Origin of the sequence: Flavobacterium chungbukense, from assembly GCF_020805785.1 — a bacterium.
Lineage (GTDB): Bacteria > Bacteroidota > Bacteroidia > Flavobacteriales > Flavobacteriaceae > Flavobacterium > Flavobacterium chungbukense.
Genome location: NZ_JAJGZV010000007.1, coordinates 1 through 57,671 on the forward strand (window position 1 = coordinate 1; position 57,671 = coordinate 57,671).

A 57,671-nucleotide genomic window follows, 5' to 3' on the forward strand; every position below is an offset into this window, starting at 1 on the left:
TTAACTGAACGATGTCTATTTAAAACTTCATTTACGCACAGAAGTTTAAACTCATAATTGTACTTGATTTTTCTTTCCATAAAAATGCCCCCAAATAGTGTCTAACTTTTTGGGGGCAGTTCAGATTTTGGCTTTTTTCTTTCTATAAAACTTAAATGGATTTCTGAAATTTTGGAATTTGGAGTTTCAGTATTGGAATTTTTAATTTCTTAATGACCAATCATAACATCATCGCTATCGGATAATTCTACTTTATTTTTTATAAATCTTTTTCCAATATTCAAAATAACAAAAGCAGTAATGGTAGTTGTTGTCATTATTGCAACCATTGGAGCAACAGAATCTTTAACAAAGACACCGATTGCAAATGAAGCTAAAGCTCCTAATCCTAATTGAATAGCACCCATTAAGGCAGATGCGCTTCCTGTATTTTTAGCAAATGGAGCCAATGTTAATCCAGCTGTATTTGGATTTGAAATTCCCAAACAAGCTAAAAACAAGAATAACATTCCAATTGTCTGGTACAATCCTAAAAGGTCATTCAAAGCTAAAACTAAAAACACAATACTAATGACAGATTGTGAAATCAAAGCTCCAAAAATCATTTGTTCGCTTGAAAATCTTTTTAATAACATAGAATTCAATTGGCTTGATCCAATAAAACTTACAGACATCAAGGCAAAAATCCATCCATAAGTCTTGGCGTCTACTTTATAAATATCCATAAAAACTAGAGGAGAAGCCGCAACATAAGAAAACAATCCAGAAAATGCGATTGCTCCAGTAAAAGCATAGGTATAAAATTGAGGCTCTTTTAAAACCAATAAAAAATTAGTTATGATTGGTTTTGGTTTTAAAGAAATAGAAGTATCTGGTTTATATGTATTTGGAAGTCCAATTTGTGACGCAATCAAAATAACGATTCCCATACACATTAATATAAAGAATACCGCATGCCAGCCTAAATCTTCCGTAACATAACCGCCAATTGTTGGCGCCAGCATTGGCGAAAGTCCAACAACAAGCATTAAAAGAGAAAATACTTTTGGTATATCTTTTACAGGAAACAAATCACGAACCATTGCAACAGACGCAACTGTTGCGGCACAACTTCCAACTGCCTGAATGAAACGAAGGAATATAAAAGCATCAATATCCGAAACATAAATACATCCTAACGAAGCTAAAATATAGACTAAAAGTCCAATAAATAGAGGTTTTTTTCGTCCGAAACGATCTAATAATGGTCCATAAAGTAATTGTCCTGCTGAAATTCCGATAAAATAACTGGATAAACTCATAGATACTTTTGCTACAGAAGTATGTAAATCTTTTGCAATTCCAGAGAAACCAGGTAAATACATATCAATAGAAAAAGGACCTAATGCGGTTAGCGAACCCAAAATAAGGATAAGCTTAATATATTTTTTTGTTGTCATTTTCTTAAAAAAACGCTTTTAATTTCGTGCAAAGGTAAAGATTTCATACCTTGTTATATAACTTGAATAAGTTTATAACAATAAATTAAAGTTATTACCATGAAATTTTGGTGTAACTGTTTATTAATCTTTAATTTAAAAAAATATGAAAAAGTATCTATTACTATTAACAATTCTATTTACATCACTTTCTTTTGCTCAAACCATCACGTCTAAACAAGAAGATGCAAGTGTAGAGCAGTACGAACTCCTTAAAAAAGTAAATCAGTATTATCCTGATATTACTTTAAGCAAGTCTGTAACCAATTTCTATGCAGACGGAAAAGTAATCGATACACAACAGGACTTTGATCTAAGAGGAACAAAATTTTCAAGTTACAAACTAGGAATTGAACCTGGTAATAAAAAGGTAGTTTTTGATTATGTGTCAACTGAAGCCGGTCACATATACGGTGACGTTACCATTTTTAATGGAAATGCTTTGCGAACTACATTTAATGAAAAAACAAATCAAATTGATGTCTCGTTGAATGGAAAATCAGTTTATTTGAAAAAATTATAATTTATCTCTAATTTAGAAAAGCATCATAATTTTATGGTGCTTTTTTAGTTTATATTTGATTTAAATTTTAAATAAAAATTCTACAATGAAAAAATTTCTTTTGATCATATTATTAATTGCTTCAAAATCATTCTCACAGAATCGATTCTCTGGAACTTGGAGTAATGAAAAATGCAAAGACTGTAAAAAAGAATATATTTTTACGATTACCATAGCGCAGTCAAATTCTGCGATTTTTGGAACTGCAGAAATAACTAGCGATCATAAAGAATTAAATTCTGGAATTTTAGAAATTTCTGGATATGTTTATCCGCTTGGCGATAAAGCTCAAATTAAACTTAAAGATAAAGACGGAATTTCTTCAAGCGCTGTTTTAATGGCTAATGATGGAGCATTACAATTCTCTAAGCGTGGTGGCGCAGATTTAGTGCCGAAAGAAATCATTTTAAATAAATTATATGAATAACGCCATTTTGGGAGTTATTCCCATTTGAACTATAATTTATATTATGTAAAATAGAAAATTATGCTTTTCGTATACAAAACCATTAAACTTAGATTCGTGTTAAACTGCCTTATCCTTTCTTCTGGCATTAAAAGAACATAAAACGAACTTCACGAGAATTCAATATTTCGGATTATGATAAGGAAAATTTATTTTATGCGATTCTCAGGAATCCACTTTTAACTAATTGCACAACAATTTATACCGCTAATTTTAGATAAATACTAAAATATCCAATTTACCAGAATCTCATAATTCAGCTAAAACTAAATAAATTTGATTTTATGAGATTTAAGAATCTGCAATTATCTGACAAAACTTCATTATAGATTTCAGCTTTTTTAAATCAAAAAAAACCTTTTAACGCCTTATTATCACTAATTCTTAACATTTCTTTAAAATAATTAGATTCTACCAAAGATACTTTCATTGTAAGACTTTATTTTAGTATTTTTACATTCGATACTTTAAAAATAAATTATCACATATATGAATACAGTTGCTGAGCATATTGCAGATTTTTTGAAAGAATACAAACCATTTGATAATTTGACTTTTCAGGAATTATCAGATATTGCTACAAATATCCGTGTCATCAATTTAGAAAAACACGCAGTATTATTCCAAAATAATGATCCGCTTCATGATAGTTTTTATGTTGTAGCTTCTGGTGTAATTAATCTTACAACGATTGCAGACGCCGAAGAAACGATTTTGAACAAATGTCATGAGGGCGATATTTTTGGTCTACGCCCATTTTTTGCTAAAAATAATTATATGATGACGGCAAAAGCACGTGAAGAAAGCATAATTTATGCTATTCCAATTGCTGTATTCAGACCTTTTGTAGCAAATAATTCTGATGTATTGAACTTTCTTTTGGAGAGTTTTGCTGTAAATTCTCGCCATACTAAAGACAGTATGAATTCTAATGGTAAATTGCTTTCTGACACTGACTTTTTAGATCAGCAGACAGAAATGCAATATATTCAGTCTTTAAATTATAATAATTCACCTTTAACAACTGAAGCAAGTTCGATTATTAAAGATGTTGCTATTTTAATGACAGATTCTATGGTCGATAATATTGTAATTTGCGAAAAGAATCACCCAATTGGTATTGTAACCAATGCTGATTTATCTTCAAAGATTGCAACTGGACGCTATCCTATCACTGAAACTATTGACAAAATCATGTCTTCGCCAGTAGTAACGGTTATAGAAAATGTATCTCTGGCTGAAGCACAATTACTGATGCTAAAGCATAATGTAACTCACTTGTGTGTTACCAAAGATGGTACAAGCAAATCTGTAGTAAAAGGAATTATTTCTGAGCACGATCTTATTGTGGCTCAAGCTAGTAATCCTGGTGTATTAATTAAGGAAATTAAAAGATCTCAGCTTCCAAAAGATTTAAAACAGATTCGTGATCGTTTATCAGATTTGATACAAAATTCAATTCAAAAGAACATTCCGATTTCACATGTCAGTAATATTGCAAGCGAAATTAATCTGGCAATAATAAAACGAGCTGTTGAGCTTTCAATTTTAGATTTAGGCTCCCCTCCTGCACGATTTGCATGGTTAAGCATTGGAAGTCAAGGGCGTAAAGAACAGCTTTTATTAACGGATCAGGATAGTATTTTAATTTTTGAAGATGTAACTCCTGAGAAATATCGCGAAGTAAAAGATTACTTTTTAAGATTAGCAAAAAGAACAACTTCTATCTTAGAAAAAGTAGGTTATGAATATTGTCCGAATGGTCATATGGGAAGCAATATGCTTTGGTGTAAATCATTGAGTGACTGGACAAAACAATACAATAGCTGGATGAATACTCCAGGTGAAAACAGTAATGATTTGAGCAGTATTTTCTTTGATTATGAAATTGTTTTTGGCGAAGCAAAGATTGAAGAAGCGATTGAAAACGTAATCTTCAAGAATGCAGTAAACAATACATTGTTTTTTGATTTCTTAGGAAATGACGCCTTAAAGAGAAATTCTCCTTTAAGCTTTTTCAAGAAATTTATTGTTGAAGAAGAAGGACCACATAAAGATAAATTCGATATTAAAACTCGTGCCTTAATGCCATTAATTGATGGAGCTCGTTTACTGATATTAAATGCCAACATAAAAGGAATTCAAAACACCTATTTAAGATTCAAGCAGTTAGCAATAACAGATTCTAAAAATGCCGAAATATATTTAAGCTGCGCGGAAGCCTTCTTAACACTTTCAAAATTTAGAACTGTTGAAGGATTAAAAAATGACGACTCTGGCCAATATATTAATTTAAGAGAAATGTCAAAAACTGACAAAGAGAAATTAAAAAATGCTTTAGCCCCAATGAAAGACCTTGAGGAACTAATTAAGAGTAAATTTCAATTGACACAATTCTCATAAAATATGCTAGACTGGTTAAAAAACATTAACAAAGACTATCCAGAATTCTGGAAAAACTATTTAACTAAATTCGAGAGTAAACCTAATAAGTTTGTAGTTATATCTACCGAAACTTCTGGGCTTAATCCCGATAAAGATGTTATTTTGTCTCTTGGAGCATTTTCTGTAATTGATGACAGTATTGTTATTAAAGAAAATTTTGAAACAGTTTTACTGCAATACAAGTATTTGCAAGATAACGGACTTTCAAATGAATTTATCATTGAAAGCAAAATGATGAAAATGCCGGAACCTGATGCGCTCGAAGCTTTGGTTAATTTTATTGGCAATTCCATTTTAGTTGGACACCATATTAATTTTGATGTCGAAATGTTAAATGCAGCTTTGGAACGTTTAGATTGCGGCCGATTGAAAAATGAGGCCTTAGACGTAGATATGATGTATAGAAAACTGACGGATATAAATGACAAACAATTTTCATTAGACGATTTATGTGAAATTTACAAGATTCCTAAAAGTGATAGAAATTCTTCTTCTGAAGATGCTTACAGAATCGGACTTTTATTTCTTAAATTAAAATCTCGATTGGGAATTAAATAAACTAAATCGAGTGTGATATCTCGTTCCTTGAAATGACAAAGTAGATATAACATACCATTGTCAAATTGAGCGAAGCCGAAATCTATTTCATTGTAAAATAAAAAATGCCTCTTAAAACTAAGAGGCATTTTTTATTGACTTATATTATTTTTACTTAAGAAATTCTTTCTGTCATAATTTGTTCTACAACTTCTGGATTTAATAAAGTTGAAGTATCACCAAAATTAGAAAAATCTCCTTCTGCAATTTTACGTAAAATTCTACGCATAATTTTTCCTGAACGCGTTTTTGGCAAACCAGACACAAACTGAATTTTATCTAATTTTGCAATCGGTCCAATGTGATCTGCAATATATTGATTAATTTCTTTTGTCAAGTTTTCTTTATTTCTAACTTCTCCAGTTTCTTTCAGAATAACGAAACCATATAAAGCATTTCCTTTAATGTCATGTGGGAAACCAACAATTGCAGATTCTGCCACAGCTGGATGTTCGTTGATTGCATCTTCAATTGGAGCTGTTCCTAAATTATGGCCAGAAACAATTACAACATCATCTACTCTACCTGTGATTCTGTAGTAACCAACTTCATCTCTTAAAGCGCCGTCTCCTGTAAAATATTTTCCAGGGAAAGCAGAGAAATAAGTTTCTTTATAACGATCGTGATTACCCCAAATGGTTCTAGCAATTCCAGGCCATGGAAATTTAATACACAAACTTCCAACTACTTGATTTCCTTCAATTTCATTACGTTTTTCATCCATCAAAACTGGCTGGATTCCTGGTAATGGCAATGTCGCGTAAGTTGGTTTTGTTGGCGTTACAAAAGCAATTGGCGAAATCATGATTCCTCCAGTTTCTGTTTGCCACCAAGTATCTACAACCGGACATCTCTTATCTCCTACGTGGTCATTAAACCAGTGCCAAGCTTCTTCGTTGATTGGCTCTCCAACAGATCCAATAACTTTAAGAGATTTCAAAGGATATTTTTGAATGTAATCTAAACTTTCTTTTGCTAACGAACGAATTGCTGTTGGCGCAGTATAGAATTGAGTGATTTTATGTTTTTCGATAATATCCCAGAAACGGCTAAAATCAGGATAAGAAGGAACTCCTTCAAAAATTACAGTTGTAGCCCCATTTAATAATGGTCCGTATAAAATATAAGAGTGCCCTGTAATCCATCCAATATCTGCTGTACACCAGAAAATATCATTTTCTTCGTAACTAAATACATTTTTAAAAGTGTAAGCCGTGTAAACCATGTAACCAGCAGTAGTATGAACCATACCTTTTGGTTTTCCTGTTGATCCTGAAGTATATAAAATAAATAAAGGATCTTCAGCATCCATAATTTCTGCCACACTATTATCTAAAGCAACATCTAAAAGTGGCTGTAACCAAATATCGCGACCTTCTTTCATTTTTACATCAGTATTAGTTCTTTTAGCAACTAATACTTTTGTTACAGATGGACAAGTTTCAAGAGCTTCATCAACAATTCCTTTTAAATCAATTGTTTTGTTTCCTCTATAACCTCCGTCAGAAGTAATGACCATTTTACATTCGCAGTCATTAATTCTAGCTGAAACCGCTGATGCAGAAAAACCAGCAAAAATAACAGAATGTATCGCTCCGATTCTAGCACAAGCTAAAACTGAAACGGCTAATTCTGGAATCATTGGTAAATAAATACAAACTCTGTCTCCTTTACGAACTCCTTGTTCACGAAGAACGTTTGCCATTTTTGAGACTCTTTCGTATAATTCATTATACGTTATATGTAAAGCTTCTTCAGAAGGATCATTCGGTTCAAAAATAATTGCCGTTTTATCTCCTCTTTTGCTTAAATGTCTATCAATACAATTTTTGGTAATGTTAACTTTAGCTTCTGTAAACCATTTTACTTCAGCCTCTGCCATATTAAAATCAACTACTTTTTCCCATTGCTGGTACCATGTGAAATTTTCCTCAGCTATTTTTCCCCAAAATTTTCTTGGCTCTCTTATTGACTTATTGTAATGTTTGAAATATTGTTCTAAATTTTCAATTTTGTAATAGCTCATCTTTTGTTGAATTTTTTTATAAATGTATTAAATCTGAACGTATTCTTAAAATAATTTAATTCATAAATTTTATCAAAAAAAAACATTTCCTTAATAAAATATGATAATTATTTGCATTTGTTTTAAATCTTTAGTTTTTAAAACAAGTTAAAAGAAAAAAAAGGCATAATAAATAGATATTATGCCTTTTTTAATTTAACAAATTTCAATAACAATTAATTTTGTAAAACTGCTTTACAAATGCTTTTCATTCTTTTGAAATAGCAGCATCATTATTAATTACAATAGAAATTTCAACAAGTATATTTTAAAAATACACCCCATTATAAGGGATTAGCTTCACTTAACTTACTAATTAAAGAAGTTAAGTGAATGCAATATGCAGCTATATCTATTAATCTTAATAAGTGCTTACTAATTCAAAATATTATAAATAATCGATACAGTGCAAATCCCGCAAAATCGAATTCTGCGAGACTTCCCATTTTTTTTTAATTATCCAATTTTCTTCATTGCTGTCATAGATTCTCTTAACCAAGCTCCTACTTCTTCGATAGGATGCTGGCGAATTTCTTTGTTTACAGCAATTAATACCGCATTATCTACTCCGTTTGAAGTTGAAAATGGTTTTCCGATAATGTTTGTGTCAACTTTTTTCATGAATTCAGTCAATAATGGCTTACAAGCATGATCAAATAAATAACATCCGTACTCAGCCGTATCAGAAATTACACGGTTCATTTCGAACAATTTCTTTCTTGCGATTGTGTTTGCAATCAATGGTAATTCGTGTAGTGACTCGTAGTAAGCAGATTCTTCGATGATACCAGCTTCTGTCATTGTTTCGAAAGCCAATTCAACACCAGCTTTTACCATTGCAATCATTAATACTCCGTTATCAAAATATTCTTGCTCTGAGATTGGAGCATCTTGTGGAGCTGTTTTTTCAAAGTTTGTTTCTCCAGTTGCAGCTCTCCATTTCAACAAGTTAACATCATCATTAGCCCAGTCAGCCATCATCGTTCTTGAGAATTCTCCAGAAATGATATCGTCTTGGTGTTTTTGGAATAAAGGACGCATAATGTCTTTTAATTCTTCTGCTAATTCGTAAGCTTCGATTTTTGCAGGATTTGAAAGACGATCCATCATATTGGTGATACCTCCATGTTTCAAAGCTTCAGTGATAGTTTCCCATCCAAACTGAATTAATTTTGAAGCATAAGCAGCATCGATTCCTTTTTCAACCATTTTATCAAAACATAAAATAGATCCAGTTTGCAATAATCCGCAAAGGATAGTTTGCTCACCCATTAAATCTGATTTTACTTCAGCTACGAAAGATGATCTTAAAACTCCAGCTCTGTGTCCTCCAGTTGCTACAGCATAAGCTTTTGCTTGATCTAAACCTAAACCGTTTGGATCATTTTCTGGATGAACCGCAATAAGAGTTGGAACTCCAAATCCTCTTTTATATTCTTCACGAACCTCAGAACCTGGACATTTAGGCGCACACATAATTACAGTGATGTCTTTACGAATCTGCATTCCTTCTTCTACAATGTTAAATCCGTGAGAATAAGCCAAAGTAGAATCTTTTTTCATTAATGGCATAATAGCAGTTACCACAGCTGTATGTTGTTTATCTGGTGTAAGGTTACAAACTAAGTCTGCAGTTGGAATCAATTCTTCGTAAGTTCCTACTTTGAAACCATTTTCAGAAGCATTTTTAAAAGAAGCTCTTTTTTCAGCAATTGCATCTGCACGTAATGCATAAGAAATATCTAAACCAGAATCTCTCATGTTTAATCCTTGATTCAAACCTTGTGCTCCACAACCAACAATTACAACTTTTTTTCCAGCTAATGCTGCAATTCCGTCTGCAAATTCTGATTGCTCCATAAACTCGCAAACTCCTAATTGTTCTAATTGTAATCTAAGTGGTAATGTATTGAAATAATTTGCCATTTTTGTTTTAATATTTAATGAAATGAAATTTTATAATTGATATATAACTAAGATTTTTTATTATTTAAAGGTTTCCAACAAAGCAGAAATCTCCATTTTTTGTTTTGAAACTGAAATTCTTCCTGAACGTACAAACTGCATAATTCCGTATGGTTTGAATTTTTCGTATAATTCCTCAATTTCAGAACGTCTTCCTGATTTTGAAATCACAAAGAAATCACGAGAAACCGTTACAATAGTAGACTGGCTTTCTTTGATGATATTCTGAATTTGTTTCTCGTCAAACAACAAACTTGAAGCAATTTTAAATAGAGCATTTTCTAAGAAGATCGTTTCTTCATCTGTGTGATAAAATGCTTTTATAACTTCGATTTGTTTCTCTATTTGTCCTACAATATTCTGAACCCATTTCTCTGTAGTATTTACTACAATGATAAATCTTGAAACATTTTCTATTTCTGATTCTGAAACATTTAGACTTAATATGTTAATGTGACGCTTTAAGAATATTCCAGATATTCTATTCAACAATCCCACGTTATTTTCTGAGTATACCGATATGGTAAATGTTTTATCTTCCATTTGTTTTTTTAGTTTTATTTGTTTCAAGATTCATGTTTCAGGTTCTGCTGAGAACGTGAAACTTGAAACTTGAAACCTGAAACTTTTTTCCTAGCTTAATCTAATTTCTGAAACACACGCTCCTGTTGGAATCATTGGAAAAACGTTATTTTCCTTTTCCACCATGACTTCTAAGAAGTAAGATTCTTTAGAAGCAAGCATTTCTGCAACTGCTCCGTCTAAATCATCGCGACTTGTTACTTTTTTAGATTTAATATGGTATCCTTCTGCAATGGCAACAAAATTTGGATTAATCATTTTTGTTGATGCATATCGGTTGTCAAAAAACAATTCCTGCCATTGACGTACCATTCCTAAAAATTCATTATTTAAAATAACAATCTTAACCGGAACTTGAGTTTGGAAAATAGTACCCAATTCCTGAATTGTCATTTGGAAACCACCATCACCAATAATCGCTACAACTTCGCGTTCTGGTTTACCCATTTTTGCTCCAATTGCTGCTGGAAGTGCAAATCCCATTGTTCCTAAACCTCCAGAAGTGATATTACTTTTGGTTGAATTAAACTTAGCATAACGACAAGCAAACATTTGGTGTTGTCCAACATCTGAAACGATAATGGCATCTCCGTTTGAATGTTTATTGATCATTTCGATAGTTTCTCCCATCGAAATTCCTTTGCCGTTTGTTGGATTTAATTCTTCTTTGATTACAGAATTGAATTCAACTTCTCTTAAAGCTTTAAATTCGTTAAGCCATAAATCGTGCGATTTTGCATCTAATAATGGCAATAAAGCAACTAAAGATTCTTTTACATCTCCTAAAACAGCTACTTCAGTCTTAACGTTTTTATCTACTTCTGCAGGATCAATTTCAAAGTGAATTACTTTTGCCTGTTTTGCATATGTTTTTAAATTACCCGTAACACGGTCGTCAAAACGCATTCCGAACGCAATTAAAACATCACATTCGTTTGTTAATAAATTAGGCGCATAATTTCCGTGCATTCCTAGCATTCCAACATTTAACGGATGATCTGTCGGTAAAGCTGAAAGCCCTAAAATTGTCCATGCAGACGGAATTCCAGATTTTTCAATTACGGCTTTAAATTCTTCTTCTGCTTTTCCAAGTATAATACCTTGTCCAAAAACGATTAAAGGTTTTTTTGCATTATTGATCAAAGCTGCCGCTTCAGCAACTTTATCTAAATTTAATTTCGGAACTGGAACATAACTTCTAATTCCTGTACATTTTTCATAACTAAAATCAAACTCATCAAACTGAGCGTTTTTAGTAATATCAATCAATACAGGTCCTGGACGTCCAGAACGAGCAATGTAAAATGCTTTTGCAATAATTTCTGGAATTTGAGAAGCTTCAGTTACCTGAAAATTCCATTTTGTTACTGGAGTTGAAATTCCAATAATATCCGTTTCCTGAAATGCATCAGAACCTAATAAATGTCTTCCAACTTGTCCAGTAATACAAACCATTGGAGTTGAATCGATCTGAGCATCAGCGATTCCTGTAACCAAATTAGTTGCTCCTGGTCCAGAAGTAGCAATTGCCACTCCTACTTTTCCTGTAGCTCTCGCATAACCTTGAGCTGCATGTGTTGCACCTTGTTCGTGACGTACTAAAACGTGGTGTAACTGATCTTGAAATTTATATAACTCGTCGTAAACCGGCATGATTGCTCCACCTGGATAACCATAAACCAAATCTACTCCTTCTTCTAACAAACATCTTATAACGGCTTCTGCCCCTGATATTCTCATAGTATATTGTTTTTTCAATTTCAATAGCAATGTCAAAAATCAAAATTCACTGGCAATGTCAAAAATCAATTTCAATGATAAATTTTAAATTGATCTTTAATATTTCTACTTTTTATTGCAATTGATTTTTGTTATTTTTATTGATATTGTCATTGATTTTTGAAATTGTTATTGTAAAATTAATTATCGGTAACGCAACCTGTAGAAGCGCTTGACACCGATCTAGCGTATTTAAGTAAAACCCCTCTGTCAACTTTTAAAGCCGGCTGAACCCAAGCCGCTTTTCTAGCTGCAAATTCTTCGTCAGATATCTTCAGGTCGATTGTATTTTTTACGGCATCGATAGCGATTATATCTCCATCTTTTACGAGTGCAATACCTCCACCATCATATGCTTCTGGTGTAACGTGTCCTACCACGAAACCGTGTGAACCTCCGGAGAATCTACCATCTGTAATCAGTGCACAGGTGCTTCCTAACCCAGCTCCAATAATGGCTGATGTAGGTTTTAGCATTTCAGGCATTCCCGGACCACCTTTTGGTCCACAACCTCTGATGACGACTACATTACCTGGTTTAATTTTTCCGGCCTGAAGACCTGGTATTACTTCAAATTCACCTTCAAATACGACAGCTGGTCCTTCAAAATATTCTCCTTCTTTACCGCTGATTTTTGCTACAGCACCTTCAGAAGCTAGATTTCCGTATAAAACCTGAATATTTCCTGTTGGTTTTAATGCTTTTTGAATTTCATGAATTACTTCCTGTCCATCTTGTAAATCTGGAGTAGAAGCTAAATTTTCAGCTACCGTTTTTCCTGTTACAGTTAAACAATCCCCGTGAATAAGACCTACTTTTAATAAATATTTCATTACTGCAGGAATACCTCCAACTTCGTGAACATCTTCCATCATATATTTACCACTTGGTTTCATATCGGCAAGAACCGGAGTTCTATCATTAATTGCCTGAAAATCATCCAATGTAATTTTGATACCAACAGAATGTGCCATCGCAATTAAGTGCATAACCGCATTTGTAGAACCTCCTAAAACAGCTACAATTGTAATAGCATTTTCGAAAGCCTTACGAGTCATAATATCTCTTGGCTTAATATCTTTTTCTAATAAAATTTTGATAGCAGCTCCAGCAGCAAGGCATTCATCTCTCTTTTCCTGACTTAAAGCAGGGTTTGATGAACTATATGGTAAACTCATTCCCAATGCTTCGATTGCAGAAGACATTGTGTTTGCCGTATACATACCTCCGCAAGCACCAGCACCTGGACAAGCATTTTGAATAACACCTTTAAAATCTTCTGGAGTGATTTCTCCTTTTACTTTTTTTCCTAAAGCCTCGAAAGCAGAAACAATATTTAATGACTCTCCTTTCCATTTACCAGAATGGATAGAACCTCCATAAACCATAAGAGATGGACGGTTTAATCTTCCCATTGCGATTAACGCTCCAGGCATATTTTTATCACAGCCAGGAATTGCGATGATACTATCGTACCATTGTGCTCCAGCAACTGTTTCGATAGAATCTGCGATTACATCACGAGAAACTAATGAATAACGCATTCCTTCAGTTCCGTTTGAAATTCCGTCACTGACACCAATGGTATTAAAAATAAGTCCGACAAGATCTGCATCCCAAACACCTTTTTTAACATCTTTTGCTAAATCGTTCAAGTGCATGTTACAAGTGTTACCATCGTAACCCATGCTGACAATACCAACTTGTGCTTTCTTTAAATCTTCTTCAGTTAAACCAATTCCGTACAACATGGCTTGCGCTGCAGGCTGTGTTTGATCTTGGGTGATGGTCTTGCTGTACTTATTTAATTCCATTATTGTTTTTATTTATTTTAATTTCTATTCAAAAAAAAACCTTCCAGTATTTGGAAGGTTTGTAATATAGTTTTTCAATTATATTTATAACATTCCCGATGCAAATGTGTGAATCACATTGACAACAACGACAGAAGTAATAATAATTGAGATTTGCATCGCTTATTTTTTTAGTGTTACAAAAGTATAAAAACTTTAGAAACTAAAAAAATAAAATCTCAACATTTCAAATACTTCTTGTGATTATCTTCACTTTTTAACAGAAAATATTAAACAATTGTTGATTGCCCAATACTAACATTATCATTATTAAAATACAGTAAATCATCTTTACTGAAGATAAAATTTGAAACAAACTCTCCTACTTCGTTTGTACCGAATTTAGAATCTGGTTTCAAATCAACCGTAACCACTTTGTATTCTATTGCTTTTTCTACTGCTTTATAAATCACATTAGCCTCTTTAGTTAACCCAAAATGTTCTAACAAAAGCGCCGCTGCTAAAATCGAAGCAATCGGATTGGCAATATTTTTTCCTTTTGCCTGCGGATATGATCCATGAATTGGCTCAAACAAGGCATTTTTTTCTCCTAAAGATACTGATGGCAATAAACCAATTGATCCTGTAATTACACTTGCTTCATCAGATAAAATATCTCCGAATAAGTTCTCAGTCAAAATGACATCAAATTGTTTCGGATTCAGAATTAACTGCATTGCGGCATTATCCACAAATAAGAAATCAAGTTTAACATCTGGATAATTTTCGCTCACTTTCTGAACTACTTTTCTCCACAATCTTGAAGTTTCCAAAACATTTGCTTTATCAACCATTGTTAGCTTTTTGCGTCGTTTTTGTGCCGATTGGAAAGCTAGATGTGTAATTCTAGTAATTTCTTCTTCTGAATATTCACATAAATCCGAAGCATGTGTTCCTTCTTCATTAAGTGTTTTAGCTCCAAAATAAGCTCCACCTGTTAATTCTCTAAAAATGGTAAAATCAGCTCCTTCAATAATTTCTCTTTTTAAAGGAGAAGCTTCGATCAAGGCTTTATAAGGTTTTATAGGACGAATATTAGCAAATAATCCTAATTCTTTTCGCAGTTTCAGTAATCCTTGCTCAGGACGAACTTTTGCATTTGGATTGTTATCATATTTCGGATCTCCGATTGCACCGAGCAAAACTGCATCTGTATTTAAGCACAGATTGAGCGTTTGCTCCGGTAAAGGACTTCCTGTTTTATCGATAGCAACCGCTCCCATAAGGGCTTCTTCAAAAACAAATTCGTGATTGTACACTTCGCCAATGGCATACAAAGCTTTCTTAGCTTGTAAAATTACTTCAGGCCCAATTCCATCTCCTGGTAAAACTGCTATTTTCAAATTCATAATGCCTCGTTCTTTATGTATTTAAATCCTTATTTTTTCTTTTACTCTAGATTGCAACTATTTCTTAACACATAGAATCATAGATTTTAGCAATCTACAAAAGGCGTTTCACTTGCATGAACAAACATAGCTATGTGTGAGAAACTAGTTTCTTTTGGTATTCCTTTTATACATTTAAAAACCTATGTTTCTATGTGTTAAAAGATTTTTATCTTTCTTCTTGCTCTATTATCTTTTAAAAACTAACTTCTGATCAAATCTCCTTCTATTTTAGAAGCTTCAATAATTTGATGAATATCTGCGTCTAAAACCTCTTTTTTGATATCTGCGAATTTCAAGAATTCAACATAAACGATATCCAATTGTACTTTTGTCAATTCGTAACCTACTTTTTTAGCTCTATAAGCCAAAGCTGCTCTTCCGCTTCTTGCTGTTAAAATAATTGAAGACTCATTAACTCCAACGTCTAGTGGATCCATAATTTCGTAAGTTGCTCTGTTTTTAATTACACCATCTTGGTGAATTCCAGAACTGTGTGCGAAAGCATTTGCTCCAACAATAGCTTTATTTGGCTGTACAATCATTCCCATACTTTCAGAAACCAAACGACTCATTTCGTTTAATTCTCTAGTATTAATATTTGTATCTAAATTTAAGTAAGGATGCTGCTTGAAAATCATCACCACTTCTTCAAGTGCAGTATTTCCAGCTCTTTCACCAATACCATTAATAGTACACTCAATTTGTCTTGCACCATTTATAGCTCCTGCGATTGAATTTGCAGTTGCCATTCCTAAATCGTTATGACAGTGGCATGAAAGGATTACATTTTCGATTCCTTTTACGTTTTCTTTTAGGTATTTAATTTTTGCTCCGTATTCTTCAGGAAGACAATATCCTGTTGTATCAGGAATATTTAATACAGTAGCACCAGATTTAATCACTTCCTCACAAACTTTTGCTAAGAATGCATTGTCTGTTCTACCGGCGTCTTCTGCGTAGAATTCTACATCTTCTACATATGATTTTGCGTGTGCTACAGCATATTTTGCTCTTGCAATAATATCTTCAGGCGTAGTTTGTAATTTGTGGAGGATATGAGATTGTGAAGTTCCGATTCCAGTATGGATTCTAGGTTTCTTAGCATGCTTTAAGGCAGCTGCAGCAACATCAATGTCGTTTTTAACGGCTCTTGTTAGTCCGCAGACCGTTGCATTTTCTACAATTTTACAAATCTCAGAGACCGATAAAAAATCGCCTGGACTTGACACAGGAAAGCCTGCTTCGATAATGTCAACTCCCATTTTGTCTAGTCGTTCTGCAATAACTAATTTTTGCTTTGTATCTAACTTACATCCTGGAACTTGTTCACCATCTCGCAAAGTGGTGTCAAAAATTTGAACTTTCTCTCTATTCATATTCATTAATTTAATGTAATTTCACATCTTGATAACAAATATATATTGTACTATCGCAGTACGAAATTCATTTTAATGAAATTATACTGTTCATAAAACGATTTATACCTTATTAAAAACTTAATTATCAATAAGTTACATTATTATTTTTTACAATGGCTAACCATCAAAAAGATTTCTTATTTGTTTTAATCAAATCACTTTCGAAATCAGAAAAAAGACAGTTTAAAATTTTTGCAAGCCGATTAGAGACCAGTTCAAATACAAAATTTATTGAATTATTCAATATTTTGGATAAATCTGAGGTTTATGATGAAAAACTCATTCTTAAAAGTGGTGTAATCCAAAAGGTACAGCTATCTAACTTAAAATCATACTTATACAAACAAATTCTAGTTAGTATACGATTGAATATTCCGAGCCAGAATATTCGTTATCAGCTTCGTGAACAGATGGATTTTGCTGTTATTCTTTACAATAAAGGCTTATACAAACAAAGTTTAAAGATTTTAGACAAGACCAAACAGCAAGCGCTTGAAAATGATGAGAAATATATGGCGTATGAAATTGTTGAGTTTGAAAAACTAATCGAATCGCAATATATTACCCGAAGTATTCAAGGTCGCGCCGACGAATTGGTAATTCAAGCAAAAGAATTGAATTACAGAAATACGATTTCAAGCAAATTATCCAATTTATCGCTACAGTTATACGGAATAATGCTGAAAACTGGTTATGTAAAAAATGATCAAGAATACAAATACATAGACGATTATTTCAACAGACATATTGCAAAATTGGACGAAAGTAAATTTGGCTTTCGCGAAAAGTACTGGTTTTATAATGCTAATCTATGGCGAAGCTTTTTGGTTCAAGACTTTTTGGCCAGTTATAAATATGCTTACAAATGGGTTCAGCTTTTCTATGATAATCCGAACATGATTTATTTAAATCCTGTCTTTTTCTTAAAAGGAAATCATTATTTCTTAGAATCGCTTTATATGTTAAAGTATAAATCTAATTTCAAGAAATACTTGAATCTTTTGGAAGAAACAATCGCTGATCCAAAATTTCCAGCAAACGATAATATTGCGTCTTTATCATTTCTTTATGTTTATAACAACAAGTTAAATTTGCACATATTGGCTGGTACTTTTGCAGAAAGCGAATATTTAATTCCAGAAATTCTAGAAAAACTAAAAATTCACAGTGAACATCTAGATGAACATCACGAAATGTTATTCTTTTATAAGTTTGCCTCCATTTATTTCGGAAATGAAAAATACAATGAATGCATTAATTATTTAGATAAAATCATAAATAACAAGAACTTAACCATGCGTGAAGATTTAATGTGCTTTGCGAGGTTATTATCTTTGATTGCGCATTATGAACTTGGAAAAGATTATTATTTAGAAAATCATTTAAAAAGCACCTATAAGTTCTTATTAAAAATGAACGACTTGCATGAGGTTCAGAAAGAAATTATCAAATTCTTACGAAACTTAAATAATTTTTATCCTGCCGATATTAAAAAGGAATTCAAAAAAATGCACGCCCGTTTTGTGGAACTTGAAAAGAATACTTACGAAAAAAGAGCTTTCTTATATCTAGATATTATTTCATGGTTAGAAAGTAAAATAGAAAACCGAAAAATTGCTGATATTATCAGGGAGAAAGCGAAATTGAATAACAGATAAAAATTCCAATTTTTTATCCCGAGGGTTCGGGACCTAATTCCAATAAAAATGGCGTTAAGATTAATTTTTAACGCCATTTTTGTCATTTCGACCGAAGGGAGAAATCGCACTCGAGACTCTACAAAGATCGGAATTCACTGTATAGAAATACTAGTGTGATTTCTCCTTTCAGTCGAAATGACAAACTTTACGCAAACCAACTCCAGTAAATTTAAAAACCTGTCGGATCTTGGAAACAAAAAATCCCAAACTCCAATAATTTGGAATTTGGGATTTTTTAATTGGAATTTCTTTAAAACTTATTCCACAATATTAGAAGTTGTAACATAGAAATTTTTATCTACTTCCAATTTTCTATCTTCATTTTCAGTTTTAATAGATTGCCAGTCTGTAGTTGGTTTTAGCCAAGTTTCAACATCGTTTACTTTCACTTTTACAGGCATATCAAACTTAGAAACACAATTTGTCCAATGATAACCTAATGTTCCATTTTTAAACATGTATTCAAAAACAGGAATTTTAATTGTAGTCAAATATTGGGCATAAACTCTGTTAAAATTAACTCCAGACTGTTCGTTAATATAATCCCCAATTTGTTTTGAAGTCACCGTTTGATGATAAAAAGTCTTATTTAAACCTCTTAAAATCGATTTCCATTTTGCATCATCATTAACAATCTGGCGGATTGTGTGCAACATATTAGCGCCCTTCGGATACATATCACCAGAACCTTCATTGTTTACATCGTAATGACCAATAATCGGTTTATCGTTTTCAATATTATTTCTACAGCCAATCACATATTCTGCACCAGCATCTTTACCATAATAATACTCAAGGAAAAGACTTTCAGAATAATTGGTAAAACTCTCATGGATCCACATATCTGCAATGTCTTTGTAGGTAATATTGTTCGCAAACCATTCGTGTCCAGATTCGTGAATAATGATAAAATCAAATTTCAATCCCCAGCCTGTTCCGCTTAAATCTCTTCCTAAATATCCTTTTTTATATTGATTTCCATAAGTCACAGAACTTTGATGTTCCATTCCTAAATACGGAACTTCAACTAATTTATAACTATCCTCATAAAACGGATAAGGTCCAAACCAGTTCTCAAAAGCTTTTAGCATTTTTGGAGCATCCTTAAAATGCTCTTTTGCTAAAGCTAAATTCTCTCTCAAAACATAATAATTACAATCTAAATCGCCCTTTTCACCTTTAAATACTTCAGAGAAATTCACATAATCCCCGATATTGATGTTGACACCATAATTATTAATCGGATTCGAAACATACCAATTGAAAGTTTTTGTTCCGTCTTTTTCCTTTTTTACGCTTTTCAATCTTCCGTTAGAAACTTCTGTCAGATCTCCAGGAACATTTACACTAATAAGCATATTCTCCACTTCATCATACATATGATCTTTACAAGGCCACCAAACGCTTGCTCCTAAACCTTGACAAGATGTAGCAATAAAATCTTTGCCGTTTTTATCTTTTTTCCAAGAAAAACCTCCATCCCAAGGCGCTCTAACAGCTTCTTTAGGTTTTCCTTCGTATGAAATTACAATCTCTTTCGTATCTCCAACTTTTTGTTTTTCGTTTAAAGTGATAAAAAAAGCATTTCCATCTCTTTCAAACTTCAATTCTTTTCCATTTTGAGTTACTTTCGTAATGTTCATTGGCTGCTGCAAATCAATCTGCATTCTGTTATTTTCTTGCAAAACAGTATAACGAACTGTATTTGATCCTGAAATAAATTTATCAGAGGGTTTTACTTTCACATCCAAATGATAATATTTCAAATCCCACCAAGCTCTTTCTTTTGTTATGCTGCCGCGCAAAGTATCTTGATGAGTAAAAACAGTTTCTGACTTATTCAAAAGTCCCTGTGCATTTGCAGTAAAACCAACTAAAAAGGCGATAAATGCGCCACCGAAGTATTTTTTCATTATTTATAAATTTGTAATAAATAAGGTAATTAAACCCGCTTAATCTTCAACAAATGTACACATTCAGATCAATAATTTTGAATTTTTATCATTTTGAGAATAAAAAAAATGCCATCAAATTCATTATTCTTCTCTATTTTAGTGCTTTTAAACTGTAGAATTCACAATATGAGATTTAAAGCAATCGTTCCTTTTATAATTGTACTATTTTCGGCCGGTTCAAATTCCCAAAATATTCCAGTTCATAAAACTAAAAAACAAATAGTAGTTGATGGAAGTTTATCAGATTGGGAAACACCTTTTCTAGGTCCGTTTGTGGTTCATAATTCTGGAGAAAAAGCAACGCAAAATACTTTTATTTCACTTTCGTGGAATGAAGAAAACTTCTTTATAGCTTATAATTGTACAGATTCTAAGATTATTGGAACATCTCAAAAGAAAGATTCCCAGATTTTTTATACTGACGATTTAATAGAAATTTTCATAGATCCAGACGGAGATGGAAAAAACTACATTGAAGTTGGAGTAAATGCTTTTTCGACTAATTATGATTTACTATTAAAATGTATTTCGCCAGCATGCGGCGGATGGAAAACTGCAACAGAATTTGATATTAAAGGAATGGAAACAGTCAGTAAAATAAATCCTGAAGGATATACTGTTGAAATTAAAATTCCATTTTCTAGTCTTGAAAAAATTAAAAATGGTCATTTTGAGAAGCCAAAAACAGGCGCAAAATGGAAAGCAAATGCTTTTAGAATTGATTACGGTAACACGATTGAATACCTTGCATTACAACCTTATAAGACTTTAAAATTTGGCTTTCATCAGCCAGCTGAGTTTGCTGTTTTTGAGTTTGTAGAATAGTTTTTAATGAATTGAAATTGCTGAAATTCTGTTACTTTATAATATTCGGCATCATCGACTAAATGAGCGAAAGATGAATTAGCCATTTTCATTTTATAAATTTCAAAAATTGATTTATTTCTAACAAAATACATATTAGAATAAAATCTGTCACTTAAATTTCCATGGCATTTGTATGTTTCTAAAAACATTGAAATACCTTTTTTTAAAACAGTTGGATTTGTGAAATCTTTTGGAAGGAATATATCTATAAAAGCGTTATTATCTACATACAATTCACCTGTACTATCATTAATTGGATAATAATTTCCATTTGGTGATTTTTCTAAAAACAAAATTAATCTCTGCCCTGCCTTTAATTCTTTAATTCTAGGATCGCAAATCCATTATTTCCAAATAGTTACATTAATTTTCGGACTTGATTTTCCTTTTACAAACTCATTTATCGTAAATTGATAATCATTTTGGAACACTTTAGAAATAGTTCCGTCAACTATTAAAACAGCTTTAGAAATTACGATGGAATATCGCGTGACATTTTTTTTAAAGCCATAATTTAAAGTCGGAACCAAAAACAAAAACAAGCATACAACTAATTTCATAGAAATATTATTTATACTAAAATAATATATTTTTTATCATTTTAACCAAAAGGAGAAATCGCACTAGTTAATCGACAATGATTGAAGATATTCTTTGCGGAATTTCTAGTGTGATTTCTCCTTCGTCGAAATGACAGTTTTTTTTTATTTTTGACGTTTCTTCAAAACCTCAATAACATCATTCAATTGAAAGCCTTTTGCTTGAAGCAGAATCAAATAATGGAAAAGCAAATCAGCGCTTTCGCTAAGGAATAAATCATCGTTATCATCTTTTGCTTCAATAACCACTTCTACCGCTTCTTCACCTACTTTTTGAGCAATTTTATTGATTCCTTTTTCGAATAAAGAAGCAACATAACTTTTTTCAGAATCGGCATTTTCTCTTCTTGTTTTGATTGTATTTTCTAACTGAGAAATAAAACCATAATTTGCATCGTTTGGTTCTTGCCAGCAAGTGTCTGCACCAGTGTGACAAGTTGGCCCGACTGGTTTTGCTTGAATTAAAAGTGTATCGCCATCGCAATCATTTTTAATACTTACTAAATTTAAAAAGTTACCGCTCTCCTCGCCTTTTGTCCAAAGTCTTTGTTTGGAACGGCTGAAGAATGTCACTTTCTGTGTTTCTATTGTTTTCTGAAGCGATTCTTCATTCATATAACCTAGCATCAGAACATTTTTTGTTTCTGAATCCTGAATTATAGCCGGAATTAATCCGTGTGCGCTTTTGATATCGATTTCCATAATTTTAGTCTAAAGTTGTAAAGCCGAAAGTCTTAAAGTCAAAACTACAATCGTACTTCTATATTATTATTTCTTAATTCTTGTTTCAAGGCTTTGATTTCTATTTCTTTAAAATGAAAAACGCTTGCAGCCAAAGCCGCATCAGCTTTTCCTTCTTTAAACGAATCTACAAAATGCTGCATATTTCCAGCTCCACCAGAAGCAATAATCGGAATGTTGATCAATTCTGAAAGTTTAGCTAAAGCTTCATTTGCAAAACCATTTTTTGTTCCATCGTTATCCATCGAAGTAAATAAAATTTCTCCTGCACCGCGTTCCGCAACTTCTACAGCCCAATCGAACAAGTTTAGTTCCGTTGGCACTTTTCCTCCTACTAAATGCACAATCCATTGTCCGTCAATCTGCTTGGCATCTATAGCAACCACAACACATTGGCTTCCAAATTTCTGAGCCAAATCATTAATCAATTGCGGATTTTTTACTGCCGATGAATTGATTGAGATTTTGTCGGCTCCATTATTTAGCAGAATATCAACATCTTCTACAGATGAAATCCCGCCGCCAACTGTAAACGGAATATTGATTTTCTCTGCAATACTTCGAACCATATTCACTAACGTTTTTCGTCTTTCTTCTGTAGCCGAAATATCCAAAAAAACCAATTCGTCTGCGCCTTCAGCTGAGTAAATTTCTGCCAATTCTACAGGATCTCCAGCGTCACGTAAATCAACGAAATTAACGCCTTTTACCGTTCTTCCGTTTTTTATATCTAAGCAAGGTATTATTCTTTTTGCTAACATTTATCTAATGTATTAATTAGAAAATTAGTCAATTAGATAATTTTCCGCATTTGCTTGTTAATTATCTAATTATCAAATTTTCTCATTTTCTAATTATAAAATCCTCTAGTTGTTTCAAGGAAATCCTTCCTTCGTAAATAGCTTTTCCAATTATGGTTCCTTCGCAACCTAATTCAGCCAATTTTGGTAATTCGTCGAAAGTTGAAATTCCTCCCGAAGCGATTAGTTTTATACCTTTTGCTTCTTCTAAAATTTTACCGTACAAATCAAAACTTGGACCTTCAAGCATTCCGTCTTTTGCAATATCGGTACAGATAACATACTGAATACCTTTACTTTGATAATCTTGAATAAAAGGAACCAAATCTTCATTTGATTCTTCTAACCAGCCAGAAACTGCTATTTTTTCATCTTTTGCATCAGCTCCTAAAATAATTTTTTCTGAACCGTATTCTGAAATCCATTTTTCGAAAATCGCTCTGTTTTTTACCGCAATACTTCCTCCTGTAATTTGGTTTGCACCGCTTTCAAAAGCAATTCTCAAATCATCATCGGATTTTAAACCGCCTCCAAAATCAATTTTTAAGCTAGTTTGCGTTGCGATTTGTTCTAATATTTTATAATTGACAATTTTACTTGATTTTGCACCGTCTAAATCTACTAAATGCAGATACTCAATTCCATGCGCTTCAAATGATTTCGCCACTTCAAGCGGATTTTCGTTGTAAATTATTTTGGTATCATAATCACCTTTTGACAAACGAACGCATTTCCCGTCGATGATATCTATAGCTGGTATTATTCTCATTTTTGTTATTTTAGATTTCTGATTTTAGATTTTAGATTCTAAAACTGAAATTGATATTTTAATTGAAATAGATTTTTGAAATTGATTTTCAATTGGAATTTGGAATTTAAGAGATTGGAATTTCAAAATTTTACATTTTTAAAAAATTCCCCAAAATCTTTTCTCCAACATCTCCGCTTTTTTCTGGATGAAACTGAGTTCCGTAAAAATTCTCTTTTTGCAATGCCGATGCATATTCAACATCATAATTCGTTGTTGCAATCGCTTCAGGGCAATTGGGCACATAAAAACTATGAACCAAATACATGAATTCATTCTCAGAAATATCTTTAAACAAATCTGATTTTAAATCATAAATCTGATTCCATCCCATTTGAGGAACTTTTACATTGTTTGAAAATTTCAGAACATCCGTATCAAAGATTCCTAAACCTTTTGTATTTCCTTCTTCTGTTTTATTGCACATCAATTGCATTCCCAAACAAATTCCTAAAACTGGCTGTTTCAAATCGGGAATTAAACTGTCTAAACCGCTTTCACGAAGTTTAGTCATCGCAGAACTTGCTTCTCCTACACCTGGAAAAATCACTTTATCAGCCGATTTAATTTCCTCGCGGTCATTACTCAAAACCGCTTTAAATCCCAATCTTTCAATAGCAAACATAATGCTCTGAATATTTCCTGCTCCGTAATTTATAATTACTATTTTCATTCTTTTTAGTTGTTGGTTGAAGGTTATTGGTTGATGGCTAACAACTATCAACCAACAACCATAAACTTTAAAGCATTCCTTTCGTTGAAGGTAAAATCATTTTTTCGGTATCTCTTTTTACGGCTACTTTTATCGCTTTTGCGAAAGCTTTAAAGATTGCTTCAATTTTATGATGCTCGTTGATTCCTTCTGCTTTGATATTTAAGTTCGCTTTTGCACCGTCTGTAAATGATTTAAAGAAATGATAAAACATCTCAGTTGGCATCTTACCGACCATTTCACGTTTAAATTCTGTTTCCCAAATCAGCCAATTTCTTCCTCCAAAGTCAATTGCAGCTTGCGCTAAACAATCATCCATTGGAAGGCAGAATCCGTAGCGTTCGATTCCTAATTTATTTCCTAACGCTTTCGCGAAAACTTCTCCCAAAGCAATTGCGGTATCCTCGATTGTATGATGTTCGTCTACTTCTAGATCGCCTTTTACCAAAATTTCTAAGTCCATTTGACCGTGACGTGAGATTTGATCTAACATGTGATCGAAAAAGGCAATTCCGGTATCTATTTTACTTTTTCCAGTTCCATCTAAGTTCAAATTGATATAAATATCAGTTTCGTTTGTTTTACGCGTAATAGAAGCCGAACGTGCTTCTAATTTTAAAAACTCATAAATCGTTTTCCAATCCATTGACTGCAATACAATTGTTTCATTTAGTTCTTCACGTTTCGATGATATTTCAGTGCTTCCTGCTCCATCTGTATTATTCATAAAAATGGCTTTTGCACCAAGATTTTTAGCCAATTCAACATCAGTCAAACGATCTCCTAAAACGAAAGAATTTTCTAGATCATATTCAGGATTGTTTAAATATTTGGTCAGCATTCCTGTTCTTGGCTTGCGTGTCGGCGCATTCTCTTCTGGAAAAGATCTATCAACAAAGATTTCATTAAATACAACTCCTTCGTTTTCAAAAGCTTTAAGAATAAAGTTTTGTGTTGGCCAAAACGTATCTTCTGGAAAACTATCCGTTCCTAATCCATCCTGATTGGTTACCATTGCCAATTCGTAATCTAATTCAGCTGCAATTTTAGCCAAATATTGAAAAGCTTTTGGGTAAAATTCTAGTTTATCCAAACTATCCAATTGTAAATTTTCTGGTTCTAAGACAATCGTTCCATCACGATCGATAAAAAGTACTTTTTTCATGCTTTATAATTTTTTCTGCCACAGATTAAAAGGATTAAAATGATTTTTTTTTGCCACGAATTACACTAATTTTCACTAATTTAATTTGTGCTAATTCGTGAAATTCGTGGCCAAAAACAAACTCAGATAGATAAAAAAAATCCTTTTTAATCTGTGAAACCTGTGGCTATATTTTTTAATTCAACAACTTTAATTCTCTAATTACAACTGCATTTTCTTCTTTTGTTCCAATCGTAAATCGAAGACAATTTTCGCATAAAGGCTGTGTAGTTCTGTTACGAATTACGATTCCTTTTTCGATTAGTTGATCATATCTTTTATTGGCATTATCGACTTTTGCTAGAATAAAATTAGCCTCCGTTGGATATACTTTTTCAACAAAATCAACTTCAAGTAAAACTTTAAGTAACTCTTCTCTTTGTTCAATAATTGAAACTATCTCTTGTTTTATCTTTTCCGAATCTTTTAAACGTTCGATCGCTCTTTGCTGAGTTAATTCGTTAACATTATAAGGCGGTTTTATTTTGTTTAAAATCGAAATCACCGCTTCAGCAGCATAACAAATTCCTAAACGAATTCCTGCCAAACCGTAAGCTTTTGAAAGCGTTTGTGTGATTACTAAATTTGGATAAGCATCAATTTCTACCAACCAGCTTTCCTTATCTGAAAAATCAATGTAAGCTTCATCAATTACTACCAAACCATTAAAGTTTTGAAGTAATTTCACCACGCTTTCATCAGAAAAAGAATTACCTGTCGGATTATTTGGCGAACACAAAAAGATGATTTTCGTATTATCATCAACCGCTTCTAAAATCTTTTCTACCTGTGGCTGAAAATCTGTTGTTAGCAAAATCTCTCTGTTTTCTACAGCATTTATATTTGCTAAAACACCATACATTCCGTATGTAGGCGGTAACGAAATAATATTATCTTTATTTGGCTCACAAAAAGCTCTAAAAAGCAAATCTAAAACTTCATCGCTTCCGTTTCCTAATAAAATCTGACTTTGTTTTGTCAAATTATTTTTAGCCAAAATCGCTTTAACTGAATTCTGTTGCGGATCTGGATAACGATTTACTCCATTTTGAAAAGGATTTTCATTCGCATCCAAAAAAATCATTTCGGCTGTGTCAAAATCCTCAAACTCATCTCTTGCTGAAGAATATGGTTTTAAAGACTTTACGTTTTCACGTGTTATTGTATTTATATCGAAAGTACTCATTGTGTTATTTTTTTTTAAGAGGAAACAGTTAACATTAAAGAACAAAGATTTTTCTTCTTGCTCATTTTCTTGCCTCTTGCTTCTTTAATCTTTTTTACTCTAAACTCTTCAATCTCAAAGTTACAGCATTCTTATGCGCTTGCAAGCCTTCGGCATCAGCCATCAATTCAATTGCTTTTCCGATATTCTGAATTCCTTTTTCTGAGATTTTTTGAAACGTCATTGATTTCATAAAACTATCCAGATTTACACCGCTATAATTCTTGGCGTAACCATTTGTTGGAAGCGTGTGATTGGTTCCAGAAGCATAATCTCCAGCACTTTCTGGCGTGTAATTTCCAATAAAAACCGAACCTGCATTCACGATTCCATTGCAATAGAAATCGTCATATTCCGAACAGATTATAAAGTGTTCTGGACCATATTCGTTGATTAAATCTAAAGCGATTTGATCATTTTCTACATAAATCAATTTTGAATTTTCAATCGCTTTTTCGGCAATTGCTTTTCGAGGAAGCACTTCTAACTGCGATTGAACTTCATGCTCTACTTCACCAATTAATTTTCTTGAAGTAGAAACCAAAATCACTTGGCTATCTGTTCCATGTTCTGCCTGAGACAATAAATCGGAAGCAACAAAAGCTGGAACCGCCGTATCATCAGCCACAATCAATAATTCTGAAGGTCCCGCAGGCATATCAATTGCCACACCGAATTGTGTTGCCAATTGTTTTGCTACAGTTACAAATTGATTTCCAGGTCCGAAGATTTTATATACTTTAGGAATAGATTGTGTTCCAAAAGTCATTCCTGCAATGGCTTGAATTCCGCCAACTTTAAGAATTTTAGTTACACCGCATAAATTTGCCGCATACAAAATCGCTGGATTAATTTTTCCTTTTTTATCTGGCGGAGAACACAATACTATTTCTTTACAGCCAGCAATTTCTGCAGGAACTGCCAACATTAAAACCGTTGAAAATAAAGGCGCCGTTCCACCTGGAATATACAAACCAATTTTCTGGATTGGTCTTTTTTCTTGCCAACAGCTAACACCTTCAATAGTCTCTACTTCAACTCGATCTGTTTTTTGTGCTTTGTGAAATTTATAAATATTTTCCTTTGCTAATTGAATCGCTTCTTTTAATTCGTTAGGAATCAACGCAATTGCTTCATTTATTTCTTCTAAAGACACTTCGTAATTATCTTGAGAAATTCCGTCAAAAATAGAAGTGTATTTTGCTACCGCTTCATCTCCTTTTTTCTGTACTTCTCTAAAAATTTCTTTTACTGTAACCTCAATATCATCAATGGTTTGGGTTGGTCTTTTTAATATATCTGACCAGGTTTCTGGTTTTGGATTATCTATTTTATTCATAATATTTTCAATATTAAATTCCAAATTTCTAAAATTGAAATTTCTTTTTATAGTACCATTTTTTCAATTGGGCAAACTAAAATCCCTTCTGCACCAACTTCTTTCAATTGATCGATAACGTCCCAGAAAGTATCTTTGTCAATCACAGAGTGAACACTGCTCCATCCTTCTTGTGCTAATGGTAAAACGGTTAAACTTCTTAAAACTGGAAGAATTTTTCCAACAGCGTCAATTTTATCGTTTGGAACGTTCATTAAAATATACTTTGAATTTCTAGCTCTTAAAACTGCTTGAATTCTAAATTTTAAAGTATCGATGTGTTTTTGTATTTCTGGTGAAACTTTTGGCGAAACAGCCAAAACAGCTTCACTTTTCAGAATTACTTCAACTTCTTTTAAGTTATTTTTGAATAAAGTGCTTCCGCTTGAAACGATATCTACAATCGCATCGGCAAGACCAATATTTGGAGCAATTTCTACAGAACCAGAAATTTGGTGAATGTCTACTGTTATTCCAAATTGTCCGAAATAATCATTTACTGTGTTTGGATAGGAAGTCGCAACGCGCAAACCTGCTAAATCCTGAACCGAATTGTATTCGAACGTTTTAGGAACCGCCACAGAAACTTTGCATTTCGAGAATCCTAATTTCTGAACTACTTCAATTCCTTTTCCTTTTTCTACCAAAAGATTGTCGCCAACAATAGCTAAATCTACTACTCCATCAATTAGGTATTGCGGAATGTCGGAATTTCTTAAGTACAAAACTTCTAGAGGAAAATTGGAAGCTTCAGCTTTTAACTGGTCTATTCCGTTGTTGATTGAAATACCACAGTCTTTTAAGATTTGGATGCTGTCTTCGTTTAAACGACCTGATTTTTGAATTGCAATTTTTAAAGTACTCATTTTTTTAGTTGTTTGTTGGTTTAATAGTTTGAGTACAAAGAGAGTTAGAATGAAAAAACCCGTTTGATGTACTCAAACGGGTTTTAAAATATGATGATTTACATGCATACCATTAACACATCGCTTGAGAGCAATAATGTAAATGATGATGATGTAATTGAATTGAAATCATGATTTGTTTTGTTTTTTACTTCTTTGATTCGGTTGCAAATATAATAGATAAATTAATTAAAAAGCAATTTTTATTTTAACTTAACGATAGTTTATTGTTAAAAAATGATCTGAACCTATTTTAGTGCAATGATTTTGAAATTACTTTAATGAATTATCAAATTCATCAAAAACCAATAAAACTTTGGTTCCTTTTCCTAGTTCACTTTCTATTTTAAATTTAATTTCAAGTAAATCTGTCATTCTTTTTACAATGAATAAACCTAAACCAGTTCCTTTAATTTCGGAATGATTTAATGAATCTGACCTGAAAAAAGGATTTAAAATTGATTCTAAATCTCTTTTTGCAATGCCAATTCCTTCATCTGATACTACACAGTTTATTTTATTTTTATCTCTAGATAAAGAGATTTTAATTTTAGTTTTATTATTAGAATATTTTACCGCATTTGAAATAATATTTCTAAGAATTGTAACTATCAGATAATTGTCAGAATAGATAGAAAATTCCTCTGGAGCGTCTAACATTACATAAAGTTCCTTTAACTTAATTTTCTCTGCATTTAATGTCAAAACATCTAAAATTACAGCATTCAAATAGACGTTTTCTTTCTTAATATTTTGCTTTTGATTCTCGAAACGAGCCATTAAAAGCAATTGATCCACAAGAGAATTGAGATGATCAACTTCGCTAATACAATAATTAATTTTATCTTCATACTCCTTGCTATCTCGCGTTTTACGGATTAAAACTTCAAGTGTTCCTTTAATAACTGTTAACGGAGTTCTAAGTTCATGAGAAGCATCAGATGTAAATTGTTTTTCACGTTTGATTGCGTCTTCAATTCGGTTCAATAAATTATTAATTGTTTTAGAAAGAGTGAATAATTCATCTCGTGTTTTAGGTAGCGGAATTCTTGATTTCAAATTATCTTTTGTAATAATTTTAGAAGTATAAATAATATCATTTATTGGTTTTATACTTCTTCCTGCGTAGAATCGCGCTAGAAAAAATAGTATTAAAAGAATAATCGGAAATGTAATTAATAAAGTATCTAACAGATTCTCTAAAACTTTTGAAGAATCTGAAAGCGACATTGCAATAATCAAATAGCCAATTTTCTTCGATCTGAGATGGAGTGGAACTTGGATTTGACGAATTTTATTCCCTAATAATTTAGTATCAAAAAGTTGAAAATGTTCTTTGTTTTCATGAAAAACTAATTTCTCATTTTTCAAATTTGGAGATTTTTCAATAATCTTTTTATTCAAATCTAAAAACTGAACAAAAACAGGATTTACATCAACAGAATTATGCTCTCTTTCTTCCCATTCTTCCGCATCCATAAGAATTATTTTCTTATTTTCCATCTTAATTTCCTTTAAGTGATCATCAATTTCAATCCTTAAATTCTCATCAATATGGTTGTAGACAGTAAGTTTTACAATGAAATAAATAGCCGAAAAAACAATCAAAACCAGAAGTCCGGTTCCAACAATGTAGTTTAATGCAATTCGATTTTTAAAAGATAATGATGTCATTTGTTAATCATTGGCGATATAACCAATGCCGCGAATAGTTTTGATATAATCTTCTTCAATTTTAAGGTTCAGTTTTTTACGAATAGCATTCATAAACACATCAATTACACCAGTATCGTATTCAAAATTAATCTCCCAAACATCTCTCAGAATCTGATTTCTGGTACACACTTTTCCTTTGTTTTGAATCAAATACGTAAGCAATTCAAATTCTCTTTGCGTTAAAGAAATTTCTTCTTCGCCTTTTGAAACAATATGTTTGGATAAATCAATCGTGATGATTCCAAGTGTTAGAATTTCGGTTTTGATTTTATTTCTGAAATGAACTTTTATACGTTCTACAAGTTCCTCAAAGCTAAATGGCTTTTTGATATAATCGTTTGCGCCCGCCTTTAAGCCTTCAATTGTTTCCTGAACGGTATCTTTTGCTGTCAAAAATATAATTGGAGTACTTTGATCTTTAATTCGAATAGCTTTACATAAATCCAACCCATTTATTTTTGGAAGCATCCAATCCAAAAGAATCAAATCAAACTTTTGATTCTGAACGAGTTCAAATCCTTTAGAACCATCATTTGCAGTCGTAACTTGATAACCTTCTTCTTGCAGACCCTGCTTTAAAAACTGAACAATTCCTAATTCGTCTTCAACTATTAAAATATGCATCTATCGTAATTTCATTAAGATTCGCTTTTATTTTTCAAATCAAAGATAAAGATTTTTAAAGTCGAAATTAACGTTTAATCTCCATATCATCATAAAATCAGAATCTTAAGCAAACTTTAAGAAAACACTAAGTAAGGTTAAAGTCGAACTTAATCTGACGTTAATCATTCGAAATTAATTTTGTAAAAAAATAAATCCGATGAATCTTTTCAAAAAATTTTCGCCTTTTTACAATCTAGCGTTACTTTACTTCATTGTAAGTTTTGTTCTTAGAATTGTATTGTTTTTTCACCCGATAACGCAAAGTTCTTTTACGATTATCGAAAGCCTTAAAATATTCATATTAGGATTATTGTCCGATTTTTTTGTTTTTGTTATAGCAACTTTTATTCTTTGGCTTTATCTTATTTTCATTTCAAACTCCAAATACAATAAACCTTACGCCTATTTTATTCTTGCAGGATTTGTTTTATTATTGCTTTATGTAGCATCAGGGAAAAGTGTTTTTGATGAATATGGAGGTGCTTTACCTAAAATTGTTCTTGTTTTCATTTCAATTAAAACTGCTTTATTTGCACTTTTTCTTTTTGCACCAAAACTTAGAAACAAAATTAGATACTGGCTTTTCGCTTTTGTAATCTTTTTATATGTTCTATTAATTCTTCAAAATGCAATTAGCGAGTTTTTCTTTTGGAATGAATTTGGCGTAAAATATAATTTCATTGCAGTAAACTATCTTATTTACACTAATGAAGTTATTGGAAATATCATGCAATCCTACCCTGTTATTCCTATCTTTTCTGCATTATTTATTATTACTGGAATTATTACTTTTTTCATTATTAAAAACTCAAAAAACTATATAGACCAGATCCCGACAATTCAGGAAAAGATTAAAATTACCGCTGTTTATAGTGTTTTGTTTCTTCTTTCACTAATTGCAATTCCATCTTTAGCCAAAACTGAAAATTCAAAAAATATTTTTGTAAATGAATTACAGGCAAACGGTATTTATAAATTCTATCTGGCTTTTCAGAATAACAAATTGGACTATTTCAAATTTTACAAAACGATTTCGAACAAAGAAGCTTTTGCGCTTTTGAAGAAGCAGTTACCCGAAATTTCAGGTCAGAATACCTTGCAAGAAGTTAAAGATGATTCTATAGAAAAAAGAAAAAACGTCGTTTTAATTACTGTAGAAAGCTTAAGTGCTGATTTTATGAAAATTTACGGTAATAAAGAAAATATTACTCCATTTCTTGATAGTTTGGCACAGAAAAGTTTGTTGTTTACCAATTTATATGCTGCTGGAAATAGAACGGTACGAGGGCTTGAAGCCGTTACTTTATGCCTTCCTCCTACGGCTGGCGAAAGTGTTGTAAAAAGAGAAGACAATAAAAACAAGTTTTCTACTGGATCTGTATTTCTGCAGAAAGGTTATAATGTAAAGTTTATGTACGGGGGAGATGCCTTTTTTGATAATATGCAGGATTTCTATTCGGGAAATGGATATCAGATTATTGACAAATCTAATTTTACTCCTAACGAAATAACCTTTTCAAATGTTTGGGGAGTCTGCGATGAAGATATGTACAATAAAGCGATTAAAATAATGAATGGCGAAGCGAAACAAAATAAGCCTTTCTTCAATCATATCATGACCGTTAGCAATCATAGACCTTTTACTTATCCAAACAATAAAATTGATATTCCTGGAGATATAAAATCACGAAATGGCGGTGTAAAATATACTGATTATGCTTTGCGCCAGTTTTTTAATCAGGCTAAAAAACAACCGTGGTTTGGTAATACTATTTTTGTAATTATCGCTGATCATTGCGCTTCAAGTGCAGGAAAAATAGAACTTCCGGTAGATAAATACAGAATTCCGGCTTTAATTTATGATCCGTCCCAGAAACCTGAAAAATGCACCAAATTAATGTCGCAAATTGATATTATGCCAACTTTATTTGGTTTATTAAATTTTGATTATAAAAGCAAATTTTTTGGGCATGATGTTTTTGCATCCGATTATAAACCAAGAGCCTTTATTGCAACTTATCAGGATTTAGGATTGATCAAAGATAATATTTTAACGATTTTGTCTCCTAAACAAAAAATAAAACAATTTCAGTTAAAACTAAAACCCGAATCCGATCTTTTACCAGAATTTCAAATACATTATGACGAAATTCCCTTGAAAGCTGAAAATAAAAACCTGATAAATGAAACCATTTCATATTATCAATCAGCTTCTTACGTATTAAAAGAGAAAGAATATCAGCTTAAGGATTTAAGTTTAACAGCTAAACAAACTAAATTATACGCCAAACTTCATTAATAAAACCGGATTAAAATCTGGCCTTGAGCAAAAATGGAAAAGCCTCAAAATCTTAATGATTTTGAGGCTTTTATTTTTTTTCAGTTCGACTGGAAACAAAAATTAATCATTTTGATTTCTCATTCCGAACAAATCTCCTTTTTGAAAAAGATCCCAGTCTTCCTTTAATGCTTTAGCATTTCTCTTTGTAACTTCAGGAGAATCTAAATCACTTAAGTCTGGTTTTCCAGCATCTACCCACGCAGTATACCAGAAACTTGCCGTTGCTGTTATCGCCTTTTTCATTTGGCTTTCTACCATTCCGTTTAATTGCTCGTGCAGTTTTTTAGCATACTCATCAGAGAAAACAGCTGTATTGTATTTGCTTTTCAATACTTTGCCTTCCGCATCCATTTTAAAAACTTGGTTTTCTGGCGTAGCTGTTCTCAGTTTTTTGTCAATATCTAATAAAGGTTGCGCCAAACTGTGTGTATCGTTTATCATATCCCAAATTGCTTTATGAACATCTTCATAATGATGAGCATAAGGAACATTCAGTTTATAATTTTTAGCAAATAACTCCGGAAGTCTGCTCTCCCAAAGAGAATGAATTCCTTTTTGCTCGCTTAATTGCCCGTCATGATTTGCAGAAGTGTGTAGTGGCATGTGCGCATCACCAATATAATGACCTAAATCTGCTGCCAAAAATAAGATCTCCGCTCTATTTTTTTCTTTAAAAGCTTTTGTCAATTTCACCATCATATCTTCAATATACCAAGGTAAAATTCCATTATCGCTCAAAAATTTAGCATCATATTTTTTCTTTGCTTCTTCTAAATTTTTTGGATAACTATCTGCCGAGCCAAAATTTTCCATATCAAAATAATGTCTTGGACCTTCATCCTTATAACTTAAAGCATATTTACGAATATCTGGCACTGAAGCTTCCTGTGTGATAAAATCAATATGATTATAAAAGAAAGTCTGAAGAGGATGTGGCAATGCCATTACAGCTGCTTTATTAATTCTTTCATGACCTACAATTCCCCAGGATAGAGTAATAAAGCCAATAATTAAAGCACCGAAGGCGATTAATTTTGGTCTCATTTGGATTTTTTTCATTTGTTTTTTTATTAGAGGGAGCAAATTTAGTTTTAATTAAAGAATACGCAAAAAATACTGTTATTAAGATTAGACTAATTTAACATTTTACGATTTTTGATTCCTGAAAGTAACATAAGTTCAAATTAACAATAATTTTCTTCATACATTTGTTTTATTAAATGACACTATTTTATGCGCCAGATTATCTTAAACTTATTTTTAGTAATTTCTACTCTATCTTTTGCACAAGAAAATGATTTACAGCTTAAAAATGTAAGCGATACGATATTAAACCCAAAAAGAATTCTAAAGGTTTCTGATCCTTTAAACGCTGAAAAAACAATGCAAAAGCTATTTCCTGGCATTTTGTACCATCTTGCTGATAAAAATACTTTTATAAGCTGGAAATGTAAATCATGCAAACCATCACCTTTTCTAGATGTAAATGGTGTTGAAGGCGATCAATTATTTCCTTACACCAATGGAATTGCAACCAGACTACTTGCTAATATCGATTATTCAGATTCTAAAGGAAATCAATTTAAAATATTGGCTTTCAACCATTCTGTTCATGATGAAGACGGATTGCAAACGGGTCGTTTTTCTGGAGGTTTATTAGGCTTGGCAAAATTTGCTAAAAATAATAACGTTTGGGAAATGAGATCGTTTCAGCCTGCAGTTGCTGCATTTGGTGCTTTTGCGCAATGTCCAACTCCGAAATTAGCAGAAATTGGCGAAGATCAATTTGCTTTTACTTTAATACATGCAAATGGTGGTGCTGGCGGCGCCTACGAAGGTTATCTTTATCTCGTTGCAGGTTTAGATGGGAAGTACCAACCTATTCTAGAAGTTAATAAGTATCAGTTAACTAACTCTTCTTTTATCGCTTGGAGCGGATCTTATAAAGTTGTCAATGAAAACTCTAAAAAACATTTTAGAGACATCATTATTACAACAAAAGGAACTTATAATATAACTGCAAGAGGTGAAGATGAATTTGATGTTGAGTTTCCTGAAGAAATTGCAACAATGACAAAAACCAAAAAGTCATTCAGTTTTGAAATTGAAAGACGATTTGTATTTAAAGGTAAATTTTATAGAATGATTGATAAGCCGATTGTTAAATTTTCGAATATAAAATAGCGTTAACTTATATACAGAATAGATAGCAAAGCCAAAACAGCTATAAATATCCACAGAACAATTCCTTGTAACAAAGGCTTTACTCCTACTGCTTTTAGTGTTGAAAAATTTAAAGTCGCTCCAATTAAAAAGAGCGTAATCGTTAATCCGATTTTAGCAATCCCAACAATATGTGCTGAAAAAATAGCGGTTACTGGAAAATACGTATTCACAAGCATGGCCAAAATAAACAAACCAATAAAATAAGGGATTTTTATTTTTGTCCCGACGTTTCGGGATTGTTTCTTGAAAAGAAAAGCCGTCAGCAAAGAAATCGGAATAATCCATAAAGCTCTTGCCAATTTAACTGTTGTTGCGACTTGCAAAGCTTCTGCACCGTATTTATTTGCCGCTCCAACAACAGAACTCGTGTCATGAATGGCTATCGCGCACCACAAACCAAAATCCTTTTGAGATAAACCAAATTGATGTCCGATGAATGGAAAAACAAATAAAGCAATTGAATTTAATATAAAAATAACCCCTAAAGCAATCGATGTCTGATTTTCATTTGATTTGACAACAGGCGTAATTGCTGCAATAGCACTTCCTCCGCAAATTGCTGTTCCACAAGAAATTAAGTGAGATATTTTTTTATCTGTCTTTAACCATTTGCCTAAAAGAAAACCGAAGAATAAAGTACTAAAAATGGAAAAAACAGTTAGAAGAAAACCTTCTTTTCCTGCTGATACCGCACTATTTGCATTCATACCAAATCCTAAACCGACAACCGAAAACTGCAATAAAAATGTAATTGCTTTATTATTAAATGCTATAAAAGGATTACCAAAAATATTAACAAGCACAATCCCTAACAAAAGTGCGATAGGTGGAGAAACAATGGAAAACACGCACAAAACGATTATCACAATAAAAAGTGCTTGCTGTAAGTAATGATTAATTTCAAATAATTGTGGTGCTGAATGTTCTTTTGTTTTCAAAATAAAGGTAATTGATATTTACCTTGCAAAGTTCTGCCGTTTATTTTAAAAACGCCAATCGTAATTTACAATTGACTATAACTTCAAGTTATAATGACTTGCTATGTTTTGAATGAAAAGCTCGGATAAGGAATCTGTTTTTCCTTGCAAAGTGATAATATAAAAATATCTTTCTATTGACAAACCTTCAACATCCAAAACAATTAATTCTTTATTTATCAACTCTTTACTTACAGCATGAATGGACATAAAAGCAAAACAATCTGAATTTAATAAATACGATTTTATACTTTCTGTACTTCCTAGCTGCATTTCGATTTGTAAATCTGTAAATTTTACTCCAGCTTTTTTTAATGCAAATTCTATAACTTCAAGTGTTCCAGAACCGCGTTCTCGAGTGATGAATTTCATTGATTTTAAATCGTTTAATGAAATTTCATTTTGCTTTAAGAAAGGATTTTTACTGTTGCAAACCAAAACCAATTCGTCTTTTAGAAACGGAATGTATTTTATGGATTGATTTTTAGATTGCCCTTCAACAATTCCGATTTCAATTTCTTTGTTGATTAAAGCATTTTCGATTTGTTCTGTATTTCCATTCAACAAATTGACTTTTATGTCTTTTTGCTTTTGATGAAAACTCGCTAAAACTGGAGATATAATGTATTGTGAAATAGTTGTACTCGCTCCTAATCGCAATAAACCTTGACGTTCTGGATTAAACGAACTCATTTCAAAGTCTATTTCGCGATAAATATCAAAAATACTTTTGGTATATTTTAAAAGAATCTTTCCTGCTGGAGTAAGAGCGATTTTAGAACCGTTTCGCTCAAAAAGTTTGGTTTTATAGGTTTCCTCGAGTTCTTGAATGTGTTTGGAAACTGCCGGCTGTGTGATATACAATTCGGTTGCCGCTTTAGTAAAATTAAGGCGGAGTGCAACGGTGTAGAAAACTTTTAGCCTGAAATCCATGATTTATTATTGTTTGATCTTCATTCTTAAAACTTCCATCAATTTAGTAGTTCCATTCAATATTCCTTGATAGTAACTTCCTTTTAAAAACTCTGGAATAAAATTATTTTCTATGATTTCTTTTGTCTCTTTCTCTGAAAGTATTTTTATAGTTCCGTCTCCAAGTTCTATTCGGATTTTTCTATATTCTTTTGAAAATCCAATTAAAATTCCGTTATCTTTTCCTTTTTTTCCTACCGCCCAAGTTTTGGCTATATGCAATGATAAATCATCAAAATTTTCTTTTGCTACTTTAATAGTATCAATCGTTACGATTGCTATTTCCATAGAAGTTTCTTTTTCAAAATTAGAAATCAAATTATTTAGCTTTTCTTCTTCAGCATCAGAAAAAATTCCTTCATAATCAGTTGTCCAATTTACTCGCTTCGGCAGATTATTCCAAAATATCTGTCTGTATTCTGTTAGATTTTCTTTTGTAGAATTTGTTTTTAGTTTTTTATTCGTTTGACCAGTGGCACCAATGGTAACCAAAAGTAAAAAGAATAAAACTGTATATTTTTTCATTTTGAAATATTTAAAAAAGGCACAATAATTTTTTGTGAATCTCTGCGATTATTTTGAGAAACTTTGTGTTATAACTATTTCACAGAGATTCACAAAGCAATCGCAAAGTGACACTGAGAAAATAATCCCAGTTTAAAGCAACCCATTATATTTTCTAACAAACCATTCCGTAGTCAATAAAATGGCAATTAAAATTAATAACCAAACCCAGTCAATAATTGGAGTTTTGCTAGAAATATTCTTTTCAATTGATTTGTATTCTGAATTTTCTAAAAGTGTGCTAATCAATTGATCAGCCTGATTTTCAAAGAAAGCTTTCCCTCCTGTTTGTTGCGCTAATTGTCGCAATTTCTGAACATCTGGATTTACAAATTGTTTTTCAATATCAAAATCTAGAATTTCAAAATGACTTGCGGATGAAGTGTTTGAATTTAGTTCTTTTACTGTAAAATTATATTTTCCGGCTGGAAGTCCTTCCAAATTAGCAGAGAATGAATTGCTTCCTTTTAGTAAATCATAATTTTTGGTTTGTTTAGTCACAGCATTTACAACACTAATTGTAAGTCTGGCTTTTTCGTCAAACTCATAATTTTTGTTGAAATATTGCGCGTTGATAATAATCTCTTCTCCAGAATTATAAAAACTTTCGTGCGTGACCACTAAAGATTTTTTTGAATTTGAAGATGCTAAATATTGAATTATTTTATCAATAAAAATATCATATTTTTCAAAGGATTGATTGTCTATGTGAGTTTGCAAACGCCATTTCCAACTATTTTCTCCTAAAAGAAAAGCAGTTCTTTTTCCTTGATTTTCGGCGAAAGCCAATAATGGCGCGTTTGTAGCAACATTTCTAATTTTTGAAGAAAGCAAAACAGAAACAGTACCATTTGTACTGATATTTCCAAACAAGTTCTGCAAAGGCGGAAAGTTTTCAAAACCAATATTATCGATGGCAAACAGATTAAAATCTGAATGGAATTCGGAAAGAAAATCTTCTCGCTGTCCGCTCATTTTAAAAACCAAATTATTCTGTTGCTGATTTAAAAAATTAAAATCGGTATTGTTTCCTGTTATAATAAAGGTATTTGTTCCTTTTAATTTATTGTTATCAAAAATAGCTTTAAACGCCGTTGTTGGCTGATACAAAACCAAAACAGAAACATCCTGTAAATCATTAATCTGATTCGGTTTAACTAATATTACTTTACGTTGTGCGTTAACTTCAATAGAACGTTTTAAAGCAGCAATATCGGGATGATTTACAGCAGAAACAATCGCGATTGTTGATTTTTGATCAATGATTTCAACTGCAAAATTCTTTATATTATTATAACTGTTTTTTTCTTTTGCTGAAGATTGAATAGAAGCTTTATAAATTTGCAAACCTACTTTATCAGCTGGCAAAAGCAAGTTTAGAGAAGCTGTTTTTTTTGAAACTGAAAAAGAAAGTTTTTCTTTTGCTACAATTGTATTTCCTTGTGAAATGGTAAATTCTGCATTTGTAGTTTTGTCTCCAGCGTATTGCAGAAAAACTTCAACTGGAAATTTATTTTTATGAAAAGCGTATTTATTTACGTTTAACTGATTGATTTTTAAATCAAGAAAAGTGGTTGTATCTCCCACAACCAAAGGATAAACTTTATTGACAGGATCAAAACGATAGACATAATCGTTTCCTGTAGTTTGATTTCCGTCGGTAATAATAACTGTTGGGAAAATCAGATTTTTATTGATGCTTTTTAGATTTTTTGCCGCTTCATCTAAATTGGTTTGATTCCCTTTAAAATCAAATTTGTCAGAAGTTTTAAAATCGTTATCAAATTGATAGGATTGAATTTCGAATTTTTCTTTTAAAGCTGGATTCGAAACTAATTTTTGATATAATTCAACAGCTTTTTTATCTGATTTTAAAGCAACAATCGAACTCGAATTATCGACAACAATTGCCAAGGGCGTTTTTGTAATTTCTAGAGAATTTTTAGAAATTATCGGGTTTATCAGTAGAACCAACAAACCAAAAATGGCTAAAAAACGTAAAAAAGCCAAAAGTATAATCACATTGGATTTACTTTTGGCTTTAAAAAAATATTGAAAATACGACAAACCACCAGCAATTACTAAAGAAAGCAATAATAAAAGAATCGTGTTTGTAGTCATATTTGTTTTTAGTTTTTGGTTGTTAGTTTATGGTTTATGGCTGTTAACTATAAACTAAAAACCATCAACAATCAACTTATTAAGTAAGCATTCCTCCGCAAACATTAAGAACTTGACCTGTAATGTAAGCACTCATATCTGAAGCTAAGAAAAGACAAGCATTTGCTACATCTTCTGTAGTTCCTCCACGTTTCAACGGAATACCTTCTCTCCATCCTTTAACTACATCTTCGCTTAATTTTGCAGTCATTTCAGTTTCGATAAAACCTGGAGCAATTGCGTTACAACGAATATTACGAGAACCTAATTCAAGAGCAACAGATTTCGTAAATCCAATTGCACCTGCTTTAGAAGCTGCATAATTAGTTTGTCCTGCATTTCCAGAAACTCCAACTACAGAGCTGATGTTAATGATTGAACCTGCTCTTTGTTTTAAGAAAGTTTTTTGAATCGCTTTTGTCATATTAAAAACCGATTTCAAATTCACATCAATTACTTGGTCAAAATCTGCTTCAGACATACGCATCAACAAATTGTCTTTTGTAATTCCGGCATTGTTGATTAAGATATCTACAGTTCCAAAATCAGCTAAAACAGCATCAACAAAAGTTTGGGCTTCGTTAAAATCTGCTGCGTTTGATTGGTATCCTTTAGCTTTCACTCCTAAACTATTCAATTCTGCTTCTAAAGCTTCTGCAGATGCAGCAGATGAGCTATATGTAAAAGCAACGTTTGCGCCATGTTTAGCAAAAACTTCAGCAATTCCTTTTCCAATTCCACGGCTTGCACCAGTAATAATTGCAACTTTTCCTTCTAGTAATTTCATATTAAGGTATTCGTTTTTATTTTTTGAAATACAAATATAGAGTATTTGGGCGTTTAATAAAATTTGTGATACAAAAATTGGTTTAGAATTTTGATTATCTGTAAAACAAAAAACAGCTCAATAAAATGAGCTGTTTCCACCTGAATAAAAAAAATAAAAACTAAAAATTATTAACCGTGACTCTGTTTTGTTATCGCAAAAATAATAACCAGAATTACTCCTAAAATCATCATTCTGTTAACAGTGTGATGAAGTTCATTTGTTCCGTGAATCTTGTCATTTTTTCTCTGCTTTATCATATTTACTATTACAAAAGGAAAAACAAGAATAATAGATAAATACAAATAATATCTGAGGTATTCATAATATTGTTCATTAACAATAACAAGACCTATTCCCCAGAAAAAAATAGCTATAGTTGCTGGAGTTAAAATTTTTTTAATCATAATTTATCAATAAGGGGCTAACCAAGTTTAAAATTTTAAAAGCAACTCAAAAGATGAGTTGCTTTTTATGAATAAAAATTATTCTAAATTTTTATATTATTGGAATGCGTAAGTTGTAATTCTAAAACTACTTGATGCAGCTGTAAAAGTGTAAATTGTATTGGTAAACTGTATTCTAAAGCTTTCTCTAGTTACATATAAACCTTTAGGATCCATTAATTTATCATCAAGATTTTTCACTAAAGGATCTGCCGCAATTACAGAAGTTCCGTTATGCCATAATGAATGTTTCAAAATAATAGTCTTATTAACTGCATCTTCTGTAATAGTTGCTCTATGATAAACAGTTGCTTTTCCTCCAGTAAAACTGTACATAATATCTACAGTACGGTTGTTGAAGAAAGTAAATTGCACTCTGTTTACTTTTGCTGCAGATGCGTTATTTATTTCGTTTAGCAAGAACACACACAATTGTGAATTAGTCGGAGCACTAGCCAAGTTCGCTGCGATATAACCATAAGCTGTTGATGGTGCTCCTGCTGCTGGCAATGTTACTTTGTAATCATCTGTTAGTCTTGGAGGTGCATTGGTATATTTTATAGTTGCTTTTACACCATCTTTTCCAGTAGCTACGAAAGAATTCGTAGGAGTATCATAAACAAAATCTGTAAGCTTCTGACCTTTTACATCCAATGGAAGTTTTGAATAAGCTCCTAAAGGATTAAATGAAAGTGCAAGATCATAACTTGTATTAACAGCAGGATCTAAAGAATAACCTGTACCAAAACGAGCGCTAGTATTATAACTAAAATCATAGTTTTTGGTTGCTGTACCATCATTTATTTCTAATAATCTAAATAATGGACTATTCATATCTCCAGTTATGTTTTTGATAATTGGAACATTTTTAGGTAAATCGGTCCAGTCTTTTGGTGTTGCTTTTACAAAACGAAGCATGTGGCCATTTCTATTTGTTTTAAAAATGATATTGCCATCTTTTTGTCCGTAGTAATAGAACTGGAAATCTCCTAAATATCCTTTTGCCAAAAGTCCAGCAGTCGGATAATTATTTGCATCTGATAGAAGATGTATTCTATTTTGTGTAGAAAAAACTAAACTTACTGTGCTTCCAACCTGAATATTGTATTGGCTTTGATATGTTTTCGTGTCAATTTCTCCATCTCTACCTGTAAAGTCTGATGCCATATCTACTTTTCCTCCTGGTAAGAATTTAAATAAATGTGTCCATCCTCCTAATTGTGTACTATCAGTATAATAAACTGCTTTCCAACCATCTGCTGATGAAAGTAATAAATCGTTTAATTCTTTCTGACGCCCGCTTAATCTGTCTGTTGCATTTTCATCAAATTTTGCATCTACTTCCGGACTTGAACATGATCCCAAAAGCAAGGCTACGAAAGAAATCAATAAGCACTTATATATATATTTTGCTTTCATAATAGTATTTTTTTATAATAATTTTCGTCCTTAATTATTTATTACAATATCTGTATTTTTCTGAGCCTCATCTCTTAAAGCATAAAAGTCGATATTGAATGCTTCTTTGTAATATTTAACCACAAGCGCCTCTTTTGCTTTAATATTTGCTTTTGCAGTTGCATCTGTAACACCTGCTAAAATTGCATCATATTCTGCTTTTGAACTTGTCAAGATTGTTGCAGCAGTTTCTGCAAAATCTTCGTAAATATTTAATCTAGCATAACTTGTTATAAATCCTAAAGATCTTGAAGTTGCAATTGCCTCTACATACCAGCTTGAAGTATAACCAGATGGAGTTAACTTTGCCCAAGCTTGTTCGTCAAAAGGTTTTGTCTGGTTTAAAATATGAACATACTCATGCTGAATAGTATGAATAAATTGTGTTACACTTGCTCTACTTTTTTTGTTTAAATTGTCTATTTGAAACAATGAAACTCTTTGACCAGCTTCGGCAAGTCCTAATGTTACTGTACCATTTGTATTTAAGTTTATACCTCCAACTAGCACAAACTCTCTAGGTGCGATCTTCTTAACAAATTCTTTCCCTCCAATAGTTGTATAACTGTCAATCCAGATTTTCTTAACCACTTCCATTGCTGGCTGTACCTTTGCAACAAGAGGTGGATACAAATATCTATTATTGTCTACCAAATTCTGATTCCACTCATAATACACATTAATATTATAAGGATCTAAAAAATTAGTACCAATCCATTTATCCAAATCTGTTTTTACCGGAGTAGAAAAATCTAATTGACTTTCTTTTGGTTGGTCTTCATGGGCGCAAGATGCAATTAACAAAGCTCCTGCAATTAATACTGTCTTATATGTTTTAAATATTTTCATATTACTTTCAAATTAAAAATTATCTAGGATTTTTTTCAATGCCATTATCTGACGCTCTAAGCGGAATTTGTAATGCTCTTCTTTTATCGTCTTTTTCTAAGACATTACTTCTTACCACTTTTCCAAATTCAAGAGTATTATGTGTTACAACAAGATTAAAACGCTTAATATCAAACCATCTTAAACCTTCACGAATAAAATCTCTTCTTCTTGCTTCGGCAATTGCTTTAATGTAAGAAGTTTGAAGAGGTGTTAATGTGTAATATGGCGTAAATTCGTTTGCAACTACAGGAAATTTATTGGTTACAACAGTTTCATTCAAAATATCTGTTGTTGCATTATATCCAGTAGTTCTAGTTCCTAAAAAGTACCCTAATTCTGTATTAACTTCAGCAAATCTGTTTTTCATTACTAATGCTTCGATTCTGTTCAAATACATTTCGTCGTTACTAAATAATACTGTCGCTGTGTAAGGCTCTCCTGTACGTGAAGTTAAATTGGTGTATTTAAAGTACTCATAAAGTTTAGGAACAAATACATTGATACCTCCATAATACTGTCCATTTGGTCTAATAACATTTGCTTTAGCCCAAATATTAGTTTGAACACCAAATATCTCATCTGATTTATTTCCAGGAAGAGCAAATCTGTAAGAAGCTGATCTATTAGCAATTGAGTTAGGATAGTCTACCAATAAATTAGTTTCTTGCTCTACTCTTGAATATTCAATTGGCATCTGAGCAAAAGCTGCAGCATAAAAAGCTGGATAGTTTCTAAGTTTTGTTGGTTTAGAACCAAGTCCTTCGGTAAATTCTAGAACTTTATCCCAGTCTCCTTTTATCAAATAAAAACGAGCAGCAAAAGCTTTCGCAGCATCAATAGTAAAGTGATATTTAGGTTCTTTATACTCGTTTGTTACGTATTTCATTCCTTCAATAAGATCTTGTTCTACAAAATCAAATACTTCTTGAACAGTATTACGTTTGTATTTTACCAACAATTCTGTTTCTGGTTTTGTGATGTATGGAACACCTAAATCTGTCGCTGCTGTTGCAGGATTATAACGGTTTGACCATAATGACACCAACATAAAATGATTGTAAGCTCTAGCAATTAAAGCTTCTCCTTTTTGCGGATTTAAAGTTGCTGGGCTACCTAATTTTTCAATAGCGTCTAATGCTTGGTTTGCCGCAGCAATAGCTTCGTAAGACGCCATCCAGAATGCATTTTCGCTATCCAATCCAATTTGAGATTGCATTTCCCAGTTGTAACTTTCTTCGTTTATGATACTTGTAGATTGAACTTCTGTATCGTAAACATTGTCAGACATAACCTCTGCAATCGGGAAATAAGATCTATTTGGATAAGCAGTAACTAATAATTCTGATATTTTTTCAGGAGTATCTATTAGTGTTCTATTGTCTGGTATTTCTGAAAGAAAATCATCACAACTACTAAAACCAACTAGCAATAATAATGATAGTGTTATTTTTATATTTTTCATAATCAATTTATTATTTAGAATGAAAGATTAATTGCAAAAGTATATTGTGCCGTGATTGGGAATGCTACCCCTCCTGTATTACGGAATTCAGGATCTTGTCCGTTTAACTTTTTGTCTGAATAAATCAACCATGGATTTACAGCAGAACCTTTTAAATTAAATGTTGTTAATCCTAACTTTCTTTTGTATTCGCTTGGAAATTCCCAGCTAAGAGAGATATTTTTCAATCTTACGAAATCACCGCTTGCAATTCTAACATCAGAGAAATTATAAGTATTATAAGCAATTTGTAAATCATTAGCTCCGTAATTTCTATTCAACAATCTATCAGCGATAACTGGAACATTTGTAAAGTTTTCGTCACCAGGATTAATCCATCTGTTAGCAAAATCTTTTGTGAAAACAGTCTGATCATTGTAAGTATTACTGTAAACAGGATTTAATCTCACTTTATTTCCACCTGATCCAACTACAAATACATATAAAGACCAGCTTTTGTAAGTAAATGTATTAGCAAGACCAACTGATTTATTTGGCTCAACTGAACCTTCATATTTCAAATACTTCGTTACATCGTTAGTATCTTGAAAATTAGCTTCTGTTATATTATTATCAGCACCATCTTGCAATTTAAAAGTTGGTAATCCTTCATTATTTAATCCTGTAAATTGATAAGAATATAATGAGTTTCTTGGGTGACCAACTGTATTTCCACCATTAGTAGCGATTAAATCAAATACCGCTGGTTTGTTTGCCAGTTTAGTAATTTTCTGATCGTAAACAGAAAAGTTTAACGTTGTTGACCATTTAAAATCTTTTGAAGTAATGTTTTGAGTAGTAATACCAAGCTCAACACCTTTAGTTTCCATATCAGCGTTGTTACCTTGTTTAACAGATTCTCCTCCTACTCCAGAAGTAATTACGTAATCGATCAAATCAAAAGCTTTACGTTGGTAAACATCTGTAGTAAGTTGTACTCTGTTATTAAACATTCCAAGATCTAAACCAATATTGGTTTCATATTGTTTTTCCCAAGTCAAATCTTTGTTTTGTAAATCTTCTATACGAATTGCATTTTCTCTATCGCTAGTTTGAAAACGATTTGCTATATAACTTTTGTAGATTGCTAATGAGTTAGTTGCAGGTCCTGCTGTAGCAGTTAAACCATAAGAAGCTCTAAGTGCCAAAGTATTGATATCTTCAACATCTTTCATAAAACTTTCTTCTTTGATATTCCATTTCCCACTCACAGTATAAGTTGGCAACCATCTTGAAGATCCTGTGTCACCTTGTCTGTTAGAACCATCATAACGACCTGTAACAGAAGCAGTATAACGACGATCATATGTATATCCTATTTTTCCAAAGAAACCAACTGTACGCTCTCTTTCTGCTCCAAAATCATAGTACGAATTACCTTCATTCACTAATTTCTCAATCATTTTTGGATCAATAAAAGCACTAAGACCTTTTTCGAATTGTATTCCGGCAGCAGTAAAATTGTCATTATTTCTATCAACTGATCTAAACTCTGTTCCAAAGAAACCTTCAACTTCATGTTTATCGCTAAAAATATTTCTGTAAGTAACACTATTTCTAACATTGTATGAAGTCATATCGTTAGTGTATTTTCTTAAGAAACCACCATACGGCAATACTGAAACTTTAGGCGCAGTTAAATCGTTTGGATTTTGATATAAAAACACGTTAGCGCTTTGAATTTGAGTATTTAAAGTTTCTCCAACACCAGCATTGTAAGCTCCTACAACATTAGAACCTTCGTAAATCTTATGCTCTCTTGATGTATTAGCATAACGAGCAGAACCTGTAAAGTTATAAGTCAAATTTTTAGCCAATTTATATTCTAAATCTGCCTGAAAACGAATGTCTTTTACTTTAATTCCAAGAGTATTGTTTTTCAACTCATTAAGAATATTCATTGGAGCCCAGTTATTTTGGTAATATTCTAAATTACCATTTTCGTCATAAGGTCTAAGTGTTCTACTTGTACTTAAAACATAATTGAATGGGTTGATATCGAAATCTCTCGTTATTTTACCATATACAACATCATTTTTACTTTCGTAAGTACCAGGAGCTTCTTGATCACGAATCGAACCTAATGTAGATAATGTAATATTCAATCTGTCATTGATATAAAACGTTCCTTTAATATTAGAAGAGATTTGTTTTACATTATCTGCCAAAGTCCATCCTGGATCTGTATAGTAACCTAAAGAAGCATAAAATGTATTATTTTTTCCTCCACCAGAAAAACTTAACGAATGATTCTGAGTAATAGATGGTCTAAACAAAACTTTGAACCAATCTGTATTTCCTAATTCGTATTTTTTTAGAAATTCGTTGATATAAGGCTGTTCATTTCTAACACCAAATTGACCATTAGAACTATCGTATAAATTAATTTGTTTTGCCAAAATACCATAAACACCACTAAATCTAGCCGTCAAAGACGAACTTTGATCCAAATAACCTTTTGCTCTCATCTCTTGAAAAACGCTCATAGATTCCTGAGAATTTAAAATATCATATTGCGTGTAGCTAGGTACTGTTCTTACCGTATTTTCAACAGAATAATTAATTTTTAAAGGAGAATCTCTTCTACCTTGTTTCGTTGTTACAACAACAACACCATTTAAAGATCTTGAACCATAGATTGAGGTAGCAGATGCATCTTTAAGAATTTCAATACTTTGAATGTCATTTGCATTTAATCCCGCAACAGCAGAACTTAACAATGTTGCTGAATTTCCAGAAGCCAAATCAGCAAATGTAACATTGATAATGTCTTCTTGAACAACACCATCAATTACCCATAAAGGTTTTGTATCTCCAAAAATAGAAGAAGAACCACGCACCGTAATTTTAGGAGTTGCACCAAAAGATCCTGTAACGTTTTGAACAGTAACCCCTGCAGCTTTCCCTTCAATCATTCTACTAACGTCTACTACTCCATCAACTTTTAACTCAGCCCCAGAAATTTTACTAATAGCTCCAGTAAATGTTCTTTTTGAAGTTTTTTCGTAACCAGTAGTAATAACTACCTCTTTAAGATCTTGTCCAGCTTCAGTTAAAACAATTGTTGGTGTATTATTTTCAATTCCAATTTCCTTAGTTTCCATACCAACATAAGAAATTACAATACGCGTAACATTGGCAGGCATTTCTATAACGAAATTTCCATCAAAATCTGTTAATACAGCAGTTTTTGTTCCTTTAGCCATAACTGTCGCACCCGGAAGTGGGCTACCAGTCTGGTCTGTCACTTTCCCTTTAATGATTGGACCAAAAGTCAAAATTTCAAAAAGAGAATCATGATTGTTTGTATTCGAAAAAGAAGCAACTGTGCTCTTTTGAAGCACAATCTGATTGCTTACTTCTGAAAAAGTTATATTAAATGGCACTAGTATTCTGCTAAGAATACTAGATAAAGTTTCTTGGTTCGCTTCTATACTAACCTTTTCTGCAAGTTGAGGAAGTCTAGAATTATAAGAAAATTTAACACGAGCAGATTTTTCGATTTTTGATAAAGCATTGTCTAAAGTCAAATTTTCCAATGTAATTGTAACTTTAGTATCTAGTTTTTTCTGCCCGTTTACATTATTTGCAAATGTAACACTTGAAAAGACAAGTGCTAACACAAACTGAAACAGCGTTATTTTCATGATTTGGTGAAGTAATCGTTGCTTGACAACAGGTTTTTTCATAATTTTGGTTTGTTTTGATTAATACTATTCGAGTGTATTTTAAGAAACATCATAAATTACTCTTTACAGAGAGTGATTTAATCTAATTAAGTGTCGATTATGTTACAGCATTTTCGGCACTTTTTTTATGCATTCATTTTTTACATAGGCAGTTACATTATTTTTTTTTGGACATTCAGTTCGGTTTTGGTTTCTTTATTTTTATTGAATTTCACAAATCAATTACATCCCGAAGTTGTAATGACAATTTGATTTCCATTCATTTCATAATTAGAATCGTTTCCAATGCTTTTACAAATAATTTTAAGCTTTTCTGCTAAAGGCTGATCACTTAGCGAAGTGGTCAATCTGCATTCTTTTAGTTTATCTTTAGGATAATCTATTTCAACTACATAAGCCTGCTCGATGGTTTCTAGAATTTGCGCTACAGGAATATCTGTAAATTCAAAACTTAATTGCTCAATATTCCTAACACTATTAACCAGAATCGGATCTTCAGTAATATTTGTTATTTTACTGAAAACAAAATCTTTACGAGTAAAACGCAATGCTTGATTTGGAAGTAAAACAATTTCTTCTGTCTTATCAGCGCGAACCAAATCGTTAGATCTTACCCTTACTTTACCGGTGCGAACTAGTACTTCTACGTTTTGCTGGTCTGGAAAAGCTTTAATTCTAAAACTTGTACCAACAACCCTTGTCACTATTTCGTTAGCATAAACGAAAAAAGGCTTTTTAGGATTTTTACTAATTTCAAAGAAACCTTCGCCGGATAAATACACCTTTCTTTCGTTTCCGGTAAAGATTTTTGGGTAACTTAATTTACTATTTGGTTGCAACAGAACTGAACTTCCATCAGACAAAGTAACAATTTGAGATTTTTCAGTATTATTGGTTTGTTCAACTAAACCTTCGTTATTTTCTTCGACTAACTCTTTGTAGGTAACCACATTATCTTGTGGCAAAACATCACTTTTGAAAAACCATGTTGAAAAAACACCGGCAAGAACAGCCGCTGCAATACCGCTAATCCAGTAGCGCTGCGTTCTTTGTTTTTTAATTTTAAAAGTTTTTTGAGAAAGCAATTCTCTTTGTTCAATCTTCTGCCAAGTTTCCTTTAAGGCTTCATGAACATCATTTGAAGTTAATTTAGAATTTGGAACTTTCATTGCCAACAGCAAAAGTCTTGCGTCTTCAACCAATTTGGCTCTTTCAAGATTCTCTAAAGTCCATTCTTCCCAGCCTTGCTCATCAATTTTAGATAATATCCACAATTGAAAAGATTCATCAGCTAAAAAGTCCTCTATTTCGATATAATTATTACGTTTTCGCATCTTACTATTAAGGTTACAAAAACATAGAGGACAGTTTTTATATTATATACTCACTTATTTAAGATTTTTTTTTGATTTTTTCTTAAAATTTTACAAAACCCCTGCAGATATAAGGATTAACAACGGAATACTACCTTTCCATTCTTTACGAAGACTCAACAATCCGCGATGCAACAAGTTATTTGCAGATTGATAATTTACATCTAATAAATCTGCAATCTGATCTACACTTAACCCTTGATGATAACGAAGATAAAGCGCTTCTTTTTGACGCCCTGGAAGATCATTTAGTAATTTATTCAAGTATAAGACGCGTTCAGCAGTAATTTCATCTTCTACTAAATCATTTTCTATAGAAAAATCGAAAAGAAATTCTAAAACATCAGTCGAGGTCGTTTTTCTAAAAACATGATCCCTTTCATGCAATCTAGCAATCCTTTTTCTAACACTAGAAAGCAAATATGCTTTTACTATTACATTGTCTTGTAGCGAATTACGATAAAGCCAAATATCCGCAAAGACATCTTGAATACAATCTTGTACTTTTTCGGAGAAAGGACAAAGGGAATTTCCATAATTGATTAAGTCTTTATAATATTTTTCAAAAAGAAAAGAAAACGATTTTTCATCACCATTTTTCAAATTATTCCAAAGAATAAAATCATCTAGCATTTTGTTTTTTAAAATTTGGCTCATATTACTTTCAACTTTGAATTATCAGCAATCAACTATATTTTAAGAGATTCGTTCTTAAATATAAATGGATTAATAACTAGGAATAAATTCAGCTAAACTTTGATTTCTTTTAGAAAAAAAACCTTCAAAAGTTATTTTTTATTTAACATTAATTAAATAAGATTTTTACTTTTTAAACAGGCAAAATTCATACAAAATGAACCAAATTTTAACAATATTTTTTGTTTTTGTGTGATAAATATAGAAAAGCAAATGATAAAAAGCCAATTCATCATTAAAAAAAGCAACTTTTTCTAAATTTATCAGTAATTGCCTTATTTTTTTTGCTTAATCTTAAATTTACCATAAATTAAATTTTAATTAACCAAATAAGGTCGTAGCTATTATAAATTCATTCAGGCAAAAACTAATCTTAAGCATTCTTACAAAAATTAAATTCTACAAAACAAAAAAAAGCCTTGCTAAAACAGCAAGGCTTTTTTTTTGAAAATTTTATTTTAAGTAACTTAGAAAGCTACGTTCCATCTTGGCAACTTAGCATTTTCATCTAAGAAATTCTGCAAAACTTTTCCCTCTACAGCAGTTGGAATTGCTTTTACATCAGCATTAAAAGTCTCATACCAAACAACTTCTAAAGCCGCAATACCTTCTAGTTTCATTTGCGCTGGCCAAGAATATTTTCTTCCAGTTTTTGCAAATTGGTGTCCGTTTACGATTTTATCATATAACCCGCCATTTTTGCTTTTTAAAGTTCCGTCGTTCTGAACAGTTCCTGTAGAACCAACCATAATTAATTCTTTTTCAGCACCTTCTATTGCATAAACAACAAAAATTCCAGCACTTCCCTCTGGAGCATTGCAAGCTTGTTCTAAACTATCTTCAACTGTAAAAGTAAAGCTGTTGTTTACTTTAAATTTTTCTAAATCTTTACTCATCATTTTTCTTTTAAGCTTCTAAGATACTAAGGCTCTGAGATGCTAAGTTTTTTCTTTATATCCTTAGTATTGCAAAATGTAAAAAAGTCTCAACGTATATTGAGACTTTTTAGAATGTATTATTTTAAATATTTGGAGATTATCCAAGTACTTCTTTTACTTTTTTACCAATTTCAGCTGGTGAATCAACAACGTGAATTCCGTTGTCTCTCATAATTTGTTTTTTAGCAGCAGCTGTATCATCAGAACCACCAACAATAGCACCTGCGTGTCCCATTGTTCTACCAGCAGGAGCAGTTTCTCCAGCGATAAAACCAATAACTGGCTTACGGTTACCATCAGCTTTTACCCATCTTGCAGCATCAGCTTCAAGTTGACCACCAATTTCACCGATCATAATGATAGCTTCAGTTTCTGGATCATTCATTAATAATTCAACAGCTTCTTTAGTTGTAGTTCCAATAATTGGATCTCCACCAATTCCGATAGCTGTAGTAATTCCTAAACCTTGTTTTACAACTTGATCAGCAGCTTCGTAAGTTAAAGTTCCTGATTTAGAAACGATACCAACTGTTCCTTTTTTGAAAACGAAACCTGGCATAATACCAACTTTAGCTTCACCTGGAGTAATTACACCTGGGCAGTTTGGACCAATTAATCTTGAATTTCTTTCTTTAACATAATTATTTGCTTTAATCATGTCTGCTACAGGAATTCCTTCTGTAATAGCAATAATTACTTTAATTCCAGCATCAGCAGCTTCCATAATTGCATCAGCAGCAAAAGCTGGCGGAACAAAAATGATAGAAGTATCAGCACCAGCTTGATCAACAGCATCTTTTACTGTATTAAAAACTGGACGATCTAAATGGCTAGTTCCTCCTTTTCCTGGAGTAACACCACCAACAACATTAGTACCGTACTCAATCATTTGAGAAGCGTGGAAAGTACCTTCGCTTCCTGTAAATCCCTGAACAATTATTTTGGAATCTTTATTAACTAAAACACTCATGATATATATTTTATGTAGTTTTTAAATTTGTGTTGCAAAAATAAGGTTTTGTAATGTATTTTGCCTCTTTTATTGTCAAAAAAATATTAAGAAAATTGACTCATCTGATAACCTCTGTAAAGTTTATCGTCTTTAATCTGCCAAATTGTTGCAAAATGCGCTAAAAGCATCTCTTCTCTCGGATTTTCGATTGTTTTCACAAAATGAGAGTAACGCACTGATACTAAATCATCTTCGCTAATAATATGACTAATTCTTACTTTTGAGCGCACATATGCTCGACTAAGATCGTTTGCCATATCTACTATAGAATCATAATCCATCTGAATGAAACCTTTACTGCTGTTCCACTCCAGTATAACATCAGGATGCAGATACGTTTTTAAAATTTCACTATCAATTAAGGCATCTGACTTATAAAATTTTTGAACAAATTCTTTAATAGACATATTACTTCAATTTACTTAAAATTTCAGGAATTTTCTTGATATTAGCTAGTTGTTTCAACTTTTCTCTAGATTCTTCAATCGGAGTACCAAAATACGATTTTCCTCCTTCAACTGATTTAGTAACACCGGTTTGTCCCATCACTACAGCTTTTGAGCCAATAGTAATGCCGCTCGTTGTACCAACCTGTCCCCACATTGTAACTTCGTCTTCAATTATCACACAGCCAGCTATTCCAGTTTGTGAAGCAATTAGACATTTTTTACCAATAACAGTATCATGTCCAACATGAACTTGATTATCTAGTTTTGTTCCTGCTCCAATTGTTGTGTCTCCAGTCACACCTTTATCAATAGTACAAAGTGCTCCAATTCCAACATTATCTTCAATAACAACTCTTCCTCCAGAAACTAGTTGATCAAAACCTTCAGGACGTTTTTTGTAATAAAAAGCATCTGCTCCTAAAATAGTTCCTGCATGAATAATTACATTGTCTCCAATTATGGTATGATCATAAATTGAAACATTGGAATGAATTAGACAGTTTTTACCAATTTTAACGTGATTACCAACAAAAGTATTGGGCTGAATTATAGTTCCTTCTCCAATTTCTGCAGATGGAGCAATGGCTACATTAGCAAATTGAAAAGGTTTAAAATGTCTGGTTAGAATATTAAAATCTCTGAATGGGTCATCAGAAATTAAAAGTGCTTTTCCCTCTGGACAATCCACTTCTTTGTTTATTAAAACAATAGTAGCGGCAGATTGCAAAGCTTTATCGTAGTATTTTGGATGATCGACAAAAACAATATCTCCAGGCTCGACTACATGTATTTCGTTCATGCCTAAAACTTGAAAGTCTTTGTCACCAATAAATTTGCAATTAAGCAAACTTGCAATTTCTTGTAAAGAATGACTCTTTTGAAATTTCATATGTTATAATTAGAAAATTTGTCAATTAGAAAATGAGTCAATTAGAATGTGAATATACAAAATTATGTCGACTCACATATTATCTAATTGACTCATTGTCAAATTATCTCAATTAAAAGACTACTCTTTTACACGCTCCATGTAAGAACCTGAAGCTGTATCAATTTTAATTTTATCACCTTCATTGATAAACAAAGGAACGTTGATGTTTGCACCTGTTTCTACTGTAGCATTCTTTGTTGCATTTGTAGCTGTATTCCCTTTTACACCTGGTTCAGCGTAAGTAACTTCAAGAACAACAGAAGCTGGCATATCTACTGATAATGGCAAATCTGTTTCTGTATTAATTTGCACCATTACGTTTGTTCCTTCTTTTAACAAATCTGGAGCATCCAAAATATTTTTGTTTAAAGAAATCTGCTCAAACGTTTCAGCATTCATAAAGTGAAATTCATCACCTTCTGGGTATAAATATTGAAATGTATGAGTTTCAACTCTAATAACGTCAATTTTGTGACCTGCTGAAAAAGTATTGTCTAATACTTTTCCTGAAGTTAAACTTTTCAGTTTTGTTCTTACGAAAGCTGGACCTTTTCCAGGTTTTACGTGAAGGAATTCAATAATTTTATAGATGTCGTGATTAAATTTAATACACAATCCGTTTCTAATATCTGATGTAGATGCCATTTGTTTTTTTATTTTAGATTTTAGTCCCGAAGCTTCGGGATAGATTTTAGATTCCTAGATAAAGAATCAATTTTCATTTTTAATTTTATATTTTTCAATTTACAGCTTAGAAATCTAAAATCAGAAATCTAAACCCTAAAATTAATAGTTCCCTGAATAACCTTTCATAATTCCTCGAGAAGAATTTCTGATAAAATCAAGAATTTCATCTCTTTCAGGAGTCGCTTCCATCTCAGCTTCAATAATGCTCAAAGCTTGTGTTGTATTGTAATTTTTTTGGTATAAAATTCTGTAGATCTCCTGAATTTCTCTAATCTTTTCAGTGCTAAACCCTCTTCTTCTTAGACCAACTGAATTAATACCCACATAAGACAAAGGTTCTTTTGCAGCTTTTGTAAAAGGAGGAACATCTTTTCTTACCAAAGATCCTCCAGAAATCATAGCATGATCTCCAATATGAATAAACTGATGAATTGCCGCTAGACCTCCAATAACTGCATGATTTCCAACAACTACATGGCCTGCCAAAGCAACACCGTTAACGATGATAGCATTATTTCCAATTTCACAATCGTGTGCAATATGCGCGTAAGCCATTACTAAACAGTTATTTCCAATAACCGTTTGTCCTGAAGCGATTGTTCCTCTGTTTATAGTAACACACTCTCTAATAGTGCAGTTATCTCCGATAATAGCAAGAGAATCTTCTCCTCCGAATTTTAAATCTTGTGGCACTGCAGAAATTACAGCTCCTGGAAAAATATTACAATTTTTTCCAATTCGAGCTCCTTCCATAATGGTCACGTTTGAACCAATCCAAGTACCATCACCAATAACAACATTATTGTGAATTGTTGTAAATGGCTCTATTACAACATTTTTAGCGATTTTCGCGCCTGGATGAACATATGCTAATGGTTGATTCATCTGTATGTTTTATATTTTTAATTAAAATATTTCGATTTGAGGCAACAAACCTAAACAATAAATTTGATAATTTATTATTGTTTTCTTGCTATTTGTGCCATTAATTCTGCTTCTGTTACTAATTTACCATTAGCATAGGCATTTGCCTGCATATGACAAATCCCTCTTCTGATAGGAGAAATTAATTCGCACTTAAAAATTAAGGTATCACCTGGCAATACTTTATGCTTGAATTTTACATTATCAATTTTCATAAAGTAAGTCAAATAATTTTCAGGATCTGGAACTGTACTTAAAACTAAAATTCCACCTGTCTGAGCCATTGCTTCTACAATTAAAACTCCTGGCATTACTGGCGCTTCAGGAAAATGACCTACGAAGAAATTTTCGTTCATCGTTACATTTTTCAAACCAACAACATGACGATCAGACATTTCAATAATTCTATCAATCAACAAAAATGGAGGTCTGTGAGGAAGCATCGCCATAATTTTATGAATATCCATCAAAGGTTCTTGATTTAAATCATAAACAGGAACATGATTTCTCTGCTCTATTTTAATAATTTTAGCCAACTTTTTAGCAAATTGAGTATTTACAAAGTGACCTGGTTTGTTTGCGATAATTTTCCCTTGAATACGAACTCCAATAAGAGATAAATCTCCGATAACATCAAGTAATTTGTGTCTTGCAGCTTCGTTCGGATAATGTAATGTCAAGTTATCTAGAACACCATTTGGCTTAACTGAAATTTCATCTTTACCAAATGCTT

The 57,671-nt window shown here is 32.1% G+C and carries 49 protein-coding genes (1 of these 49 running past the window's edge); 8 read left to right on the forward strand and 41 right to left on the reverse strand.

What is annotated here, in order from left to right:
• Window positions 1–209: 209 nt before the first annotated feature.
• The gene (locus LL966_RS17765) at window positions 210–1,439 is read right to left on the reverse strand and encodes a multidrug effflux MFS transporter (RefSeq protein ID WP_229355081.1); all 1,230 of its coding nucleotides are present in this window, start codon (window positions 1,437–1,439) and stop codon (window positions 210–212) included.
• Between the two features lie 145 nt (window positions 1,440–1,584).
• Between LL966_RS17765 and LL966_RS17770 the strand changes: the two genes are divergently transcribed.
• The 4 genes from LL966_RS17770 (at window position 1,585) to LL966_RS17785 (ending at window position 5,509) form a co-directional block, all read left to right on the forward strand.
• Window positions 1,585–2,001: a hypothetical protein gene (locus LL966_RS17770; protein WP_229355082.1), complete on the forward strand. Its 417-nt coding sequence runs from the start codon at window positions 1,585–1,587 to the stop codon at window positions 1,999–2,001.
• An 85-nt stretch (window positions 2,002–2,086) separates the two neighbouring features.
• On the forward strand, window positions 2,087–2,467 hold the full coding sequence (locus LL966_RS17775; protein WP_229355083.1) for a hypothetical protein: 381 nt from the start codon (window positions 2,087–2,089) through the stop codon (window positions 2,465–2,467).
• A 528-nt stretch (window positions 2,468–2,995) separates the two neighbouring features.
• Window positions 2,996–4,909 (forward strand): DUF294 nucleotidyltransferase-like domain-containing protein, encoded by a 1,914-nt coding sequence (locus LL966_RS17780; protein WP_229355084.1) that lies wholly within the window; start codon window positions 2,996–2,998, stop codon window positions 4,907–4,909.
• A 3-nt stretch (window positions 4,910–4,912) separates the two neighbouring features.
• Complete coding sequence (locus tag LL966_RS17785) at window positions 4,913–5,509, forward strand: 3'-5' exonuclease (protein ID WP_229355085.1); 597 nt, start codon at window positions 4,913–4,915, stop codon at window positions 5,507–5,509.
• Window positions 5,510–5,663: 154 nt separating this feature from the next.
• On the opposite strand, the gene acs is transcribed toward LL966_RS17785, so the two are convergent.
• The 7 genes from acs to LL966_RS17820 all read right to left on the reverse strand — a co-directional run bounded on the left by acs (window position 5,664) and on the right by LL966_RS17820 (window position 16,559).
• Window positions 5,664–7,574, reverse strand: a complete 1,911-nt coding sequence (gene acs, locus LL966_RS17790) for an acetate--CoA ligase (protein ID WP_229355086.1) — start codon at window positions 7,572–7,574, stop codon at window positions 5,664–5,666.
• A 495-nt stretch (window positions 7,575–8,069) separates the two neighbouring features.
• Window positions 8,070–9,539, reverse strand: coding sequence for a ketol-acid reductoisomerase (gene ilvC, locus LL966_RS17795; protein WP_229355087.1), 1,470 nt, complete (start codon window positions 9,537–9,539; stop codon window positions 8,070–8,072).
• A 60-nt stretch (window positions 9,540–9,599) separates the two neighbouring features.
• Window positions 9,600–10,121, reverse strand: a complete 522-nt coding sequence (gene ilvN, locus LL966_RS17800; protein WP_144212769.1) for an acetolactate synthase small subunit — start codon at window positions 10,119–10,121, stop codon at window positions 9,600–9,602.
• Window positions 10,122–10,211: 90 nt separating this feature from the next.
• Window positions 10,212–11,900: a biosynthetic-type acetolactate synthase large subunit gene (ilvB, locus tag LL966_RS17805; RefSeq protein ID WP_229355089.1), complete on the reverse strand. Its 1,689-nt coding sequence runs from the start codon at window positions 11,898–11,900 to the stop codon at window positions 10,212–10,214.
• Window positions 11,901–12,079: 179 nt separating this feature from the next.
• Window positions 12,080–13,753 carry a dihydroxy-acid dehydratase gene (ilvD, locus tag LL966_RS17810; protein WP_229355091.1) on the reverse strand — a complete coding sequence of 558 codons (1,674 nt, stop codon included), beginning with the start codon at window positions 13,751–13,753 and terminating at the stop codon, window positions 12,080–12,082.
• A gap of 269 nt (window positions 13,754–14,022) precedes the next feature.
• Window positions 14,023–15,141, reverse strand: coding sequence for a 3-isopropylmalate dehydrogenase (gene leuB / locus LL966_RS17815; protein ID WP_229355093.1), 1,119 nt, complete (start codon window positions 15,139–15,141; stop codon window positions 14,023–14,025).
• 242 nt (window positions 15,142–15,383) lie between these two features.
• Window positions 15,384–16,559: a 2-isopropylmalate synthase gene (locus tag LL966_RS17820; RefSeq protein ID WP_229355095.1), complete on the reverse strand. Its 1,176-nt coding sequence runs from the start codon at window positions 16,557–16,559 to the stop codon at window positions 15,384–15,386.
• A 155-nt stretch (window positions 16,560–16,714) separates the two neighbouring features.
• Here LL966_RS17820 and LL966_RS17825 point away from each other — a divergent pair, with 155 nt between their 5' ends.
• Window positions 16,715–18,259, forward strand: coding sequence for a hypothetical protein (locus LL966_RS17825; RefSeq protein ID WP_229355097.1), 1,545 nt, complete (start codon window positions 16,715–16,717; stop codon window positions 18,257–18,259).
• A gap of 299 nt (window positions 18,260–18,558) precedes the next feature.
• On the opposite strand, the gene LL966_RS17830 is transcribed toward LL966_RS17825, so the two are convergent.
• Window positions 18,559–20,214, reverse strand: coding sequence for a M1 family metallopeptidase (locus LL966_RS17830; protein WP_229355099.1), 1,656 nt, complete (start codon window positions 20,212–20,214; stop codon window positions 18,559–18,561).
• Window positions 20,215–20,322: 108 nt separating this feature from the next.
• On the opposite strand from LL966_RS17830, the gene LL966_RS17835 reads away from it, so the two are divergent.
• A complete protein-coding gene (locus tag LL966_RS17835) occupies window positions 20,323–21,081 on the forward strand; it encodes a carbohydrate-binding family 9-like protein (RefSeq protein WP_229355101.1) in 759 nt (252 codons plus the stop codon).
• Here the strand turns inward: LL966_RS17835 and LL966_RS17840 are convergent.
• The 12 genes from LL966_RS17840 to LL966_RS17895 all read right to left on the reverse strand — a co-directional run bounded on the left by LL966_RS17840 (window position 21,042) and on the right by LL966_RS17895 (window position 31,835).
• Window positions 21,042–21,416 carry a hypothetical protein gene (locus LL966_RS17840; protein ID WP_229355102.1) on the reverse strand — a complete coding sequence of 125 codons (375 nt, stop codon included), beginning with the start codon at window positions 21,414–21,416 and terminating at the stop codon, window positions 21,042–21,044. The genes LL966_RS17835 and LL966_RS17840 overlap by 40 nt on opposite strands.
• Window positions 21,417–21,467: 51 nt before the next feature.
• Window positions 21,468–21,683: a hypothetical protein gene (locus tag LL966_RS17845; RefSeq protein ID WP_229355104.1), complete on the reverse strand. Its 216-nt coding sequence runs from the start codon at window positions 21,681–21,683 to the stop codon at window positions 21,468–21,470.
• 144 nt (window positions 21,684–21,827) lie between these two features.
• Window positions 21,828–22,424 (reverse strand): bifunctional phosphoribosyl-AMP cyclohydrolase/phosphoribosyl-ATP diphosphatase HisIE, encoded by a 597-nt coding sequence (gene hisIE / locus LL966_RS17850; RefSeq protein WP_229355106.1) that lies wholly within the window; start codon window positions 22,422–22,424, stop codon window positions 21,828–21,830.
• A 44-nt stretch (window positions 22,425–22,468) separates the two neighbouring features.
• The gene (gene hisF / locus LL966_RS17855) at window positions 22,469–23,224 is read right to left on the reverse strand and encodes an imidazole glycerol phosphate synthase subunit HisF (protein WP_229355108.1); all 756 of its coding nucleotides are present in this window, start codon (window positions 23,222–23,224) and stop codon (window positions 22,469–22,471) included.
• 82 nt (window positions 23,225–23,306) lie between these two features.
• Window positions 23,307–24,032: a 1-(5-phosphoribosyl)-5-[(5-phosphoribosylamino)methylideneamino]imidazole-4-carboxamide isomerase gene (gene hisA, locus LL966_RS17860; RefSeq protein ID WP_229355109.1), complete on the reverse strand. Its 726-nt coding sequence runs from the start codon at window positions 24,030–24,032 to the stop codon at window positions 23,307–23,309.
• Window positions 24,033–24,162: 130 nt separating this feature from the next.
• Window positions 24,163–24,744, reverse strand: coding sequence for an imidazole glycerol phosphate synthase subunit HisH (hisH, locus tag LL966_RS17865; protein WP_229355110.1), 582 nt, complete (start codon window positions 24,742–24,744; stop codon window positions 24,163–24,165).
• Window positions 24,745–24,811: 67 nt separating this feature from the next.
• The gene (gene hisB, locus LL966_RS17870) at window positions 24,812–25,948 is read right to left on the reverse strand and encodes a bifunctional histidinol-phosphatase/imidazoleglycerol-phosphate dehydratase HisB (protein WP_229355111.1); all 1,137 of its coding nucleotides are present in this window, start codon (window positions 25,946–25,948) and stop codon (window positions 24,812–24,814) included.
• 175 nt (window positions 25,949–26,123) lie between these two features.
• Entirely contained in the window at window positions 26,124–27,173 is a 1,050-nt protein-coding gene (gene hisC / locus LL966_RS17875; RefSeq protein ID WP_229355112.1) for a histidinol-phosphate transaminase, read from the reverse strand.
• 94 nt (window positions 27,174–27,267) lie between these two features.
• A complete protein-coding gene (gene hisD / locus LL966_RS17880) occupies window positions 27,268–28,551 on the reverse strand; it encodes a histidinol dehydrogenase (RefSeq protein WP_229355113.1) in 1,284 nt (427 codons plus the stop codon).
• A 47-nt stretch (window positions 28,552–28,598) separates the two neighbouring features.
• On the reverse strand, window positions 28,599–29,456 hold the full coding sequence (gene hisG / locus LL966_RS17885; RefSeq protein WP_229355114.1) for an ATP phosphoribosyltransferase: 858 nt from the start codon (window positions 29,454–29,456) through the stop codon (window positions 28,599–28,601).
• A gap of 312 nt (window positions 29,457–29,768) precedes the next feature.
• Entirely contained in the window at window positions 29,769–31,169 is a 1,401-nt protein-coding gene (locus tag LL966_RS17890) for a sensor histidine kinase (RefSeq protein WP_229355115.1), read from the reverse strand.
• 3 nt (window positions 31,170–31,172) lie between these two features.
• Window positions 31,173–31,835, reverse strand: a complete 663-nt coding sequence (locus tag LL966_RS17895) for a response regulator transcription factor (RefSeq protein WP_229355116.1) — start codon at window positions 31,833–31,835, stop codon at window positions 31,173–31,175.
• A gap of 199 nt (window positions 31,836–32,034) precedes the next feature.
• Here LL966_RS17895 and LL966_RS17900 point away from each other — a divergent pair, with 199 nt between their 5' ends.
• Window positions 32,035–34,176 carry an LTA synthase family protein gene (locus LL966_RS17900; protein ID WP_229355118.1) on the forward strand — a complete coding sequence of 714 codons (2,142 nt, stop codon included), beginning with the start codon at window positions 32,035–32,037 and terminating at the stop codon, window positions 34,174–34,176.
• A gap of 102 nt (window positions 34,177–34,278) precedes the next feature.
• Here the strand turns inward: LL966_RS17900 and LL966_RS17905 are convergent, their stop codons facing one another.
• On the reverse strand, window positions 34,279–35,277 hold the full coding sequence (locus LL966_RS17905; RefSeq protein ID WP_229355120.1) for a zinc dependent phospholipase C family protein: 999 nt from the start codon (window positions 35,275–35,277) through the stop codon (window positions 34,279–34,281).
• Window positions 35,278–35,451: 174 nt separating this feature from the next.
• Here LL966_RS17905 and LL966_RS17910 point away from each other — a divergent pair, with 174 nt between their 5' ends.
• Window positions 35,452–36,402: a hypothetical protein gene (locus LL966_RS17910; protein WP_229355122.1), complete on the forward strand. Its 951-nt coding sequence runs from the start codon at window positions 35,452–35,454 to the stop codon at window positions 36,400–36,402.
• A 2-nt stretch (window positions 36,403–36,404) separates the two neighbouring features.
• Here the strand turns inward: LL966_RS17910 and LL966_RS17915 are convergent, their stop codons facing one another.
• The 19 genes from LL966_RS17915 to LL966_RS18005 form a co-directional block, all read right to left on the reverse strand.
• Window positions 36,405–37,382 (reverse strand): YeiH family protein, encoded by a 978-nt coding sequence (locus tag LL966_RS17915; protein ID WP_229355124.1) that lies wholly within the window; start codon window positions 37,380–37,382, stop codon window positions 36,405–36,407.
• 75 nt (window positions 37,383–37,457) lie between these two features.
• Window positions 37,458–38,354, reverse strand: coding sequence for a LysR family transcriptional regulator (locus tag LL966_RS17920; protein WP_229355126.1), 897 nt, complete (start codon window positions 38,352–38,354; stop codon window positions 37,458–37,460).
• Between the two features lie 6 nt (window positions 38,355–38,360).
• The gene (locus LL966_RS17925) at window positions 38,361–38,918 is read right to left on the reverse strand and encodes a TPM domain-containing protein (RefSeq protein ID WP_229355127.1); all 558 of its coding nucleotides are present in this window, start codon (window positions 38,916–38,918) and stop codon (window positions 38,361–38,363) included.
• A 132-nt stretch (window positions 38,919–39,050) separates the two neighbouring features.
• A complete protein-coding gene (locus tag LL966_RS17930) occupies window positions 39,051–41,078 on the reverse strand; it encodes a hypothetical protein (RefSeq protein ID WP_229355128.1) in 2,028 nt (675 codons plus the stop codon).
• A 79-nt stretch (window positions 41,079–41,157) separates the two neighbouring features.
• The gene (gene fabG, locus LL966_RS17935; RefSeq protein ID WP_071637930.1) at window positions 41,158–41,904 is read right to left on the reverse strand and encodes a 3-oxoacyl-[acyl-carrier-protein] reductase; all 747 of its coding nucleotides are present in this window, start codon (window positions 41,902–41,904) and stop codon (window positions 41,158–41,160) included.
• A 170-nt stretch (window positions 41,905–42,074) separates the two neighbouring features.
• Complete coding sequence (locus tag LL966_RS17940; RefSeq protein ID WP_229355129.1) at window positions 42,075–42,350, reverse strand: hypothetical protein; 276 nt, start codon at window positions 42,348–42,350, stop codon at window positions 42,075–42,077.
• Between the two features lie 96 nt (window positions 42,351–42,446).
• Window positions 42,447–43,808: a DUF4302 domain-containing protein gene (locus tag LL966_RS17945; protein WP_229355131.1), complete on the reverse strand. Its 1,362-nt coding sequence runs from the start codon at window positions 43,806–43,808 to the stop codon at window positions 42,447–42,449.
• Between the two features lie 30 nt (window positions 43,809–43,838).
• Window positions 43,839–44,696, reverse strand: a complete 858-nt coding sequence (locus LL966_RS17950) for a zinc-binding metallopeptidase (protein ID WP_229355132.1) — start codon at window positions 44,694–44,696, stop codon at window positions 43,839–43,841.
• Window positions 44,697–44,715: 19 nt separating this feature from the next.
• A complete protein-coding gene (locus tag LL966_RS17955; protein ID WP_229355133.1) occupies window positions 44,716–46,200 on the reverse strand; it encodes a RagB/SusD family nutrient uptake outer membrane protein in 1,485 nt (494 codons plus the stop codon).
• Window positions 46,201–46,214: 14 nt separating this feature from the next.
• Window positions 46,215–49,928, reverse strand: coding sequence for a SusC/RagA family TonB-linked outer membrane protein (locus LL966_RS17960; RefSeq protein WP_229355134.1), 3,714 nt, complete (start codon window positions 49,926–49,928; stop codon window positions 46,215–46,217).
• Window positions 49,929–50,146: 218 nt separating this feature from the next.
• Window positions 50,147–51,262 carry a FecR family protein gene (locus tag LL966_RS17965; RefSeq protein ID WP_229355135.1) on the reverse strand — a complete coding sequence of 372 codons (1,116 nt, stop codon included), beginning with the start codon at window positions 51,260–51,262 and terminating at the stop codon, window positions 50,147–50,149.
• Between the two features lie 90 nt (window positions 51,263–51,352).
• A complete protein-coding gene (locus tag LL966_RS17970; RefSeq protein ID WP_229355137.1) occupies window positions 51,353–51,958 on the reverse strand; it encodes an RNA polymerase sigma factor in 606 nt (201 codons plus the stop codon).
• A gap of 506 nt (window positions 51,959–52,464) precedes the next feature.
• On the reverse strand, window positions 52,465–52,893 hold the full coding sequence (locus LL966_RS17975; protein ID WP_229355139.1) for a hypothetical protein: 429 nt from the start codon (window positions 52,891–52,893) through the stop codon (window positions 52,465–52,467).
• A gap of 139 nt (window positions 52,894–53,032) precedes the next feature.
• On the reverse strand, window positions 53,033–53,905 hold the full coding sequence (gene sucD / locus LL966_RS17980; protein WP_057118027.1) for a succinate--CoA ligase subunit alpha: 873 nt from the start codon (window positions 53,903–53,905) through the stop codon (window positions 53,033–53,035).
• 86 nt (window positions 53,906–53,991) lie between these two features.
• Window positions 53,992–54,354 carry a nuclear transport factor 2 family protein gene (locus LL966_RS17985; protein WP_229355141.1) on the reverse strand — a complete coding sequence of 121 codons (363 nt, stop codon included), beginning with the start codon at window positions 54,352–54,354 and terminating at the stop codon, window positions 53,992–53,994.
• Window position 54,355: 1 nt separating this feature from the next.
• Window positions 54,356–55,285, reverse strand: coding sequence for a UDP-3-O-(3-hydroxymyristoyl)glucosamine N-acyltransferase (locus LL966_RS17990; protein ID WP_229355143.1), 930 nt, complete (start codon window positions 55,283–55,285; stop codon window positions 54,356–54,358).
• Between the two features lie 120 nt (window positions 55,286–55,405).
• On the reverse strand, window positions 55,406–55,972 hold the full coding sequence (gene efp, locus LL966_RS17995) for an elongation factor P (protein ID WP_229355144.1): 567 nt from the start codon (window positions 55,970–55,972) through the stop codon (window positions 55,406–55,408).
• A 141-nt stretch (window positions 55,973–56,113) separates the two neighbouring features.
• A complete protein-coding gene (gene lpxA / locus LL966_RS18000; RefSeq protein ID WP_095951251.1) occupies window positions 56,114–56,899 on the reverse strand; it encodes an acyl-ACP--UDP-N-acetylglucosamine O-acyltransferase in 786 nt (261 codons plus the stop codon).
• Between the two features lie 74 nt (window positions 56,900–56,973).
• Window positions 56,974–57,671, reverse strand: partial view of a bifunctional UDP-3-O-[3-hydroxymyristoyl] N-acetylglucosamine deacetylase/3-hydroxyacyl-ACP dehydratase gene (locus tag LL966_RS18005; RefSeq protein ID WP_229355145.1) — the 3' portion only. Its footprint extends 691 nt past the window's final position; 698 of the gene's 1,389 nt are visible here — the last part of the coding sequence; the start codon falls outside the window, past its right edge; it ends in the stop codon at window positions 56,974–56,976.

Bases quoted from the DNA above. Each gene is read 5' to 3' on its own strand.
- LL966_RS17930 (WP_229355128.1), bottom strand. From the start codon at position 41,078: ATGACTACAAACACGATTCTTTTATTATTGCTTTCTTTAGTAATTGCT.
- LL966_RS17925 (WP_229355127.1), bottom strand. From the start codon at position 38,918: ATGAAAAAATATACAGTTTTATTCTTTTTACTTTTGGTTACCATTGGT.
- lpxA (WP_095951251.1), bottom strand. From the start codon at position 56,899: ATGAATCAACCATTAGCATATGTTCATCCAGGCGCGAAAATCGCTAAA.
- ilvB (WP_229355089.1), bottom strand. From the start codon at position 11,900: ATGAGAATATCAGGGGCAGAAGCCGTTATAAGATGTTTGTTAGAAGAA.
- hisA (WP_229355109.1), bottom strand. From the start codon at position 24,032: ATGAGAATAATACCAGCTATAGATATCATCGACGGGAAATGCGTTCGT.
- LL966_RS17785 (WP_229355085.1), top strand. From the start codon at position 4,913: ATGCTAGACTGGTTAAAAAACATTAACAAAGACTATCCAGAATTCTGG.
- LL966_RS17955 (WP_229355133.1), bottom strand. From the start codon at position 46,200: ATGAAAAATATAAAAATAACACTATCATTATTATTGCTAGTTGGTTTT.
- LL966_RS17990 (WP_229355143.1), bottom strand. From the start codon at position 55,285: ATGAAATTTCAAAAGAGTCATTCTTTACAAGAAATTGCAAGTTTGCTT.
- LL966_RS17945 (WP_229355131.1), bottom strand. From the start codon at position 43,808: ATGAAAGCAAAATATATATATAAGTGCTTATTGATTTCTTTCGTAGCC.
- LL966_RS17950 (WP_229355132.1), bottom strand. From the start codon at position 44,696: ATGAAAATATTTAAAACATATAAGACAGTATTAATTGCAGGAGCTTTG.
- LL966_RS17940 (WP_229355129.1), bottom strand. From the start codon at position 42,350: ATGATTAAAAAAATTTTAACTCCAGCAACTATAGCTATTTTTTTCTGG.
- LL966_RS17770 (WP_229355082.1), top strand. From the start codon at position 1,585: ATGAAAAAGTATCTATTACTATTAACAATTCTATTTACATCACTTTCT.
- ilvC (WP_229355087.1), bottom strand. From the start codon at position 9,539: ATGGCAAATTATTTCAATACATTACCACTTAGATTACAATTAGAACAA.
- LL966_RS17905 (WP_229355120.1), bottom strand. From the start codon at position 35,277: ATGAAAAAAATCCAAATGAGACCAAAATTAATCGCCTTCGGTGCTTTA.
- hisB (WP_229355111.1), bottom strand. From the start codon at position 25,948: ATGAAAAAAGTACTTTTTATCGATCGTGATGGAACGATTGTCTTAGAA.
- LL966_RS17970 (WP_229355137.1), bottom strand. From the start codon at position 51,958: ATGAGCCAAATTTTAAAAAACAAAATGCTAGATGATTTTATTCTTTGG.
- hisF (WP_229355108.1), bottom strand. From the start codon at position 23,224: ATGTTAGCAAAAAGAATAATACCTTGCTTAGATATAAAAAACGGAAGA.
- hisC (WP_229355112.1), bottom strand. From the start codon at position 27,173: ATGAGTACTTTCGATATAAATACAATAACACGTGAAAACGTAAAGTCT.
- acs (WP_229355086.1), bottom strand. From the start codon at position 7,574: ATGAGCTATTACAAAATTGAAAATTTAGAACAATATTTCAAACATTAC.
- LL966_RS17920 (WP_229355126.1), bottom strand. From the start codon at position 38,354: ATGGATTTCAGGCTAAAAGTTTTCTACACCGTTGCACTCCGCCTTAAT.
- LL966_RS17780 (WP_229355084.1), top strand. From the start codon at position 2,996: ATGAATACAGTTGCTGAGCATATTGCAGATTTTTTGAAAGAATACAAA.
- hisIE (WP_229355106.1), bottom strand. From the start codon at position 22,424: ATGGAAATCGATATCAAAAGCGCACACGGATTAATTCCGGCTATAATT.
- LL966_RS17820 (WP_229355095.1), bottom strand. From the start codon at position 16,559: ATGAATAGAGAGAAAGTTCAAATTTTTGACACCACTTTGCGAGATGGT.
- leuB (WP_229355093.1), bottom strand. From the start codon at position 15,141: ATGAATTTGAAAATAGCAGTTTTACCAGGAGATGGAATTGGGCCTGAA.
- hisG (WP_229355114.1), bottom strand. From the start codon at position 29,456: ATGAGTACTTTAAAAATTGCAATTCAAAAATCAGGTCGTTTAAACGAA.
- LL966_RS17975 (WP_229355139.1), bottom strand. From the start codon at position 52,893: ATGAGTAAAGATTTAGAAAAATTTAAAGTAAACAACAGCTTTACTTTT.
- LL966_RS17895 (WP_229355116.1), bottom strand. From the start codon at position 31,835: ATGCATATTTTAATAGTTGAAGACGAATTAGGAATTGTTCAGTTTTTA.
- sucD (WP_057118027.1), bottom strand. From the start codon at position 53,905: ATGAGTGTTTTAGTTAATAAAGATTCCAAAATAATTGTTCAGGGATTT.
- efp (WP_229355144.1), bottom strand. From the start codon at position 55,972: ATGGCATCTACATCAGATATTAGAAACGGATTGTGTATTAAATTTAAT.
- LL966_RS17775 (WP_229355083.1), top strand. From the start codon at position 2,087: ATGAAAAAATTTCTTTTGATCATATTATTAATTGCTTCAAAATCATTC.
- LL966_RS17965 (WP_229355135.1), bottom strand. From the start codon at position 51,262: ATGCGAAAACGTAATAATTATATCGAAATAGAGGACTTTTTAGCTGAT.
- hisH (WP_229355110.1), bottom strand. From the start codon at position 24,744: ATGAAAATAGTAATTATAAATTACGGAGCAGGAAATATTCAGAGCATT.
- LL966_RS17825 (WP_229355097.1), top strand. From the start codon at position 16,715: ATGGCTAACCATCAAAAAGATTTCTTATTTGTTTTAATCAAATCACTT.
- fabG (WP_071637930.1), bottom strand. From the start codon at position 41,904: ATGAAATTACTAGAAGGAAAAGTTGCAATTATTACTGGTGCAAGCCGT.
- LL966_RS17960 (WP_229355134.1), bottom strand. From the start codon at position 49,928: ATGAAAAAACCTGTTGTCAAGCAACGATTACTTCACCAAATCATGAAA.
- LL966_RS17910 (WP_229355122.1), top strand. From the start codon at position 35,452: ATGCGCCAGATTATCTTAAACTTATTTTTAGTAATTTCTACTCTATCT.
- hisD (WP_229355113.1), bottom strand. From the start codon at position 28,551: ATGAATAAAATAGATAATCCAAAACCAGAAACCTGGTCAGATATATTA.
- LL966_RS17845 (WP_229355104.1), bottom strand. From the start codon at position 21,683: ATGAAATTAGTTGTATGCTTGTTTTTGTTTTTGGTTCCGACTTTAAAT.
- LL966_RS17765 (WP_229355081.1), bottom strand. From the start codon at position 1,439: ATGACAACAAAAAAATATATTAAGCTTATCCTTATTTTGGGTTCGCTA.
- LL966_RS17890 (WP_229355115.1), bottom strand. From the start codon at position 31,169: ATGACATCATTATCTTTTAAAAATCGAATTGCATTAAACTACATTGTT.
- LL966_RS17900 (WP_229355118.1), top strand. From the start codon at position 32,035: ATGAATCTTTTCAAAAAATTTTCGCCTTTTTACAATCTAGCGTTACTT.
- LL966_RS17830 (WP_229355099.1), bottom strand. From the start codon at position 20,214: ATGAAAAAATACTTCGGTGGCGCATTTATCGCCTTTTTAGTTGGTTTT.
- LL966_RS17985 (WP_229355141.1), bottom strand. From the start codon at position 54,354: ATGTCTATTAAAGAATTTGTTCAAAAATTTTATAAGTCAGATGCCTTA.
- ilvN (WP_144212769.1), bottom strand. From the start codon at position 10,121: ATGGAAGATAAAACATTTACCATATCGGTATACTCAGAAAATAACGTG.
- LL966_RS17835 (WP_229355101.1), top strand. From the start codon at position 20,323: ATGCCATCAAATTCATTATTCTTCTCTATTTTAGTGCTTTTAAACTGT.
- ilvD (WP_229355091.1), bottom strand. From the start codon at position 13,753: ATGGAATTAAATAAGTACAGCAAGACCATCACCCAAGATCAAACACAG.